Consider the following 55,653-nt stretch of genomic DNA (forward strand, 5'->3'; position numbering starts at 1 on the left):
AATAGGCGCAGGTGGTGACGACCGAGCGCGCTCGGGCGTATCCGATCTCGATCACCGATTTTTCCTGAAGCGTCGCGGTCGGGGCAGGCCTGCACGCAGCGCCGCAGGATACGCAGTCCGAGGTCATGAAATCGTCGAGCTTGGTGCCCGCGGACACGCGGCTGTCGAAGCCGCGGCCCTCGATGGTCAGCGCAAAGGTGCCCTGCACCTCGTCGCAGGCCCGCACACAGCGCGAGCAGACGATGCATTTCGAGGGATCGTAGGTGAAGTAGGGGTTGCTGTCATCCTTGGGCAGGAACTGCGGGTTGTTGATGCCCACCGGTTCGCGCAGTCGCGCCTCGGCCTGGGACCGCGCGCCGGTGCCCGAGGGATCGTAGTGGTTGTCGCCCGGCTTGTAGCGCACGTCGCGCAGGCCCACGGCCCCCGCCATGTCCTGAAGCTCGCAATCGCCGTTGGCGCCGCAGGTCAGGCAGTCGAGCGGGTGGTCGGAGATATAGAGCTCCATCACGCCCTTGCGGAGCTTCTTGATCTTGGAGGTCTGGGTGTGGACCACCATGCCCTCGGCCACCGGGGTGGTGCAGGAGGCGGGGGTGCCACGACGGCCCTCGATCTCGACCACGCAGAGGCGGCACGAGCCAAAGGCCGCCATGTTGTCGGTGGCGCAGAGCTTGGGCACCTGGATGCCCAGCTCGGCGCTGGCGCGCATGACGCTCGTGCCTCGGGCACCGTCACCTCAAAGCCGTCGATGCTCAGCGTCACTGTCCTGGCCGAGATCGACGCGGGCGTGCCCATGTCGGTGTCGTCCTTGAGACCGGTGCCGCCGGGACCGTCGAAGGGGATCAGAAAGTCCTTCATTCCGCTGCCTCCTTGGCATTGGCATGGAAATCATCGGGGAAATGCGTGAGCGCCGACATCACCGGGTAGGGGGTGAAGCCCCCCAGCGCGCAGAGCGAGCTGTCCTTCATGGTATCGCAAAGATCCGTCAGCAGCGGGATCGCGCTCGTGTCTCCGCGCGCGATGCGGTCGACCGTCTCGACGCCGCGCACCGCGCCGATCCGGCACGGCGTGCATTTGCCGCAGCTCTCGACCGCGCAAAACTCCATCGCGAAGCGCGCCATGCCGAGCATGTCGGCGGTGTCGTCGAACACCACCACGCCCGCATGGCCGATAAGGCCACCCTCGCCGTCGAACTCCTCGTAGCCGAAGGGCGTGTCGAATTTGGAGCGCGGGAAATAGGCCCCGAGCGGCCCGCCGACCTGCACCGCCTTGACCGGGCGGCCCGTCTCCGTGCCGCCGCCGATCTCGTCGACCAGCGCGCCCAAGCTCGTGCCGAAGGCGGTCTCGAACAGGCCGCCGAACTTCACGTTGCCGGCGATCTGGATCGGGATGGTGCCGCGCGAGCGTCCCAGACCGAAGTCACGGTAATGCGCGGCACCTTTCTCGAAGATCACCGGCACGGTGCCCAGAGAGATGATGTTGTTCACCACCGTCGGCTTGCCGAGGAAGCCTTCGAGCGCCGGCAGGGGGGGCTTTGCGCGCACGACGCCGCGCTTGCCTTCGAGACTGTTCAGAAGCGAGGTCTCCTCGCCGCAGACATAGGCGCCAGCGCCGACGCGGACCTCCATGTCATAGGCGAAAGCCGAGCCCAGCACCGAAGCCCCGAGCACGCCGCGCGCCCGAGCGATGCGGATCGCCTCGTTCATGGTGTGGATCGCCTCGGGATATTCCGAGCGCAGGTAGATGTAGCCACGGGTCGCGCCGACGCAGATGCCCGCGATGGCCATGCCCTCGATAAGGCTGAACGGATCGCCTTCCATCAGCATCCGGTCGGCAAAGGTGCCCGAATCGCCCTCATCGGCATTGGCGACAATGTATTTCTGGTTCGCCTCGGCCAGACGCACTGTGTCCCACTTGATGCCGGTCGGGAAGCCCGCGCCGCCACGGCCGCGCAAGCCCGATTCCTTCATCTCGTCGATCATCGCCGCGCCGGTCATCTCCAGCGCGCGGCGCAGGCCCTTGAGGCCGCCATGCGCTTCGTAGGCATCGAGCGAGAGCGGGTCGATGACGCCGACGCGGGCGAAGGTGAGGCGGGTCTGCCGCTTCATCCATTCGATCTCTTCGGTCGGGCCGAGAGCGAGGGCGTGGCTGCCCCAATCGGCGTCGAACAGCGCGCGGACGTCATGCGGCGTGACAGGGCCGAAGGCATGGCGGACACCGTCGCGCTCGATCTCGACCATCGGTTCCAGCCAGAGCATCCCGCGCGAGCCGTTGCGGACCAGCTCGACCTCGATCTCGCGGATCTTCGCCTCGGCCATCACCGCCTCCGCCACCTTCTCGGCATCGACGGCGAGGGCGGCGGCGTCGCGGGGGACATAGATCTTCAACTTGCTCATGCGTCCACCTCTTCGAGCAGCGATTTCAGCCGCGCCTCGTCGACCCGCGCCACAACGCGGCCGTCGAGCATCATCGCCGGGCCGTTGGCGCAAAGCCCGAGGCAATAGACCGGCTCGAGCGTGACGCCGCCCTTCGAGCTCGTGCCGTGCCAATCGACGCCGAGCCGCGCCTTGGCGGCCGCTTCGATGCCCTGGCCACCACGGGCCTGACAGGCTTCGGCACGGCAGATCTTGAGCATGTGGCGGCCTGCGGGCTCCTCGCGGAAATCATGATAGAAGCTGACCACGCCATGCACTTCGGCGCGGCTGATGTTCAGCCCTTCGGCAATGATCGGCAGCGCCTCTGGCGGGACATAGCCCCATTCGGCCTGCACGGCGTGCAAAATCGGCAGCAGCGGTCCTTCGAAGGTCGCGTGATCCGCAAGGATCGCACCAAGGCGGCCCTCCAGATCGGCGGGGGCTGGCGGTGTCGGCATCGGCTGGCTCCTCCTCGAGTCTTCCGCGCATACAACGGCATGCCCACATGCAATATCAATATCGCGGTTTCGTGCCGCGATAGAGAAACCCTATCAAGCCCGGTCGAAGCGCCGCGCCTCGGAGAGAAGCGCCGAGAGCAGCGGCGTGTGCGGCTCGCGCCATGGCGCGATCAGCCCGATCCCGTGCGCGGCGTCGGGATCGGTGACGGGGCGGGCGACCAGTGGCTGGCCCTGCAGGAAGATCGCCGCCGCGCGCTCCGGCAGAATCGTGACCCAGCCCGAGTTCAGCACGTGGGAGATCAGCACGATGGTCGAGTTGGTCTCGACCCGGGGTGCCACTTCGATGCCCGCCCCGGCGAGATGCCCCGCGATGATCCGGCGGTTCTGCATGTCGGGGGTGAGCAGGCACAGATCCGTCCCGCCCAGATCGGCCCAGCGCAGCCGTTCATGCGTGGCCAGCCCGCAATCGGCCCGCATGACCGCGACATAGCGTTCGGTATAGAGCGGCACGGTGACGACCCGGCCCATGGGTTCGTTGTCGAGATAGCCGATCCCGGCATCGACCTCGTGATCCTCGATCGCCGCCAGAAGCTGCGTCGTGGTGGTCGAGCGGACCGAGAACCGCAGGTTCGGATGCGCCGCGGCAAAGCGCGAGGTGAGCTGTGTCACCGCGCCTAGCGCGGTCGGGACCACCGCGAGCCGCAGCACGCCGGTCAGACCCTCGCGCGCGGCGCGCAGTTCCTCCTTCATGCCGCGCACGTCGCCCGAGATCCGCCGTGCCCAGTCGCGCACGCGCTCGCCCTCCGGCGTCAGCCCCTGAAACCGCGATCCACGCCGCACCAGCATCACGCCGAGTTGATCTTCGAGCTGCCGGATCGCCGCCGAAAGCGTCGGTTGCGTGACCCCCATCGCCTCGGCGGCGCGGCCGAAATGTTCAGCCTTGGCCAGCGCGAGAAACATCTCCAGCCGGTCGATCATCCTTTGGCCCCCGTCATCCCAAGGCCCCCGTGCCGTGATGCAGCAGCACCGGCACCACCAGTTCCTCCTCGTCGACGAGATGCCGGTCGAGAAAGCGCTCGAAACCTTCGAGCCGCGCGGCGAAGCGCGCCGCCTCGCCGCGCATTTCGGCGGGGGCGTCGGCGATGCCGATCAGCGCGTTCGCGGCTTCGACGAAATCCGCCAGATGCGCGTCGAGCGCGTGGTGATCGCCGTCGAGCAGCGCGAAGCCCGCCTCCAGCCGGGGCTCCATCGCCGACAGGCGGGGAAAGTAATGCGCGTCCTCGATGCCGTGATGGCCGTGCAACTCGCCCACGAGCCGCCCACCGATCCGCGACAGCGCGGCGGCAAAGTGCGCCGGATCGGCGCCGTCGGCGGCAGCTTGGGTTTCGCGCGTCAGGATCGCCAGCATCTCGCGGAACGAAAGATGCTTGGAGAGCCAGAATCGCACCAACCCGTCGAAATTCGGATCAGCCTGCCAGCCCGCCCGGGGAAAGTCGTCGAGCAGCACGCGCAGCGCGTCCGGCAAGCCGTCGCGGGCCCCGAGTCCCAGCGCGGGATCGTTCGGATCGGTTGTCATCGGATAGGTCCTCCCGTCCGAAAACTAGCCCGGTGGGGCGTCCGGGGCGAGAGGCGGCAAAATCCCGCGCGTCTGAATGATCACGTTTCTCGGCCCGCCGGGGCAGGACTGAAACGTGAAGTTGTCGTGCAATGGCGTCTGCGCAACATCAATCATGCGAATACATAACAGATTTTGCCATAAGGTTGCTTGGCGCGGATGACGCATGGGAAATGGGGCCGCCGCGCTGTCGCGTGGTCATGCGGCGATAAGTCTTGCAAATAACGGTCGATCGCAAAAGGATCGTGCCACAACCACGCCCGCAAAGGGCGGAGCTGCATCCGACGCGGGCCGACCCGCGTCCTCCAGACAGGGATGACCACATGACCTTGAAGACCCATCTTCTCGCCGGCACCGCGGCGCTTTTCGCGCTGAGCGGCGCGGCGCATGCCGAGAGCCACGCGATGATGGAGCACCCCGAGACCGGGGAAAAGCTCGCCACCGACCAGAGCTTCACCTACCGGGTGCTCGACGAGTTTCCCTCGATCGACCCCAACCTCATCGAGGATGTCGAGGGCTCGGCCATCGGCCGCCAGCTGTTCGAAGGCCTGATGAACCAGGACGAGAAGGGCGACGTGGTGCCCGGCGTGGCGACCGGCTACGAAGTCTCCGAGGACGGGCTGACCTACACCTTCACCCTGCGCGACGACGCCAAGTGGTCGAACGGCGAGCCGGTCACCGCGAACGACTTCGTCTATTCGTGGCAGCGCGCCGCCGATCCCGCGACGGCGTCCGAGTACCAATGGTACATGGGGCTGATGAAGATCGCCAACGTCGACGAGGTGATCGCGGGCGACATGGAGCCCTCCGAGCTCGGGGTGAAGGCCGTGGATGACCTCACTTTCGAGGTGACGCTGTCGCAGCCGCTGCCCTACTTCCCGCAGATGGTGACGCACACCACCACCTTCCCGGTGCCGCAGGCGGCCATCGAAGAGCATGGCGATGCCTGGACCCAGCCCGGCAACATGGTCTCGAACGGCGCCTATGTGCTCGAGGACCGCGTTCCGCAGGAATACATCACCCTTGCCAAAAACCCCGAATACTGGGACGCCGAGAACGTCATCATCGAAGAGGTGAAGGCGCTGATCATCAACGACGAGAACCAGGCGCTGACCCGCTATCTCGCCGGTGAGTTCGACCAGACCGATGTGCCCGCAGGCCAGTTCCCGCGTCTCGCGGAGGAGCACCCCGAACAGGCGATCTCGGTGCCGAACCTGTGCACCTACTACTACAACCTGAACGTCTCCGAGAGCGGCCCCGAAGCGCTGGCCGATCCGAAGGTGCGCGAGGCGCTCTACCTCGCCATCGATCGTGACGTGATCGTCGAGAACGTCGTCGCCGGTGGCCAGAAGCCGGCCTACACCCTGACCCATTGGGCCACCGCAGGCTTCGAGGTTCCCTCGGCCGAGGCGGCGCAGATGAGCCAGCAGGAACGCAACGAGCGCGCCAAGGAGCTGATGTCGGAGGCCGGCTATGGCACTGATGGCGAGGCGCTGACGCTCGACCTGCTCTACAACACCTCCGAGTCGCACAAGCAGGTCGCGACCGCGATCGGCCAGATGTGGAAGCAGACGCTCGGCGTCGACATCTCGATGGCCAACATGGAGTGGCAGACCTTCCTCGAGGAGCGCCACAACAGGAACTACGAGGTGGCGCGTGCCGGCTGGTGCGCCGACTACAACGAGGCGTCGTCCTTCCTCGACATCATGGACACGAACTCGTCCTACAACGACTCAGGCTTCAACAACGAGACGTACGACTCGCTGCTGACCGAGGCGAAGACCTCCGAGGATCCGTTGCCGCTCTACACCGAGGCGGAGACGATCATCACGCAGGAGTTCCCGATCCTGCCGATCTACCACTACGCCACCGTGTTCATGATGGACGAGACCATCAAGGGCTACCCGCTCGAGAACGCGCAGGACAACTGGTACGCCAAGGACCTCTACCGCGTCGCCGGTGAGTAACTTCTGATCGAAAGACCGCCGCGCCCCCTGGCTCATGCGCGGCGCGGTCCATTTCCGCAGATGCGGAAACGAGGTATCATCCCCCATGCTGAATTACGTTCTCAGGCGCGTCGCCATCGCGATCCCGACGATCCTTCTGCTCGTCGTGATCTCCTTCGTGCTGATGTATGCCGCCCCCGGCGGCCCCTTCAATTCCGAGCGGCCGCTGCCCGCGCAGGTGATGGCCAACATCGAGGCGCGCTACGGGCTCGATCAGCCCTATTGGAAGCAGATGACGACCTATATCTGGAACGTGGTCGTGCATTTCGACTTCGGCCCGTCGTTCCAGTACCGCGACCGCACTGTCAACGATGTGATCGCCCAAGGCTTTCCGGTGACGCTCACCTACGGGTTCTGGAGCTTCATCGTCGCCCTCGTGGTGGGCGTGGCGCTGGGCGCCGCCGCCGCGATCCGGCACAATTCGTGGCTCGACTACCTCGCTGTCGGTATCTCGATCGGCGCGCAGGTGCTGCCCAACTTCGTGATGGCGCCGATCCTCGTGCTCGTGTTCACGCTGTGGCTTGGCTGGTTGCCGGGTGGTGGCTGGCAGGGCGGGCAGATCGAATACATCATCCTGCCGGTGATCGCGCTCTCGACCTCCTATATGGCCTCGATCGCGCGGATCACCCGCTCCTCAATGCTCGAAGTGCTCAATGCCGGTTTCATCAGGACGGCGCGCGCGAAGGGCCTGCCGACCAGCCGGATCATCTGGAAGCACGCGATGAAACCGACAATGCTGCCGGTGCTGAGCTATCTCGGGCCCGCCTTCGTCGGCATGATCACCGGCTCGGTCATCATCGACGTCTTCTTCTCGACCGGCGGCATCGGACAGTTCTTCGTCAACTCCGCCTTCAACCGCGACTACTCGGTCATCATGGGGATCACCATCCTCGTCGGTGTGCTGACTGTCACGTTCAACCTCGTGGTCGACCTGCTCTATGCGTGGATCGATCCGAAGATCCGCTACTGAGGAGGGGTCCCATGTCGCTCAATCCTGATCCCGGCACCGCCGACCGCCTGCTCGCCGCGCAGGCCGCCGCCGACGTCAAGGGCCGCTCCTTGTGGAAGGACGCGCGCCAGCGCTTCATGCGCAACCGTGCGGCCACAGCCGGGCTGGTGGCGCTGGTGCTGATCTGCATCTTCGCCTTCTTCGGCGGGTTTCTCGCCCAGTACGAGCCCGATTACGTCGATTTCTCGCTGATCGGCTCCAACGCATCGCAAGGCGTGCCCTCGATCGAGACGGGGCATTATTTCGGCACCGACAGTTCGGGCCGCGACCTCTATGCGCGCACCGTGCAGGGCACCCGGATCTCGCTGCTCGTCGGCATCGTCGGCGCGGGCGTCGCGGTGATCGTCGGTACGCTCTATGGCGCCATCGCAGGCTACAAGGGCGGGCGCACGGACGGCGCGATGATGCGCACGGTCGATATCCTGATGTCGGTGCCCTACATGTTCGTCCTGATCCTGATGCTGGTGATCTTCGGCCGCTCGATCCTGATGCTGTTCATCGGCATCGGCCTGATCTCGTGGCTCGACATGTCGCGCATCGCGCGCGGCCAGACCCTGACCATCAAGGGCAAGGAGTTCGTCGAAGCCGCCCACGCCACCGGCGTGCGGCCGATGACGATCATCCTGCGCCACATCGTGCCGAACCTTCTGGGGCTCGTCATCGTCTACGCGACGCTCCTCGTGCCGCAGATGATCATCACCGAAAGCTTCATCAGCTTTCTGGGCCTCGGGATTCAGGAGCCGAACACCTCGCTCGGCGCGCTGATCTCGAACGGCGCCAGCAACATGCAGTACGGCGTGATCTGGCAGCTTGCCTTTCCGCTCTTCTTTTTCGTCATCACCCTTTTCGCCTTCTTCTTCGTCGGCGACGGTCTGCGTGATGCACTCGACCCCAAGGATCGCTGATGGCCCTGCTCGACATCGAAGACCTGCGCGTCACCTTCACCACCGGCGACGGCGAGGTGAACGCCGTCAACGGGGTCAGCTTCTCGGTGGAGGAGGGCGAGACCCTCGCCATCGTCGGCGAAAGCGGCTCAGGCAAGAGTCAGACCGCCTTCGCCGCGATGGGGCTTCTGGCGCGCAACGGCCGCGCCACGGGGCAGATCCGCTATGACGGGCGCAACCTGCTGGAGTTGAAACAGAAGGAGCTGAACCGGGTGCGTTCTGAAGAGATCGGCATGATCTTTCAGGACCCGATGACCTCGCTCAACCCCTACATGCGGATCTCGGACCAGATGGCCGAGGTGCTGACGCTGCACAAGGGCATGACCAAGCGCGATGCGGTGGCCGAGGCCACGAAGATGCTCGACGCGGTGAAGATCCCCGACGCCAGGAACCGCATCACCATGTTCCCGCACGAGTTCTCGGGCGGCATGCGGCAGCGGATCATGATCGCCATGGCGCTGTTGTGTCAGCCGCGCCTGCTGATCGCCGACGAGCCGACCACCGCGCTCGACGTCACCGTGCAGGCGCAGATCATGGAGCTGATGGCCGAGATCCGGGCAGAGTTCGGCACGGCGATCATCCTGATCACCCATGATCTCGGCATCGTCGCGGACACCTGCGAACGTACGCTGGTGATGTATGGCGGCCAGATCATGGAGACCGGCCCGACCGACAAGCTGTTCGAGCGGCCGACCCATCCCTACACGCTGGGCCTCTTGCGCGCCGTGCCGCGGATCGATCGCGACGACGAAACGCTCTCGACCATCGCGGGCGAGCCGCCCGACATGTCGCGCCTGCCCAAGGGCTGCCCCTTCACACCACGCTGCGCCTGGGCGCATGGGCCGTGCCCAACGGTGCGCCCCGAGCTTCTGCCCGCTGAAGGCTTCCCTGAGCTGCGCCGCGCCTGCCATGCCCCCGTCGAGGAGGTGAAGTGATGACCGATCCCAAGGACGACAAATTCGCCGAGGCCTCGGGCCGCGACGAGGCGGGCGACCCGATCCCCGCCGCGCCGCCGGCAAGCGCAACGCCTGTGGCGACGCCGCCATCGCCCGCACCGGCCGAGGTGGCGCACAAGGACGCGCCCGTTGCGAAGGAGGCCGGCAATGCTGGCCGGCCCGACCGGACCGGCAAGCGCGCCGCGCCGATCCTGCGGGTCGAGGATCTGCGCGTCGCCTTCGACATCCGCCCGCGCGGCGCCTGGCCCTGGACGCCGTCGAAGAAGCTGCACGCCGTGGGCGGCATCAGCTTCGACCTCGCGCCTGGCGAGAGCCTCGGCGTGGTGGGCGAGAGCGGCTCGGGCAAATCGACGCTGGCGCGCGCCATCGTCGGCACCATCCCCTCGACCGGCGGGCGGATCGAGTTCGAGGGCCAGGACCTCGCCTCGATGTCCGAACGCCAGCGCCGCGTCCACCGCAAGGACGTGCAGATGGTGTTCCAGGACCCTCTGGCCGCGCTCAACCCGCGCATGACGGTGGGCGACATCATCGCCGAGCCGCTGGTCACGCACGAGCCCAAGACGCCTCGCAAGGAGGTCCGCCGCCGGGTGGCCGAGCTGATGGAGCGGGTCGGGCTGCTGCCGAACCTCGTGAGCCGCTACCCGCACGAGTTCTCGGGCGGGCAGTGCCAGCGCATCGGCATCGCCCGCGCGCTGATCCTGCGCCCCAAGCTGCTGATCTGCGACGAGCCGGTCTCGGCGCTCGACGTGTCGGTGCAGGCGCAGGTGGTGAACCTTCTGAAAGAACTGCAGCGCGACATGGGGCTGGCGATGATCTTCATCGCGCATGACCTGTCGGTCGTGAAGCACGTCTCGGACCGGATCGTGGTGATGTATCTGGGCCGGGTGATGGAGGTAGCGAAATCGAAGCCCCTCGTCACCAACCCCGAGCATCCCTACACGCAAGCGCTCATCGCGTCCGTGCCGATCCCCGACCCGGTGCTGGAGCGTGCGCGCAAGCGGCCGGTGCTGGGTGGTGAGCTGCCCTCGCCGATGAGCCCGCCCTCGGGCTGCGTGTTCCGCACCCGCTGCCCCAAGGCGCATCCCGATTGCGCCGATGGGCTGCCGCCGATGCTCGATCTGGGCGACGGCCACCGCGTGGCCTGCCCTTATCACGAAGAGCCCAGCGTGCTCGACGCCGCGCGGCAGATGGCGGGCTGACGACACAAGAGGGGGCGCGCGGGGCCGCGCCGTCGGTTTGGAGCGTGCAAGTTACGGGGAAGGGGAGCGCGCGGCGTTCCCTTTTTTCCTGTCGGCGGGCCGGTGCTGTCGGGCGAAAGCCCCGAAGCGCCGTCGTGACTTACGGGCCGCTGTCGGGAGGACGTCGACCGCACCTGTGGACAAGCTACGACGCGCAGACCGTGTGTCTTCCCTGTTCCGGGGCAGTCAGACCGTCTCAGTCGCCAAGGGCCGCCCGCGCCGCCGCGAGAAGCTGCGTCGGGTCGTAGGGCTTTTGCACACAGCGATGCGCGGCGTAGCCCCCCGCCAGTCCCGCCGCCGCATAGCCAGTGGCGAAGACGAAGGGGATCTCGCGCTGGATCAGCTGCTCGGCCACCGGATAGCTCGTCTCGTTGCCGAGATTGACGTCTAGGATCGCCACGTCGAGATCGGCTTGCTGGACGGCATGCAGCGCTTCGCTGAGCCGCATCGCTACGGTAACGCGGCACCCGGCCTCTGTCAGCACGTCCTCGCCCAGCATCGCAACGAGGCTCTCATCCTCGACCAGCAACACCCGCACGCCATCAAGGCTGCCCTCACCCATGCGCATAGTCCCGTCCGGGTTCGAGCGCCACGGGGTCGGGGAGCTGCGGCAACAGCATCTCGATCCGGCAGGTCAGGCCTTCGGGCGCGAACCCGACCTTGGCGGTGCCGCCGAACTCCATCGTCACCTGGCGCTCGATCAGGCGCAGGCCAAAGCCCTTGCGGCTGGGTTCGACCACGGCGGGACCGCCGGTCTCACGCCATGCGAGGGCAAGGGCGGTGCGGTCGTCCTGCGCAGGCGTGGCGGTCCAGCTCAGTGCCACCTCGCCGCCCTCGCGGCTCAGCGCACCGTAGCTGCGCGCATTGGCGAGCAGCTCGTGCAGCGCCATCGACAGGCTCACGGCGGCCTTGGGGTGGATATCGATATCCGGCCCCGTCACCGACATCCGCCCCTCGGGCACCTGATCGACGACCGCATCGGCGATGACCCGCAGCGACGCGCGCGCCCATGCGGTTTCGGTCAGCACGTTGTGGGCGCGCGACAGGGTGGTGAGGCGGCCTGAAAACCGCTCGAAGGTCTCGGCGTCGGAGCCCTTGAAGGTCTGCCACGCGATCGACTGCACCGTCGCGAGGGTGTTCTTGACCCGATGGTTCAGCTCGTTGACGAGCAGGCGCTGCCGCTCATCGGCCCGCTTCTCCGCGGAGATGTCGCGCACCTCGATGATGGTGCCGATGGTCTGGCTTTCCTCGTCGCGGATCGGGCTGGCGGTAAAGCCCACGGGGTAGAAATGCCCGTCGCGATGAACGAAGACCTCTTCGCCTTGGGTCTGGTTGTGCTCGGGAAAGGCACGGTCGATCGCGCATTCATGCAGCGGAAACGGCGTGCCGTCAGGATAGGTGTGATGGATGATGTCGTGTAGCGGCCGATCCAGTTCCACGACCTCGTCGAGGGTCCAGCCGGTCAGGATCTCGGCGGCACGGTTCATGTAGACGCATTGCTGCCGGTCATCCATTAGGAAGATCGCGACGCTGGCATTGTTGAGAACGGCATGCAGCCGTCTCTGAGCGTCATCGAGCGGGCGCGCCTGCAGGTCAGTCATTGAACTTCGAGTCTCCGTCGCGAACGCCTGATCGAACATGTCATCCCAACATGATCCCGACCAGCGGCCATTTTCAGACCATCTAGTGCCAGACGCGAGGCGGCAACACCGTTCCCCGCGTCACATTCAATCAACTTCCCACCATCCGACCCCAGAGGTCGTATTCGCCCGCCTCGTCGACCTTGACGGTGAGCATGTCGCCGGGCTTGAGGATCTCGTGGCCCTCGTCGATGAAGAGGTTGCCGTCGATCTCGGGCGCGTCGGCCATGGTGCGGCAGGTCGCGGCCTCCTCGTCGACCTCGTCGACGATCACCTGCAGGTGCCGGCCGACCTTGGCCTGCAGCTTGGCCTCGGAAATCGCCTGCGCCTTTTGCATGAAACGCTCCCAGCGCTCCTGCTTGACATCTTCGGGCACGTGATCGGGCAGGTCGTTGGAGCGCGCCCCGGCGACATTCTCGTATTTGAAGCAGCCGACCCGGTCGAGCTGCGCTTCGTCGAGCCAGTCGAGCATGTAGTCGAACTCGGCCTCGGTCTCGCCGGGATAACCCACGATGAAGGTCGAGCGCAGGGTGATGTCGGGCGCCATCGACCGCCATGCCGCGATTTCGTCGAGGGTCCGGGCCGAAGCTGCGGGACGGGCCATGCGTTTCAGCACGTCCGGATGACCATGCTGGAACGGGATGTCGAGATAGGGCAGCAGCCCCGAGGCCGGATCGGCCATCAGCGGGATCAGGTCGCGCACATGCGGGTAGGGGTAGACGTAGTGCAGCCGCACCCATGCGCCCAAGGAGCCCAAGTCGCGCGCCAGATCGGTGATGTGGGCGCGGTGGCCGCGATCCTCGGCATGGCGGATATCGAGGCCGTAGGCCGAAGTGTCCTGGCTGATCACCAGAAGCTCGCGCACGCCCGCTTCGACGAGCTTTTCGGCCTCGCGCATCACCGCATGGGCGGGACGCGACTGCAGCCGTCCACGCATGTCGGGGATGATGCAGAACTTGCACTTGTGGTTGCAGCCCTCGGATATCTTCAGATAGCTGAAATGCCGCGGCGTGAGCGAGATGCCGCGTGCGGGCAGCAGGTCGACGAAGGGGTCGGGCGAGGGCGGCACCGCGCCATGCACCGCATCGAGGACCTGCTCGTATTGATGCGGGCCGGTGACGGCGAGCACCTTCGGATGCGCGCCGGTGATGTAGTCGGGTTCGGCCCCGAGGCAGCCGGTGACGATCACCTTGCCGTTCTCGTTCAGCGCCTCGCCGATGGCATCGAGGCTCTCGGCCTTGGCGCTGTCGAGAAAGCCGCAGGTGTTGACGATCACCGCGTCCGCGCCGGCGTAGTCGGGGCTGATCGCATAGCCCTCGGCCCGGAGCCGGGTCAGGATGCGCTCGCTGTCGACCAGCGCCTTGGGGCAGCCGAGCGAGACCATGCCGATGGTCGGCTGGCCGGGGCGGGCGACATCGGTGAAGCGCGCCTTGGGGGCGAGGTCGGGACGGAGATCGGGAGGATTCTGCATCCGCGCGATCTAATCGCTCTCACGCCATCTGGGAAGCCCCCCCGGTCTCGGCGCGGCGGATCGTGAACGACTTCCAGATGAAGGCGGCGATGAAGATCAGCGTGAGACCGAGGATGATCGTCGGCGCGGGCGCGCTGTCGATCCAGAAGCTGGCATAGACGCCGCCCCAACCCGCCACCAGCGTCACCGCCACGGCGACCATGAGCATCGTGCCGAAGCGTCGGGTGACCAGAAACGCGATGGCGCCGGGCGCGATCAAGAGACCGATGGCGAGGATGATGCCCACCGCCGAAAGCGTCGAGACGATGGTGAGCGACAAGAGCGCCAGCAGCCCGTAATGAAACAGCGCGACCGGAAGTCCCAAGGCGCGGGCATGGGCCGCATCAAAGGCGTGCAGCATGAGATCGCGCCAGCGGGCGAGCAGCGCGAGGCTGACCACTCCGCCGACGATCCCGGCGGTCCAGAGATCCTGAGCATCGATGCCCAGCATGTTGCCGAACAGGATGTGGTCGAGATGTACCTCGCTCTCGATCCAGGTGTAGAGCACGAGGCCGATGCCGAACATGCCGGAGAACACGACGCCCATCACCGTGTCCTGCTTGATCCGGCTGTGATCGGTAAGAAAGCCGGTGAGCAGCGCGCAGGACATGCCCGCGACGAAGGCGCCGATCAGCAGCGGGATGTTCAGGACGTAGGCCAGCACCACGCCGGGCAGCACCGCGTGGCTCACCGCGTCGCCCATCAGCGACCAGCCCTTGAGCACCAGAAAGCACGACAGGAGAGCGCAGGGCACCGCGATCAGCCCCGCGATCACGAAGGCGTCGCGCATGAAGTCGAGCTGGAAGGGCAGCAGTAGTTCGTTCATAGCGCCGCCCTCGCACGCGCCCGGGCCGCCAGCCAGCCATGCTTGGGCGCGAAGACGAAGGTGAGAAGGAAGATCAAGGTTTGCAGGCTGATGATCACGCCGCCCGTCGCCCCGTCGAGGAAGAATGAAACGTAGGCACCGACGAAGCTGGTGACGCTGCCGAGCGCCACGGCGATGACGATGAGGCGCGGAAAGCGGTCGGTGAGCAGGTAGGCGGTGGCGCCGGGTGTGACCACCATGGCGATGACGAGAAACGCGCCCACGGTCTGCAAGGCGGCGACGCAGGCCGCCGACAGCAGCACGAAGAAGACAAAGCGCAGCAGGTCGGGACGCAGGCCCACGGAGCGCGCATGCGTCTCGTCGAAAAAGGTGACCATGAGGTCCTTCCACTTCAAAAGCAGCACCGCCATGCAGACCGCGCCGATGATGGCGAGTTGCAGCGTATCCTCGGGCGTGATGGCGAGGACGTTGCCGAGGATGATGGTCTGCACGTCCACCGGGGTGGGCGAGACCGAGACCATGAACAGTCCCAGCCCGAAGAAGCCGGTGAAAATGAGGCCGATCACGGTGTCCTCCTTGAGGCCGGTGCGCTGGTTCAGGAACAGCATCGCGGCCGCCGCCAGCCCGCCCGAGAGGAACGCGCCGAGCGCGAAGGGCAGGCCCAGCATGTAGGCCCCCGCGACGCCCGGCACGATGGAGTGCGAGAGCGCGTCGCCAATCAGCGACCAGCCCTTGAGCATCAGATAAGCCGAGAGAAAGGCGCAGACCGCGCCAACGAGGGCCGAGACCCACATCGCGTTGAGCATGTAGCCATAGGTGAAGGGCAGGGCGAGCGTCTCGATCATTCGCTGCCCCCGCTCTCGCCGCCGGTCTGCTGGCGGTCGTCATAGAAGACCAGCGGGCGTTCGTCATCCGACAGGATGCGCAGCTTGCGCGCATCCTCGTCCTGATGCAGCTCCGCGCCGCCCAGCACGAAATGGCGCAGCACACCGCCGAAGGCGCGTTCGAGGTTGTCGCGGGTGAACACATCGCGTGTCGGCCCATGCGCAAGGACGGTGCCCTTCACCAGCACGGTGCGGTCGCAGAACTCGGGCACGCTACCGAGGTTGTGGGTCGAGACCAGCATCACCCGGCCCTCGTCGCGCAATTCGCGAAGGAGGCGGATGATCGCCTCCTCGGTCTGCACGTCGACACCTGTGAATGGCTCGTCGAGCAGGATCACGCGTCCGTCCTGCGCCAGCGCACGCGCGAGGAACACCCGTTTGCGCTGCCCGCCCGACAGCTCGCCGATCTGGCGGTGCCGGAAATCGCTCATGCCGACCCGCTCCAGCGCTGCCGTGACGGCGCCATGATCGGCCGCGCGCGGACGGCGCAGGAACCCCATGCGCCCGTAGCGGCCCATCATCACCACGTCTTCGACCAACACCGGAAAGGTCCAGTCGACCTCCTCGGCCTGCGGCACATAGGCCACCAGCCCGGATTTCAGTGCCTGCTTCACCGGCTGCCCAAGGATCGATATCGCGCCGCGCGACAGCGGCAGGAAACCCATGATCGCCTTGAACAGCGTCGATTTGCCCGCGCCGTTGACCCCGACCAGCGCCGAGATCGTGCCCACGGGCAGCGAAAAGCTCGCGTTGCGCAGCGCCGTGACGCCGTTGCGGTAGGAGACGGTCACGCCATCGGCGGCGAGCCCTGCGCCCGCGCCTTGCGCATGTTTGGGAAAGGCGCGCGCATCCATCATTCGACCCCGTTCAGGCCGCGCGCGACGGTCTCGGTGGTGACGCGCAAAAGGTCGAGATAGCTCGGCACCGGGCCGTCGGCCCCGGAGAGCGAATCGACATAAAGCTCGCCACCGTAAGCCGCGCCTGTTTCACGTGCGACCTGCTTCGCCGGGTCGGTGTTGACGGTGCTTTCGCAGAACACCGCCGGGATCTCGTGCTCGCGCACCCCGTCGATTACCTTTCGCACCTGCTGCGGCGTGCCGGTGGCGTCGGCGTTGATCGGCCACAGATAAAGCTCGTTCAGCCCGAGGTCGCGGGCGAGATAGCTGAACGCCCCCTCGCAGGACACGAGCCAGCGCTTGTCTTCGGGCACCCGTGCGATCTCGGCGCGCAGCGGCTCGATCACCGCCGCGATCTCCTCCTTGTAGCTTGCAGCGTGCGCGGCATAGGTCTCGGCGTTCTCCGGGTCGGCCTCGCTCAGCGCGTCGCGGATGTTGTCGACATAGATCGCGGCGTTGTCGGGGCTCATCCACGCATGCGGGTTGGGCTTGCCGTCGTAATCGCCCCCCGAAATCGAGATCGGCTCGATGCCTTCGGAGATCACGGCGGTGGGCCGGTCGCCCGCGTTGTCGAGGAACTGCTCGAACCACAGCTCGAGGTTCAGCCCGTTCCACAGCACCAGATCGGCGTCGCGCACGCCCAAGATGTCGCGCGGCGTGGGCTGGTAGTTGTGGATCTCCGCGCCGGGCTTGGTGATCGACACGACCTCGGCCGCGTCGCCCGCGACATTGGCCACCATGTCGGCGATCACGGTGAAGCTCGTCGCCACCTTGATCTTGTCTTCGGCGGCGGCGGGCAGGGCCAGCAGCGAGGCGCCAAGGGCGAGAAGGGGCAGGGTGCGCATGGATGTCTCCGAACTGCTAGGGGTGTCGCAGAGGATAAGATGCGAACGGTTCGCAGGAAGTCAACTGGATTGAGAATAATTCGCAACTAAACGCGTAGTGCCGACGTGGCCGGGGCAGGGCAGGGCGCGGCGTTCGGCAAACGAAAAGGGCCGCTTCCGAAGAAGCGGCCCTTTGTTCAGGCACATTGGTCCGCGGCTTCAGCGGCGGCGGTCGCGGCGCGAGGACATCGGTTGGAAGGCGACGCCGACATGGGCCTCGCAATAGGGCTTGCCCGATTGGGTCGGCAGGCCGCAGAACCAGAAATTGTCGGTCGCGGGATCGCCCACCGGCCATTTGCAGGTCTTCTCGGTCAGCTCCATCAGGGTCAATTTCTTGGCGCCCTTCTCGATCTCGGACACCTTGGCGAGCGCCTCGGGGCTGATTTCGTTGGCCGAGGGCTGCGGCGGCAGCGGCTGACCGGCCGGGATGATGGCGCGCCGCGCCGCGCTCATCGGGATCGGCGCGTCGTCCTCGTCCTCCGCCTCGGTCTTCGGTTCGGGCTTGGCCTGCGGCGCGGGCGCGGGCTCGGGCCGCGCGGCCGTGGGCTGCGCAGGCGCGGAGGGCGCCGTCTGGGGCGCGGGAGGCGCGGGCTGCGGTGCCACGCCGGTGCGGTTCGACAGGCCCAGGCGATGGACCTTGCCGATCACGGCGTTGCGCGTCACGCCACCGAGTTCCTTGGCGATCTGGCTCGCCGACTGGCCCTCGTTCCACATTTTCTTGAGCGTTTCGACGCGCTCGTCGGTCCAGGACATGCAATGCCTCCGATCGGTTGGGCGGTGGCCCGCCGTTTCAGTTGCGACGTGCCGATTTACACAGCCACGCGCGGCAGTTCAACCCGCACCGCGCGTCGCGGCGCGTGTCGATGCGGATGCGATGCCATCTCCACCAGCCTTGCCACCGCGCGCATGACGGCTACAACCCCGACCTCAGGAGGCACGCATATGAGCACCGACACCGACCAGGGGATCCGCCGTTTCGGCCGGTTCAACACATTGGGCACCGCGACGCTCGCAAGCCGCGAGATCCGCCGCTTTCTGAACGTCTGGGCGCAGACGGTGATGGCGCCGCTGATCAACGCGGCGCTGTTCCTGCTCATCTTCACCATCGCCATCGGCCCGCAGAGGGGCGACGTGATGGGCGTGGCTTTCCTGCATTTCCTCGCCCCCGGCCTGCTGATGATGACGGTGATCCAGCAGGCTTTCGCCAACACCTCGTCCTCGCTGGCTTCGGCCAAGGTGCAGGGCAACATCGTCGACACGCTGATGGCGCCGCTGTCACCGGCCGAGGTTCTGGCCGGTTACGTCGCAGGATCGGTGGCGCGCGGGCTGATCGTCGCGGTGGTCATCACCATCGGCGTCTGGCTGTTTCTGGGCGTCGGTCTGGCGCATCCCTTCTGGGCGCTGACCTTCTGGGTGCTGGGCTCGATCTTCATGGGATCGCTCGGGCTCATCGCCGGGATCTATGCGCAGAAGTTCGACCAACTCGCCGCGATCACCAATTTCCTCGTGACGCCGCTCGCCTTCCTGTCGGGCACCTTCTACTCGATCGACGCGCTGCCGGGCTTCATGCAGGTGATGAGCCACGCCAACCCGTTCTTCTACCTGATCGACGGGGCGCGCTACGGCATGATCGGCGTGTCGGACAGCTCGCCCGTTCTGGGCCTCGGCGTGGCGCTGGTGTCCTGCTTGGTGGTGGTCGGCCTGGCCTGGACCTGGCTGCGAAAGGGCTACAGGCTCAAGCCGTGAGCCTGCTGCGCGACGCCGTTCCCGCCGATTTCGAACGCCTCGCCGTCGGGCTGCCGCCGCAGGGGCTCTTGCTGCCCGAGGCGGGGCTGGTGACGGCGCCGGTGGCGATGCTGCTGGCGCGGCGCTGCGAGGATCTGCGCGCGTTGCAGGGCTGGGGCGCCTGCCTGATCGTCGAGGGCGATCTCATGGTCGGCTTTGTGCTGCTCAACGGCATGGATGCGGCGGGTCATGCCGAGTTCGGCTATGCCGTCTCGCCGGGCCAGCGCGGCCGCGGGCTTGCGGGCGCAGCGGTCGGGGCCTTCGTGACACGCGCGGGCGACGAGGGGCTCGGGGCGCTTCTGGCCGAGACCGATCCCGGCAATGCGGGCTCGATCCGGGTGCTGGAGCGCAACCTCTTCACCCCCGTTCCCCCGACGCGCGAGGGGCGGCTGCGCTGGCGGCGCTACCTGCGCCGATAGAACGGGTCATCGGCAAGATCCGGCGCGGACGGCTGTTTCCGGGGTCTGATCTGCATCCGCCGCAGCTTCGATACGGATTGCGAGATTGCGCCGTGCCATGTGCCTCCGGGCGTTCGGGATCATCCGACATCGCCTCCGGCCCGCGCGGCGGTTTTCCTCTTTTCGTCCGCGTCTTCCTCGCCTAACGTCGCGCCCATGACGCAGATCGCCGCCTTTGCCGCCCCCCGACGCCGACGCTGAAGCCCACCCGCTTCGCGACGCGGCCTCTTTTGCGTCTTCCTCCCCCCGCGACAATTGACTCGCCCCTGCCGCTGCGGCACCAACGGGGCCTCTTACAGGACCATTGCCATGATCCCCTCGATCCTGCCGACCTACAACCGCGCGCCGCTGTCCTTCGTGAAGGGCGAGGGCGTCTGGCTGCAGACCGAGGACGGGCGGCGATATCTCGATCTCGGCGCGGGCATCGCGGTCAACGCGTTGGGGCACGCCAACCCCGATCTCGTGGATGCGCTGACCACCCAAGCGAACGCGCTGTGGCATGTGTCGAATCTCTACCAGATCCCGGCGCAGCAGAAGCTGGCCGACGCGCTGGTCGAGCGCACCTTCGCCGACACCTGCTTCTTCACCAACTCGGGCACCGAAGCGATGGAGCTGGTGGTGAAGATGGCGCGGAAATACTGGCATGATCAGGGCCAGCCCGAGCGGACCCGCATCCTGACCTTCGAAGGCGCGTTCCACGGTCGGTCCTCGGCCGCGATCGCCGCCGTCGGGACCGAGAAGATGACCAAGGGGTTCGGGCCGCTTCTGTCGGGTTTCACGCAGCTGCCATGGGGCGATCACGAGGCGCTGCGCGAGGCGGCGGCGCAGGCCGATGTCGGCGCGATCCTGATCGAGCCGGTGCAGGGCGAGGGCGGCATCCGGCCCGTTCCCGACCAGTGCCTGAAGGGGCTGCGCGACCTGTGCGACGATATCGGCGCGCTGCTGATCTTCGACGAGGTGCAGTGTGGCATGGGCCGGACCGGCAAGTTGTTCGCCCATGAATGGGCGGGCGTTACGCCGGACATCATGATGGTCGCCAAGGGCATCGGCGGCGGCTTTCCCCTAGGTGCGGTGCTGGCGACCGAGGCGGCGGCGGCCTGCATGGTGGCGGGCACGCATGGCTCGACCTATGGCGGCAACCCGCTGGCCTGCGCCGTGGGGGCGAAGGTGATGGAGATCGTCGCGAGCGAAGACTTCCTCGACGGCGTCCGCGCCCGGTCGGGACGGCTGCGCCAAGGGCTCGAAGGGCTCGTCGCCAGCCACCCGGAGGTGTTCGAGGGCGTGCGCGGAACCGGGCTGATGCTCGGGCTGAAATGCAAGGGCGCGCCGGCCGATCTGGTGCAGGCGGGCTATGCCGAAGGCGTGCTCACCGTGCCTGCCGCCGACAACGTGGTGCGCCTGCTGCCGCCTCTCAACATCGCCGAGGCCGAGATCGACGAGGCGCTGTCCCGGCTCGACCGGGTGGCGGCGCGGGTCGGGTCCGATGCCGGGTAACTACCGCTTCAGGCCGCTGGTCGCCTCCGACCGGCGGCTCTTCGACCGCTGGCTGGCGGAGCCGCATATCGGCGGCTGGTGGGGCGATGCCGCCACCGAATGGGCCGAGATCACCCGCGACTGGGCCGAGGGCAACACCGGCACCGACATGCGCATCGTCGAGCATGAGGGGCATCCCTTCGCCTATGTGCAGGATTACGAAGCGCATTTCTACGACATGCCGCATTACGCGCAGCTCCCCAAGGGCGCGCGCGGCATGGATTCCTTCCTTGGTGATCCGGCCTATCTCGGGCGCGGCCACGGGGCGGCCTTTCTGCGGGCGCGGGCCCTGCAGCTGATCGCCGCGGGCGCACCGCTCGTCGCGGTCGATCCCTCGCCCGACAACACCCGCGCCATCGCCGCCTATCTGCGCGCGGGCTTCGAAGGCGACGCCGTGATGCCCTGCGAGGACGGCACGCCGATCCGGCTGATGACGCTGGCGCGGGCATGAGATCACCGTTCACCCATGACGCGGGAGGAGGTCGCGGCAGCGACGACGGGCAACGCCCGCTTTCCGACACCAGACCGAAGAGACAGCCATGACCCATTTCCTCGACATCCTGCCCACGCCCACCGCCGATCTGCGCCAGATGATCGGCCAGGCCCGCACCATGAAGGACGCGCGCCGCGACCGCCCCAAGGGGATGTGCGACGACGAGACACCACTCGACGGGCGGATGGTCGCGCTGATCTTCGAGAAGCCCTCGACCCGCACCCGTGTCAGCTTTGACGTGGGCGCGCGGCAGATGGGCGCGCAGACCATGGTGCTGTCGGGCACCGACATGCAGCTCGGCCATGGCGAGACCATCGCCGACACGGCGCGGGTGCTGTCGCGCTACGTCGATCTCATCATGATCCGCACCTTCGAGGAGCAGACCCTGCTGGAGATGGCCGAGAACGCCACCGTGCCGGTGATCAACGGTCTCACGAACCGCACCCACCCGTGCCAGATCATGGCCGACATCATGACCTTCGAGGAGCATCGCGGGCCGATCAAGGGCCGCAAGGTCGTCTGGTCCGGCGACGGCAACAACGTCTTCGCGAGCTTTGCGCAGGCCGCCGCGCAGTTCGAGTTCGACCTCGTCTTCACCGGGCCGCGCCCGCTCGACCCCGAGCCCGAGATCCTCGAGGCGGCGCGCGCGGCGGGCGGCAATATCGAGATCGTCCGCGATCCGATGGCGGCGGTCGAAGGCGCCGATCTCGTGGTCACCGACACATGGGTGTCGATGCACGACCCGGTCTCGGCGCGCGAGCGTCGGCACAACCAGCTGCGCGGCTATCAGGTCAATGCCGAGCTGATGGGTCGCGCCAAGCCGGACGCGCTCTTCATGCACTGCCTGCCCGCGCATCGCGACGACGAGGCGACGAGCGAGGTGATGGACGGGCCGCATTCGGTGATCTTCGACGAGGCCGAGAACCGGCTGCATGCGCAAAAGGCGGTCATGCGCTGGTGCCTGGGCGTGTGACGCCCCCGTTCCGGCTGGTGCCGCTCGCCGTCGAGGATGCCGAGGCGCTCGCGGCCTCGAGGTGGCGAACCGCGACTGGTTCGAGCGCGAGGTGCCGCCGCGCCCGGCGGCCTATTTCGACGCGGACGCGCTGCGCGAGATCCTGCGTGAGATGCTGGAGGGGCCGGAGGCCGAGCGTGCCCGCTTCTTTCTGGTGCGGGCCATGGACGGGACGATCATGGGCCGGGTCAACCTGACCGGCATCACCGATGGGCCGCGCGGCCGCGAGGCGGAGGTCGGCTACCGCGTCGGGCCCGCCCATGCGCGGCAGGGCCTTGCCCGCGCGGCGCTGGGCGTGGCGATCCACATGGCGCGCGAAATCGGGCTCGATCGGCTGAAGGCAAAGGTCCCCGAACACCATGTCGCCTCGATCCGGGTACTGGAGACCAATGGCTTCATGCCCACGGGGGAGGCGCCCGTGATGGCCGAACTGCACGGCGCGCCGCTGTCGCTTTCGCACTACGCCCGCGATCTGTGACGGGGAACGCGGGCCTGTGCCTTGCGTTGTTTCCGGATTCCAAGCACCGGAGACCGCCATGCCCCGCCCCGACGCCATCGCCTTCGACGCCGTGGAGACGCTGTTCTCGTTGGAAAAACTGCGCCCCCGGATGGAGCAGGCCGGCCTTGAGAGTTACCAACTCGAGAGCTGGTTCGCACAGATGCTGCGCGACGCCTTCGCGCTGGGCGCGCTCGACATCTACAGGCCGTTCCGGGAAGTGGCCGAGGCCACGCTCGACGTGATGATGACCGCCAAGGGCATCGGGAGGCGTGCGGAGAGGATCGAGGCGATCCTTTCGGGCTTTACCGAGCTTGATGCCGAACCGGATGTAAAGCCCGCGATGCAGGCGGTGGCGCGGGCCGGCGTGCCGATTGCCACGGTGACCAATGGCAGCGAAAAGGTCACTCGTGCGCTGATCGAGCGAAACGGGCTGTCGGAGCTGGTCTCGCAGGTGATCTCGGTCGACGAGGTAGGCCACTGGAAACCGGTGGCGCGGGTCTACCACCACGCCGCCGCGCGGATCGGCGTGCCGCCCGAACGGCTCGCCCTCGTCGCGGCACATGGTTGGGACGTGCAGGGCGCGCGCAGCGCCGGGCTGGTCACCGGTTATGTCGCACGCAAGAGCAAGCCGCGCAGCGCGGTCATGGCCGAGGCGGATGTCGAAGCGGCGTCGCTGCCCGAGGTCGTGGAGGGGCTTCTGAACGCCTGAGGCTCAGAGGTTTCGCAGAATCTCGCGCAGCCCGTCCTCGGTGACGAGGCGCGCGGCGGCCTTCGCCGAGACCCAGCGCCTGTCGCGGCGCTTCACCTCGGGATAGATATCGAGCACCTTCTTGGCCTTCACCTCGAACACCCGCGTGATGCAGATGTCCTCATCCCCGTGCTTGGACTGCTTGACCGCGACGAAGGTGCCGATGGGCTTGCGCTTGACCTTGCCCTCGCGGACACCGGCCTCTTCCCAAGCCTCGACCAGTGCGGCTTCGCTGTCGTGCTTGCCCTCCATGGGCCAGCCCTTGGGCAGGATCCAGCGCCCTTCGGAGGAGGTCACGAGAAGCACTTCGCGGCCCTTTTCGCCCTTGCGATGGCACAGGGCGGCGAGTTGGCGGTGGATCGGGGTGGTGTAGTTGCCGGACATGTCGTCCGGTAGGTCCTTAGGGCTCATCTGAAGCTGCCTCGATAATCGTACCGTTCTTGTTCTTGTGATCATTAACATAACATCACGAACAGGTAATGCAATCTGACCAATCCATATCCTACGGCCTGGGGCAAATTGTGGCACGATAGCCGCGACGTCGGAATCAGGTCCCGCGCGGCTTGGCGCGCAGGGTCGGCGCCGCCTCGGTCGGGTCTTCGGGCCAAGGGTGGCGGGGATAGCGGCCGCTCATATCACGGCGCACATCCGCATAGGAGCTGGCCCAGAAGCCGGGCAGGTCGTCGGTGACCTGCACCGGCCGCCCGGCGGGCGAAAGGAGTGTCATCTTGAGAGGCGTGCCGCCGACGGTCGGGTGCCGCGTGACGCCGAACACCTCCTGCAGCCTGAGCGAAACCGCGGGCTGCGCGTCGTCATAATCGATCGGAACCTGCCGCCCCAGCGGCGTGGTGAAGCCCGGCGGCGCCTCGCGGTCGAGCGTCTGGGTCTGGTTCCAGTCGAGCATCGCGCGCCACGGCCCGAGCAGGTCGAAACCCTTCCAGTCGCCCGCGCTCCTCACGTCACCGAGGAACGGCAGCAGCCAGTCCTCCAGCGTCTCCATGAGGGTGTCGTCCGACAGGTCCGGCAGATCTGCGCCGCCCGCGCGCACCAGCAGGACCCGGGTGCGAAACCGCTCGGCGGCGGGCGAGGGGCGCAGGCCGAGCTGGCGCACGCCGATCAGCATGGCGCGGGCAACCTGATCCTCGGGGGCGTCGCGCCAGATCCGGTCCGACAGGGCGATGGCGCCGAGACGCTCCTGCAATCGCGCCACGACACGGTTCTCGCGCTTGGACCAGTCGCAGAGCGTCACCTCGGCGATGCGGTCGGGAAAGATCTCGCGCAGCTCCGCCTCCTCGATCCGCGCCGCCATGCGGAGCCGCGCCTCGGGTACGTCGTCGGAGAGATCCGTTGCCACGATCAGCCGGGCGCCCGCAAGCGGATCGGTCGCTGCCATCACCGCGCCGCGCCCGCCCGACAGCAGCCAGCGCGGATCGTCGCCCGGCCGGCGCAGCCCGATCCGGTCGGGATAGGCGAGTGCGGCCATCGCGCCGGGCGACATTTCGGGACCCGTGGCGCGGCCCCGCGACAGGCGTTTCGCCTCGTCGCGGATGCGGGCGAGCGCGCCCATGTCCGGGCCACCGGGCAGGTCGCGCCGTCCGGCGATGGCGGCGAGGCGGACGGAGAGGTCGGCCCCCGCGCCGCGCATCGGGTCGCGCTCGCCCATGAGAGCGGCGAGAGGGGCCGCCTGCGCGCCCGCCAGTTCCAGCATATGGCCCAGCCGGGGATGCAGCGGCAGCCCGGCAAGGCGGCGTCCATGCGCGGTGATCGAGCCCGCACCGTCGAGCGCGCCCAGATCGCGCAGGAGCGCCTGCGCCTCGGTGAGGGCGGGGCCGGGCGGCGGGGTCAGGAAGGGCAGGGCCTCCGAGCCCCATTGCGCCAGTTCGAGCGCCAGCGGCGCGAGGTCGGCGCTGGCGATCTCGGGCAGGGGAAAGGCTGCGAGCGCGCCCTCCTCGCCACGGGTCCAAAGGCGATAGGCGACGCCGGGGGCGACCCGGCCGGCGCGGCCCGCGCGCTGATCGGCCTCGGCCCGCGTGGCCTTTTCCGTTACCAACCGCGACATGCCCGATCCGGGGTCGAAACGGGCCCGGCGGGCGCGGCCCGCATCGACGACGACGCGGATGTCGGGGATCGTCAGCGAAGTCTCGGCGATGGAGGTCGCCAGCACCACCCGTCTGCCCCTCCCCGGCTCCAGCGCCGCGGCCTGTTGGGCGGGCGGCAGCGCACCATAAAGCGGCAGCACCTCGCAACCCGAGAGGCGCGACGTCAGCAGCCCCTGAACCCGCCGGATCTCGCCCTCGCCGGGCAGGAACACCAAGATCGAACCTTCAGCCTCGGCGGCGGCCCGGACCACGAGGTCGGCGGTCTCCGTCTCAAGCCGTGCGCGCGGCCCGAGCGGGCGGTCGAGCCAGCGCGTCTCGACCGGAAAGCTGCGGCCTTCGGAGACGACGACCGGCGCGCCCATCAGATCGGCCACGGGCTGCGCGTCGAGCGTGGCCGACATCGCCACGAGCACCAGATCCTCGCGCAGCGCGGCCCGGATTTCGAGGCACAGAGCGAGGCCGAAATCGGCGTTGAGAGAGCGTTCGTGGAATTCGTCGAAGATCACCGCGCCGATGCCCGAAAGCTCGGGGTCCGATTGCACCATCCGCGTCAGGATGCCTTCGGTCACGACCTCGATCCGGGTGCCCTTGGAAACCTTGGCCTCGCCACGGATGCGAAATCCGACCGTCTCGCCGACCCGTTCGCCCAGCGTCGCGGCCATCCGCATGGCTGCCGCACGGGCGGCGAGGCGGCGCGGCTCGAGCATGATGATGCGCCCCGTGATCCTTGGCAGCATCGCCAGCGGCACCCGCGTCGTCTTGCCCGCGCCGGGCGGGGCCATCAGCACCGCCTGTCCCTTGCGCTTGATCGCGGCGAGCAGGTCGGGCAGGGCATCGTCGATCGGCAGTCGGGTCATGGCGCGCCTCGGATCGGCCGGGTCTGGGACGCTGCCCCCGCCGCCCGTCGGCGGCTCCCCCGGAGTATTTCAGGTGCAAAGTCGCATGTGAAAAGGCCCGGCGCCTCGCGAGAGGGCCGGGCCTTTCTGATCGCGATCCGAAAGGATCAGGCGTTGGCGGCAGCGGCCTTCGCGAGCTCTTTCTTGACCTTCAGAGCGGCGTCCGACAGGTCCTCGGCCTTTGCTTTGGTCAGGAAGGCGTCGAGCCCGCCACGGTGATCGACCGAGCGCAGCGCATGCGAGGAGATGCGGAACTTGAAGCTGCGGCCCAGCGTGTCCGACAGCATCGTCACATCTTGCAGGTTGGGCAGGAACCGGCGACGGGTCCTGTTCTTGGCGTGGCTGACATTGTTGCCAGTCATCGGGCCTTTTCCGGTCAGTTCGCAACGGCGCGACATGGTCTCATCCTTCGTGTCTCGGGGCCTGGCAGAAATCCGCGCCCGGGGGCAGGGATACGGCGTCGGCAACGGGGCCGGGCCATGAATTCGGTCAGGGGGCCTTACGGGGATTCCATGGCCCCGTCAAGCGCCCCGCAGCGCCCGCGCGAGTGGATCGAGCACCGTGCGTGCTGCCGCCGAGGGGGCCGCGCGCCCCGCCTCGACCTCGGCACGCATCTTCCCGAGCCGGGCCGCGAGAGCGGCGTCCGAGGCCAAGAGAGCCTCGACGCCCGCGCGCAGCTCGTCTTCGAACCACTGGCCGGCCTGCGCCGACCGCATCCGCGCCGTCACACCGCTGTCGCGCCGCCATGCAGCCAGTCGCTCCACCTCGGCCCAGGCCTCATCCAGCCCGGCGCCGGTGAGGGCCGAGATCGTCCGTGCCGCCGGAATGCCCTCGGGGTCGGTGTCGCGCCCGCGCATCAGTCGCAGCGCGCCCGCGTAATCGGCCCGCGTGCGCATCGCCTGCGCCGCGAGATCGCCATCGGCCTTGTTGACCAGCACCAGATCCGCGATCTCCATGATGCCGCGCTTCACGCCCTGAAGTTCGTCGCCACCGGCGGGGGCGAGCAGCAGGAGGAACACGTCCGTCATGCGGGAGACCAGCGTTTCGGACTGGCCCACACCGACCGTCTCGGCGATCACCACATCGAAGCCCGCCGCTTCGCAGAGCAGCATCGCCTCGCGGGTGCGCCTCGCCACGCCACCGAGCTGCGCGGCGGCGGGGGAGGGGCGGATGAAAGCGCAACTCTCGCGGCTCAGCTGCTCCATCCGGGTCTTGTCGCCCAAGATCGAGCCGCCCGAGCGCGCCGAGGACGGATCGACCGCCAGCACCGCCACGCGTTTCCCGGCGTCAACCAGCCGCAGGCCCAATGCCTCGATCACGCTCGACTTGCCGACGCCCGGCGTACCGGACAGCCCGACGCGCAACGCCGCGCGCGATGGGTCCGCCAGACGGTCGAGCAGCGCCTCGGCGGCGGCGCGGTGATCGGTGCGGGTGCTCTCCACGAGCGTGATCGCCCGCGCCAGCGCCCGTCGTTCGCCCGCGACCAGACGCGCGGCCAGATCCTCGATCTCGATGCTCATGCCCCGTTGTCGCGGGGCGGCCGCGCTCTGTCCAGCCTCAGCGGCAGATTGCCTCGGCCCGCTCGGCAAAGGCCTTGTAGCGGCGCCAGAACGCCGCGGTGCCGTCGCCTGCCGGGTATCCTGCGCCTTTTGCGGGTCCTTGAAGAACTTCGCCGCCCGCCGCTGCTCGCTCCCCGAGAGGGTCGCGTCGGCCGCGCCCTGGACGCAAGAGCACAGCGAGGCATTGGCCGCCGGCCTGCCGCTTGCCTCGCAGGCGCGGCTGATCGCCCCGGAGGGCCGCCCGCTGCCGCAGGCCGCCAGCGCCGAAAGCGCGATGATGGAAATGATGATGCGCATGCCCGTATCCCCGTCCGACCGGCCCGGGTTGACCCGGATCGCGGTGCTGCTCTGCCGGGGCACAAGATGACGCAAGCCGGAGCGCTGTGCAATTCGACCACGCGGCACTGCATCGGGGTTTGCCTCACGATGGCGTGAGCGGATGCGCGCGGCCCGCCCGCGCGGCCCCATTGACCGAAACACCGAACCCCTGCATATGCGGGCCATGACCGAGCTTTCGCACATCCGCAACTTCTCCATCGTGGCGCATATCGACCACGGTAAATCGACGCTTGCCGACCGGCTGATCCAGTCGACCGGGACGGTGCAGGACCGCGAGATGAAGGCCCAGCTGCTCGACAGCATGGACATCGAGCGCGAGCGCGGCATCACCATCAAGGCGCAGACCGTCCGCATCGACTACAAGGCGCTCAATGGCGAGACCTATGTTCTCAACCTGATCGACACGCCCGGTCACGTCGATTTCGCCTATGAAGTCTCCCGCTCGATGCGCGCGGTCGAGGGCTCGCTTCTCGTGGTCGATTCGACCCAAGGGGTCGAGGCGCAGACGCTCGCCAACGTTTACCACGCGCTCGACGCGGATCACGAGATCGTCCCGGTCCTGAACAAGATCGACCTGCCGGCCTCGGAGCCCGACCGGATCAAGGAGCAGATCGAGGACGTGATCGGCATCGACGCCTCCGAGGCGATGCTGGTCTCTGCCAAGACCGGCGAGGGCATCCGCGAGACGCTCGAAGCCATCGTCCACCGCCTGCCCGCGCCCAAGGGCGACCGCGACGCGCCGCTCAAGGCGATGCTGATCGATTCGTGGTACGACCTCTACCTGGGCGTCGTGGTTCTCGTGCGGATCATGGACGGCGTGCTCAAGAAGAACGACCGCATCACCTTCATGCAGAACGGCACCATCCATCAGGTCGACCGGATCGGCGTGTTCAAGCCGGGCATGCTCCCGGTCGAGGAGCTGGGGCCGGGCGAGATCGGCTTTCTCACCGCCTCGATCAAGCAGGTGCGTGACACCAAGGTCGGCGACACCATCACCCACGAGAAGAAGGGCGCGACGACGCCGCTGCCGGGCTTTGCGCCTTCGGTGCCGGTGGTGTTCTGCGGCCTCTTCCCGGTCGATTCGGCCGAGTTCGAGGATCTGCGCAACGCCATCGAGAAGCTGGCGCTGAACGACGCCTCCTTCTCCTACGAGATGGAGACCTCGGCAGCCCTCGGCTTCGGCTTCCGTTGCGGTTTCCTCGGGCTCTTGCACCTCGAAGTCATCCGCGACCGGATCGATCGGGAATACGACATCGACCTGATCACCACCGCGCCCTCGGTGGTCTATCACGTGCACATGCGCGACGGCACGATGCAGGAGCTGCACAACCCCGCCGACATGCCCGACCTCACCCATGTCGATCATATCGAGGAGCCGCGGATCAAGGCGACGATCATGGTCCCCGACGACTATCTGGCGACGTGCTCAAGCTGTGTCAGGACCGGCGCGGCATTCAGCAGGAGCTGACCTATGCGGCTCGCGCCCGCTGGTGGTCTATGACCTGCCGCTCAACGAGGTGGTGTTCGACTTCTACGACCGGCTGAAATCGGTGACCAAGGCTACGCCAGCTTCGACTACCAGATCACCGGCTACCGGCAGGACAACCTCGTGAAAATGTCGATCCTCGTCAATGACGAGCCGGTCGACGCGCTGTCGATGATGGTGCACCGCGACCGGGCCGAGATGCGGGGCCGGGCGATGGTGGAAAAGCTCAAGGAGCTGATCCCCCGCCACATGTTCAAGATCCCGATCCAGGCCGCGATCGGCGGCAAGGTCATCGCCCGCGAGACGCTTTCGGCGATGCGCAAGGACGTGACGGCCAAGTGCTATGGCGGCGACGCGACCCGAAAGCGCAAGCTGTTGGACAAGCAGAAGGCGGGCAAGAAGAAGATGCGCCAGTTCGGCAAGGTGGACATTCCGCAGGAGGCGTTCATCTCTGCGTTGAAGATGGATAGTTAAACTTATAGTTGACTACCTATAGTAGTATGAAGCAACCTCCAGCTGTATGGCTGGAGGTTTTTTTTTTATGACTAAGTTCGAAGTTGGAAGCCCTATCCTTGCCAGGATTCATAACGAGAGAAACTTAACAAAAGGCGAGTGCTACTTTGTGGGATTTCTTGAAGGGGTTCTTGCGAATAAGAGAATAGACAATACGGAAGTTGAGCCGTTACTCGAAACATGCCAAGCATTCTGTGAAAACTTTAATGATGACGATGCGCGTGAGATTCTAACTGAAGCTGCTCAGGACTATGTCGACACTGTTTCTGAACTACTGCAGCTCATAGGTTGCATTGTTGAGTGTCGTCTAGGAAAAATAGATACAACTTGCCCAAAAAGCAGCGCAAATAGATTATTAGGATTTTGTGCCGGGGTGGCATGTGATGGCGTGATCACCATCAATGAGGTTCGCTCTCTGCTTGACCGGTTGAGTGCTCCATCTGATTTGCAGGAAGATTTAAGGGTGACGGCACTAAAACGCATATGCGCAGAGGCACTTGAAGACGACTTAGTCGACAGCGATGAGGAAAGGGAGATCGCTGATTGGATAGCAAGGCTCGTAGGGGATAGTTACAGCGACACTGGCCTTACGACTTTTGGTTCATCTCCGGTTCTCGATGATAATGTGGAGTTCGATTTATCGAATCTTCATAGGGATGAGGTATTTGTCCTGACGGGCAACTTTGAAGCATGTTCACGAGCAGATTTTGCCGAAGCCTTGAACGCTAGGGGTCTGAATCAAGCTAGAAGCGTCAGTAAAAAAGTGTCCTATGTTATTGTGGGGAATGAAGCTGCCCGTGATTGGCGTCTAGCATCAATGGGAACGAAGATGCAGAGAGCATTTCAATTGAAAAGTCAGGGGCATCCGATCAAAATCGTCAGCGAATCCAAGTTTCGGAAACTATTCGAAGGAGCGGGGCTTGGGGCCTAACCGTATATCGATCTTTCACCCCGCCCACTCTTCTCCTGCAACGCATCGATCCGCTCGCTGGCCTCGGCCTTGGTTAGCCCGTCGTCGAACGCCTCACCGGCCTCCTCGGACAGCGTCTTGAGATAGCTCGCCTGCGCGCGGTCATCTTCTCGTCGCCGGTCACCCAATCCTCGGGGTTCTTCTCGGCGTTACCCTGCGGATGGCTCTTGGGGTTGTCGGTCATGATACGATCTCCTGTCTTGGTGTTCGTATAATGTTCCGCACTCGAAAGCGTTCCCCGCGCCGATGATCACACCGGCGCGAGGCGGGCCTCAGCCTTCCAGAAAGCCCCTCACCGCCACCTCTACCTCGCGCGGCTTTTCCGCGTGCAGCCAGTGCCCGGCGCCCTCGATCACTTCGAAGCTGGGCTCCGCGAACAGCGCCCGGATCGCGTCGTGGTGGTCTTCGGTCACGTAAGACGAGTTCGCCCCCGACAGGAACAGGGCAGGGCCAATGAACCGCCCCTCGACCTGCGGGAAACCGAGGATCGTCTCCATGTCGCGCTCCAGCACGTCGAGGTTCAGCTTCCAGCGCTTTTTCGACAGATCTAGCGATTGCAGGAAGAACGCCGCCGTCGCGGCCTCCAGATCGCCCATCATCTCGGCGGCGTCGGACCGGCTGGCGATGGCCTCCAGATCGACCTGTTTCATCTTGCGGATGTTGTCGATCTGGTCGTGGCCGTATTCGACAGGGGCGATATCGGCCACGACGAGGCGGCGGACGAGGTCGGGGCGGGTGAGGGCGAGGACCATGGACGCCTTGCCGCCCATGGAGTGACCCAGCACGTCCGAGGCCCCGTGATGCTCCAGCACCTCGGCCAGATCCTCGGCCATGCCGAAGTAATCATGGCTCTCGGTCCAGTGGCTGTCGCCGTGGTTGCGCATGTCGACCGAGATCACCTGCCGGTCGGTGCCGAGGCGGCGCGCGATGACGCCCCAGTTGCGAGCCGAGCCGAACAGGCCGTGGACGATCAGGAGGGGCGGGCGGTCGGAGGGCTCTCCGGTGAGGATGGTGTTGAGCATGAGAGAGGTTGTAGCGCATGCGCCCGATGACGCCAGCCCCCACACCGCCCATTGAGTGCCGGGGCCGGGGGCGCTAACAAAAGGGATGGACCGCACCACGATAACCGGCTGGACGCGCGAGATTTCCCGGCTTCTGTCTGACAGGGCAGGGGTCGAGGGGCGCAGCCTTGGCGACCGGCTCGACCGCGCCGCCCCGGCGCTGCCGCCGGAGATCCTGTCACGCGCGCGCTTTCTCGCCGCCGCCGAGGCCGTGGCGCGGATGCCCGGACGGGCCGAGGCGATCGACATGGAGCGGGTCGAGACGGCCTATGTCACCGTGCAGAGCTGGCTCATGGCCGAGGAGCCGGACGAGCTGCGCCACGCGCTGCGCCGGGCCTTGTGGATCAGGCGGGCGCGCTCGGCCGCCACGATCCTCATCGCCGCGCTGATCGCGGGCGTGCTGTGGCGCGAGGTCCTGTGACCCCGCGCCCGCGTCTTCAGAGGTTCGGGTAGAGCGGGAACCGCTCGCACAGCGCCTCGACCTCGCCGCGCACCTTGGCCTCGACATCCGCATTGCCCTCGGCGCCGTTCGCCGCCAGCCCGTCGACCACCTCGACGATCCAGTCGGCGATCTGCCGGAACTCGTCCTCGCCAAAGCCGCGGGTGGTGCCCGCGGGCGAGCCCAAGCGGATGCCCGAGGTCACGGCGGGTTTTTCGGGGTCGAAGGGGATGCCGTTCTTGTTGCAGGTGATGTTGGCGCGGCCCAGCGCGTCCTCGGTCGCGTTGCCCTTCACGTTCTTGGGCCGCAGATCGACGAGCATCAGGTGACTGTCGGTGCCGCCCGTCACGATGTCGAGCCCGCCCCTCATCAGCTGATCGGCGAGCGCCTGGGCGTTCTTGACCACCTGCTCCTGGTAGGTCTTGAACTCGGGACGCAGCGCCTCGCCGAAGGCCACGGCCTTGCCGGCGATGACATGCATGAGCGGGCCGCCCTGAATGCCCGGGAAGATCGCCGAGTTGACTTTCTTGGCGATGGCCTCGTCATTGGTGAGGATCATGCCGCCGCGCGGACCGCGCAGTGTCTTGTGCGTGGTGGTGGTGGCGACATGCGCATGCGGGAAGGGCGAGGGGTAGAGCCCCGCCGCCACGAGACCCGCGAAGTGGGCCATGTCGACAAGCAGCCACGCCCCGACGCTGTCGGCGATCTCGCGCATGCGGGCGAAATCGATGATCCGCGGAATGGCCGAGCCGCCGGCGATCAGCATTTTGGGCTGATGCTCGGTGGCGAGCGACTGGATTTGGTCGTAGTCGATCTGCTGGTCCTGCTGGCGCACGCCGTACTGGATCGCGTTGAACCACTTGCCCGACTGGTTCGGCTTGGCGCCGTGGGTCAGGTGCCCGCCCGCGTCGAGGCTCATCCCGAGGATGGTGTCGCCCGGCTGCAAGAGCGCCTGAAACACGCCTTGGTTCGCCTGTGAGCCGGAGTTCGGCTGCACGTTGGCAAAGCCGCAGTCGAACAGCTGCTTGGCACGGTCGATGGCGAGGTTCTCGGCCACGTCGGCAAACTCACAACCGCCATAGTAGCGACGGCCCGGATAACCTTCGGCGTACTTGTTGGTGAGCACCGAGCCCTGCGCCTCAAGCACGGCGGCCGAGACGATGTTCTCGCTCGCGATCAGCTCGATCTCGTGGCGCTGACGGCCAAGCTCATCGGTGATCGCGCGGGCGATCTCGGGGTCGCGGGTGGCGAGCGTTTCGGTGAAAAAGCCGTCGTCGCGGGTGGAAGCGGTCATCTCGGACACCTCGTGAGGGGTTGCGTCGCGGCACTCTTAACCCAGCGACAAGGGGGCCAAAAGCCCCGAAACCGTCGCAGCGGGGGCCGTTCGCGGCGCGGCGGCGCGCGGCTTGCCTTTCGGGGGCGGCTGTCGGACAACCAATCGGCAGCATCGGGGGGAGACAGGGACTTGGGCATCGACCGCATCGCCTTTCTGGCCAGCGAGACCCCCGTGGCGCAGGAGACCCGCGAACGGCTCGCCGCGCGCTACGGGGACAGCCCGCTCGACGAGGCCGACATCGTCGTGGCGCTCGGCGGCGACGGCTTCATGCTGCAGACGCTGCACGCGACCGAAGGGCTCGATCTGCCGGTCTACGGTATGAACCGCGGCACCGTCGGTTTCCTGATGAACGCGTTCTCAGAAGACGACCTTCCCGAGCGGCTCGCCGCCGCCGAGGAGGCGATCATCAACCTCTCGCCATGACCGCCGAGACCGTCTCGGGCGAAGTGCATCGGGGCCTCGGGATCAACGAGGTGAGCCTTTTGCGTGCAGGGCCGCAGGCCGCGAAGCTCAAGGTGATCGTCGACGGGCGGGTGCGGCTCGAGGAGCTGGTCTGCGACGGCGCGATGCTGGCCACGCCCGCCGGATCGACGGCCTACAACTACTCCGCCTACGGGCCGATCCTGCCGATCGGGGCCGACGTGCTGGCGCTCACCGCGATCGCGCCGTTCCGGCCCCGGCGCTGGCGCGGGGCGCTGCTGCCCACCGCCGCCACGGTCCGCTTCGAGGTGCTGGAGGCCGAGAAGCGCCCGGTGATGGCCGATGCCGACAGCCGCCTCGTGCGCGACGTGATCGCGGTCGAGATACGCTCCGAGCCACGGGTGCGGCACCGGATCCTGTTCGATCCGGGCCACGGGCTCGAAGAACGCCTGATCCGCGAGCAATTCGCCTGAACCGGTCTCAGCCCGCCGCGGCTTTCGAGGCGCCATAGCCCAGCGGCGCCATCGCGGCGCGCAACTCGTCGAGGATCGCCGGATCGTCGATCGTGGCGGGCATGGCGAAGTCCTCGCCATCGGCGATCTTGGCCATGGTGGCGCGCAGGATCTTGCCCGAGCGCGTCTTGGGCAGCCGCTCGACCACCACCGCCAGCTTGAACGCCGCCACCGGGCCGACGCGTTCGCGCACGAGGTCCACCGCCTCACGCAGGATTTCCTCGGCCGGGCGGGCGCAGTTGCGGTTGAGGCACAAAAAGCCCATTGGCAGTTGACCCTTGAGCGGATCGGCCACGCCGATCACCGCGCATTCGGCCACGTCGGGATGATCGGCCAGCACCTCCTCCATGCCTCCGGTCGAAAGACGATGCCCCGCCACGTTGATCACGTCGTCGGTCCGCGCGAGGATCGACACGTAGCCATCCTCGTCGATCAGCCCCGCATCGCCGGTGGCGTAATAGCCGGGATAGGTCGAGAGGTAGCTGCGCTGATAGCGCGCCTCGTCGCCCCAGATGCCCGACAGCGTGCCGGGCGGCAGCGGCAGCCGGATCGCCACGGCCCCCAACTCGCCGCGCGGCTTGTCCCGGCCGCCCTCGTCGAGGATATGCACGTCGTAACCCGGCATCGGCACGGTCGAGGAGCCGTCCTTGACCGGCAGAGCCTCGATCCCCACCGGATTGCCGGTGATGGTGTAGCCGGTTTCGGTCTGCCACCAGTGGTCATAGACCGGAACCCCCGCCACTTCGCGGGCCCAGGCCACCGTGTCGGGGTCGGCCCTTTCGCCCGCGAGGTAGATCGCGCGCAGGCCCGAGAGGTCGTGCGCCCTGGCCATCTGGCCTTCGGGATCCTCGCGCTTGATCGCGCGCAGCGCGGTGGGGGCGGTAAAGAAGGTGCGCACCTTGTTGCGCGCGATGACCCGCCAGAAGGCCCCCGCATCCGGCGTGCCCACGGGCTTGCCCTCATAGACGACGGTGGTGTTGCCATGCAATAGGGGCGCGTAGCAGATATAGCTGTGGCCCACGACCCAGCCGACGTCGGAGGCGGCCCAGAACACCTCGCCGGGGGCGGTGTCGTAGATGTTCTTCATGGTCCAGTGCAGCGCCACGAGGTGCCCGCCGGTGGGGCGCACCACGCCCTTGGGCTTACCGGTCGTGCCGGAGGTGTAGAGGATGTAGGCCGGGTGGTCCGCCTCGACCGGCACGCAGTCGGCAGGCTCGGCCTCCTCCTGAAAATCGTGCCATTCGATGTCTCGGCCATGCTCGATCTCGGCCATGGCCTGCGGGCGTTGCAGGATCACGCAGAACTCGGGCGCGTGTTCGGCTTCGCGCAGTGCCTGATCGAGCAGCGGCTTGTAGGGGACGACGCGGTGCGGCTCGATCCCGCAAGAGGCGGCAAGGATCGCCTTGGGGCGGCAATCGTCGATCCGTACCGCCAGCTCGCGCGCGGCGAACCCGCCGAAGACGACGCAATGGATCGCCCCGATCCGCGCGCAGGCCAGCATTGCCTCGAGCGCCTCGGGGATCATCGGCATGTAGATGACGACGCGGTCGCCCTTTCCCACACCGCTCGCCTTGAGCGCGCCCGCAAGCCGCGCGACGCGGCCCAGAAGATCGCCATAGGTTATCTCGGTACGGCTTTCCGTCACCGGGCTGTCATGGATGATGGCGATGTCATGCGCGCGCCCCTCGGCCACGTGCCGGTCCACCGCGTTGTGACAGCCATTGACCAACCCGTCGGAATACCACGCGTACAGGGGGGCGTTCTCGTCCGAAAGCGCCCGGCTCGGCGGGCGGTGCCAGTCGATGGCCTGGGCCGCCTGCAACCAGAACCCCTCCGGGTCGGCGCGCCAGCTCTCGTAGACTTCCGCGTATGTCATGTCCGTCCTCCCTCGAGGCGGAATCCTACGCCCGCCCAAGGGGTTCGGGCAAGCGTCACGAGCGTCGCGCCCGCCTGGATCGGATGCGGCGGGCCGGAGAAGTCGCGTATTCGGAGAGTGAGTTGCGGGGGAGGGCGCGCCTCCCCTCGCAGGTTCAGCCGTAATGGGCGACGGGTGTGCCCGCGATGGCCGACATGTTGAGAAGGCCGCGCGCCGTGATCGAAGGCGTCACGATATGCGCGCGGTTGCCCAAGCCCATCAGCAGCGGTCCGACCTCGAGGCCCGCGCCCTTCATCTTGAGGATGTTTCGCACGCCCGACGCCGCGTCGGTGTTGGCAAAGACAAGGCAGTTGGCTGCGCCGTCGAGCCGCGCGCCGGGAAAGATCCTCTCGCGCAGAGCCGGGTCGAGTGCCGCGTCGACATGCATCTCGCCCTCATAGGCGAAGTCGCGGCTCTCGGCGTCGAGGATCTCGAGCGCGGCGCGCATCCGGCGGCCCGAGGAGATGTCGAGATTGCCGAACTGCGAATGCGAACACAGCGCGATCTGCGGCACGATGCCGAAGCGGCGGATATGGCGCGCGCAGCCAAGAACCGTCTCGGCGATCTGCTCGGGCGTGGGCTCGGCATGAACCTGCGTGTCGGCCACGAAGAGCGGCCCATCCTCGAGGATCATCAGCGACAGCGCGCCCACGGGACGCAGGTCGGGCGTGCCCAGCACCTGCGTGACGTAGTTGAGATGCCACAGATATTGACCGAAGGTGCCGCAGATCAGGCTGTCAGCCTCGCCGCGCTGCACCATCACTGCGCCGATGGCAGTGGTGTTGGTGCGCATCACGGCGCGCGCGATGTCGGGGCTGACGCCGCGACGGGCCATGATCTCGTGATAGCTGCCCCAGTAGTCGCGATAGCGCGGGTCGTTCTCGGGGTTCACGATCTCGAAGTCGATGCCGGGGCGGATGGTGAGGCCCGCGCGCTCGCAGCGCGTCTCGATCACGTCCGGGCGGCCGATCAGGATCGGCGTGTCGGTGGTCTCCTCGATGATCGCATGCGCGGCGCGCAGCACCCGCTCGTCCTCGCCCTCGGCAAAGACGATCCGCCGCTCGGCGGAGCGGGCCGCGTCGAAGACAGGCCGCATCAGGAGCGCCGATTTGAACACCGAGCTGTCGAGCCGGGCCTTGTAGGCCGCCATGTCGTCGATCGGCCGCGCCGCGACGCCGGTTTCCATGGCCGCGCGGGCCACGGCCGAGGCGACGACGCCCATCAGCCGCGGATCGAAGGGCTTCGGGATCAGGTAGTCGGGCCCGAATGTCAGCTGCTCGCCGCTATAGGCGGCGGCGGCCTCGGCGGAGGTCGTCGCACGCGCCAGCGCCGCGATGCCCTCGATGCAGGCGATCTTCATCTCGTCGTTGATCGTCGTAGCGCCGACGTCGAGCGCGCCGCGGAAGATGAACGGGAAACACAGCACGTTGTTGACCTGGTTCGGAAAATCCGACCGGCCGGTGGCGATGATGGCGCCGGGCTTCACCTCTCGGGCGAGGTTGGGCATGATCTCGGGCGTCGGGTTGGCGAGCGCGAAGATGATCGGACGTTCGGCCATGCGCCCGACCATCTCGGGCTTGAGCACGCCGGGGCCCGACAGGCCGAGGAACAGGTCGGCGCCGTCGATCACATCTCCAAGGCCCCGCGCACCGCCGGGCTGCGCATAGGCGGCCTTCTGCGGCGTCATGTCCTCGGTCCGGCCCTCATGGACGAGGCCCGCGAGGTCGCACAGGAACACGTTCTCCCGGCGGACGCCGAGCTTGAGCAGCATGTCGAGACAGGCGATGCCGGCAGCACCCCCGCCGGTCGAGACGACCTTGATCTCGTCGAAGGACTTGCCCGCCACGCGCAGCGCGTTGGTGGCGGCGGCCCCCACGACGATCGCGGTGCCGTGCTGGTCGTCGTGAAAGACGGGGATGTTCATCCGCTCGCGGCAGATCTTCTCGACGATGAAGCAGTCGGGGGCCTTGATGTCCTCGAGATTGATCGCGCCGAAGGTCGGCTCCAGCGCGCAGACGATCTCGGCGAGCTTTTCTGGATCGCTCTGGTCTAGTTCGATGTCGAAGCAATCGATATCGGCGAATTTCTTGAAGAGCACCGCCTTGCCCTCCATCACCGGCTTGGAGGCCAGCGCGCCGATATTGCCCAGCCCCAGTACGGCGGTGCCGTTGGTGACGACGGCGACGAGATTGCCGCGAGAGGTGTAGTCGCGCGCCGTGTCGGGGTTTGATTTGATTTCCAGACAGGCTTCGGCGACGCCGGGGGAGTAGGCGCGGGACAGATCCCGTCCATTCGCCAGCGGTTTCGTGGCGCGGATCTCGAGCTTTCCGGGCTTGGGCAGCCGGTGATAATCAAGCGCGGCCTGCCGCAGGCTGTCGGAGCCCCCGCGGGCGGTGTCGTCGGTGCTGTCGGCCATCGCGTCGTCTCTCCCCTGATCGGAATGGTTCAGCATTAAACCTTTCCGAAGGGGACGCGAAAGTCCTATCGCTTGTCGATTTGTTCCTGAAGCACGCTTATCCGCTCATCGGCCTGCCGCTCGGTCAGGGAGGCATCGAACTCCTCGCCGGTTTTGTCGCACAGATCGCGCAGCAGCACCGCCTGCTTGGGGTTCATCGGCGCGTCGGGATCGTCCGGCGTGCGCGCCTCGGTTTCGGGCAGAACGGCCTTGGTGGGCTCGATCATCCTGTCTCCCTCCATATGGGCTACCAAGGGCAAACCCCTGCGCGAGGGGAGGGGTTCCGCGAGGGCGGACTTGCATCATGTGGGGCTGCGCGACACAGTTTCCGGCAAACCCCGATGGAGGCCCACCCATGTCGCTGGTCGATGACGCGCGCGCCGTGCGCGAGAACGCCTACGCCCCCTATTCCAATTTCAAGGTCGGCGCCGCGATCCGTGCGACCTCGGGCGCCGTCCATCTCGGTGTCAATGTCGAGAATGTCGCCTATCCGGAGGGGACCTGCGCCGAGGCGGGCGCCATCGCCGCGATGATCGCCGCGGGCGACAATGAGATCGCCGAGGTGGCGGTGATCGCCGACAGCCCGGTGCCGGTCTCGCCCTGCGGCGGCTGCCGTCAGAAGCTCGCCGAGTTCGGGCGCGGCGACGTGAAGGTCACGCTGGCCACCACCGACGGCACCACCAGCGAGACGACGCTGGGCGCGCTGCTGCCCGGCGCCTTCGACCAGCACCAGATGGAACGCGCCTGATGGAGGCTCGCCGCCTCATCGCCGCGTTGCGCCGGGGCGACACATTGCCGCCCGAGGCCATCGCCGGTTTCGTGCGCGGGCTCGCCGACGGCACCGTCTCCGACGCGCAGGCCGGGGCGTTCGCCATGGCCGTCTGCCTCAAGGGTCTGGGCGAGGCGGGGCGCGTCGCGCTGACCACCGGCATGCGCGACAGCGGCGACCGGCTGCGCTGGAACCTGCCGGGGCCGGTGCTCGACAAGCATTCCACCGGCGGCGTCGGCGATCCGGTATCGTTGCTGCTGGCGCCCGCGCTCGCGGCGTGCGGCGTCTATGTCCCGATGATCTCGGGGCGGGGTCTGGGCCATACCGGCGGCACGCTCGACAAGCTCGAAGCGGTGCCGGGGCTGTCGACGCAGGTGGACGAGGAGAAGTTGCGCCAGATCACCCGCGACGTAGGCTGCGCCATCGTCGGCGCGACGGACCGCATCGCACCCGCCGACAAGAGGCTCTATGCGATCCGCGACGTGACCGGCACGGTGGACAGCGTCGATCTGATCACCGCCTCGATCCTGTCCAAGAAGCTCGCCGCCGGGCTCGAGGGGCTCGTGCTCGACGTCAAGGTCGGCTCGGGCGCCTTCATGAAGTCCGAAGGCGAAGCCCGCGCGCTGGCCGAGGCGCTGGTGGCGACGGCGAACGGCGCGGGCTGCCCGACGGCGGCCTTCCTGACCGACATGGACGAGCCACTGGCCCCCGCTTTGGGCAATGCGACTGAGATGGCGGTGATCTTGCGGGTGCTCTCGGGCGACCGGCTCGCGGCACCGCGCCTGCACGATCTCACCGTGGCGCTGGGCGGGCGGCTCATGGCGCTGGCCGGCGGGGCGGAGGGGGAGGGCGAAGAGATGATTGCCCATGCCATCGCTTCGGGCCGGGCGCTGGAGACGTTCTCGGCGATGATCCACGCGTTGGGCGGGCCGGGCGACATGGCCGGAAACTGGCGCTCCCATCTGCCGAATGCCCCCTTGATCCGCGACGTGACCGCCCCCGAGGCCGGGCACCTGGCGGCAATCGACGGCGAGGCGCTGGGCCATGCCGTCGTGGGGCTTGGCGGTGGACGAAGGGTCGAGACCGACCGGATCGACCCGGCGGTGGGGCTGTCCGACATGGCCCGGCTGGGCACAAAGCTCGGCTCTGGCGACCTGCTCGCGCGCATTCACGCGGCGAGCGAAGAAGCCGCCGACCGCGCCGAGGCGGCGCTGCGCGAGGCCATCGTGATCGGCGATGCGCCTCGGATCAATGACCTCGTCCGAGGGAGGGTGGACCCATGACGCGCGTTTTTCTTCTGGTGATGGACAGCGCCGGCATCGGCGGCGCGCCGGATGCCGCCGACTTCTTCAACGGCGACACGCCGGATACCGGCTCCAACACCATCGGCCATATCGCCGAGGCCTGCGGCGCGGATCGGGCCGAAGAGGGCCGCACCGGACCGCTGAAGCTGCCGACGCTCGATGCGATGGGGCTGGGGCGCGCCATTTCGTTGGCCTCGGGCCTCGACGCGCCGGGCCTCGGGGCGGAGCCTCGGGCGCCTGGGGTGCCGCGACCGAGGTGTCGAACGGCAAGGACACGCCCTCTGGCCATTGGGAACTGGCGGGCGTGCCGGTGCCGTGGGACTGGCACTATTTCCCCAAGGAGGTCCCGGCCTTTCCGACCGAGGTGAGGCGCCTCCTGATGCAGGCGGCGGGCACCGACGGGATCCTTGGCAACCGCCATGCCAGCGGCACCGTCGTCATCGACGAGGAAGGCCCCGAGCATATGCAGACCGGCTGGCCGATCTGCTACACATCCGTTGACAGCGTGCTGCAGATCGCCGCGCATGAAGAGCGCTTCGGCCTCGATCGGCTTTTAAAGATGTGCCGCGCCGTTGCGCCGATGCTGCACGACATGAAGGTCGGCCGCGTCATCGCCCGACCTTTCGTCGGCGACGAGACGACCGGCTTCACCCGCACACCGCACCGCCGCGATTTCGCCATCGCGGCACCGGGTCTCACGCTGCTCGACTGCGCGCAGGCGGCGGGCCGCGACGTGCATGCGGTGGGCAAGATCGGCGACATCTTCTCGATGCGCGGCATCACGGATCTGCGCAAGGGGCCGGACGACAAGCTGATGGAACACCTGTCGGATCTGGTGGACGAGGCCGCCGACGGCGCGCTCGTCTTCGCCAACTTCGTGGAGTTCGACACCAATTTCGGCCACCGCCGCGACGTGTCGGGCTATGCGCGCCATCTCGAATGGTTCGATGCCGAACTTGGCCGCATCCTGCCGCGCCTGCGTGAGGGCGACCTCGTGATCGTCACCGCCGATCACGGCAACGATCCGACCTTTATCGGCACCGACCACACGCGCGAGCGGGTGCCGGTGCTGTGCCACGGCCTTGGCGCGCGCGAGCTTGGCCTGATGGGCTTTGTCGATGTGGGCAAGCTGGCCGCGCGGCATCTCGACATCCCCGCACCCGACCCGGAGGCGACCCCATGAGCTACCGTTCCCTGCCCAAGGTCGAGTTGCACCTGCATCTCGAAGGCGCGGCACCGCCCGCCTTCATCAAGGGGCTGGCCCGCGAGAAGCATATCGATATCGACCGTATCTTCGATGAACGCGGCGGCTATGTGCGCGGTGACTTCGACTGGTTCCTCAAGGCCTATGACGCGGCCTGCACCGTGCTGCAGAGCCCCGAGGATTTCCGCCGCCTGACCCTCGCGGTGCTCCAACAGAGTGCTGCGCAAGGTGTGGTCTATACCGAGTTCTTCCTGTCGCCCGATTTCTGCGGCGGCGGCGATCTCGCGGCGTGGCGCGATTACCTCGATGCCATGGTCGCGGCCTCGGACGAGGCGGAGCGCGATCTTGGCATCGCCTCGCGAGGCATCGTCACCTGCCTGCGCCATCTGGGCCCCGAGGCCGCCAAGCCGATCGCGCGTTGCGCCGCCGAAACCAAGGGCCGTTTCATCACCGGCTTTGGTCTTGCCGGGGCCGAGATGATGCACCGGCCCGGCGATTTCACATGGGCTTACGACGCCGCGCGCGAGGCGGGGCTGCAACTCACCGCTCATGCGGGCGAATGGGGCGGGCCGGACATGGTGCGCGAGACCGTCGATCTTTTGGGCTGCGAACGCATCGGCCATGGCATCAACGCCGTCTCGGACCATGCGCTGTGCGATCACCTGATCGAGCGGGGCGTCACGCTCGAGGTCTGCCCGGTGTCGAACCTCGTTCTGGGCGCGGTGAAGGATTGGAAATCACACCCGATCGAGGAGTTGCGCCATCGCGGGCTTCGCGTCACCGTCTCGACCGACGACCCGCCCTGGTTCGGCACCACGATGACCCATGAATACGAGATGCTGGAGCGGCATTTCGGCTGGGAGGAGGAGCGGCTGGGCCTCTCCAACCGCATTGCCGCCGAGGCGGCCTTCTGCGACGAGGACACCCGCGCGCAGGTCCTGAAGAAACTGGAGGCGGCATGAGCCATACCGACCAACATCTGACCGTCGTCACGCATCCGCTGGTGCAGCACAAGCTGACCCTGATGCGTCGAACCGACACCTCCACCGCGAGCTTCCGGCAGCTTCTGCGCGAGATCAGCCTGCTGCTGGCCTACGAGGTCACGCGCGACCTGCCGATGACCACGACGCGCATCGACACGCCGATGCAGCCGATGGACGCGCCCGCGATCGAGGGCAAGAAGCTGGCGCTGGTGTCGATTCTGCGCGCGGGCAACGGGCTTCTCGACGGCATTCTCGAATTGATCCCTTCGGCGCGCGTCGGCTTCGTCGGTCTCTACCGCGATCCTGAAACGCTGCAGCCGGTGGAATACTACTTCAAGGTGCCGAGCCATCTCGACGAGCGGCTGACCATCGCGGTCGATCCAATGCTGGCCACCGGCAACTCCTCGGTCGCGGCGATCGACATGCTCAAGAAGGCCGGGGCCAAGGACATCATCTTCCTGTGCCTGCTCGCGGCACCCGAAGGCGTGGCGCGGATGAAGGAGGCGCATCCCGACGTGCCCATCGTCACCGCCGCGCTCGACGAGCGGCTCAACGATCACGGCTATATCGTGCCCGGATTGGGGGATGCGGGTGACAGGATGTTCGGTACCAAGTAGCGGCAAGCTTTACACAAAAGCGGCCCTGTAGCATTCTGCCGAAAACTCCGGAGGCAGGGGCCAGCATGATCAGGACATTCCTCGCCGTCTCGGCGGCGGCACTCGCCGTCGCGGGACAGGCTGTGGCGCAGGACAGCATCCCGGCGGAGTTCCCGCCCGAAAGCTACAGCGCCAACCAGTATGTCGACAGCGAGGGCTGCGCCTTCATCCGCGCGGGCATCGGCGGCATGACCAACTGGATACCGCGCATGAACCGCAACCGCGAACCCCTGTGCGGCTTTCAGCCCAGCCGCACCGCCGCCGCGGATCTGCCCGTGATCCCCGATCCGGTGCCCGAGGGCCGTGCCGCCGCAGCCACGCCTGCGCCCGCCGCGAAACCCCCGGCCCCCCCCGCACGCGCCGCCCCGGCGCCCACCGCGCCAGCCCGCGCCGCGCCGGTCTCGGCACGAGTGCGTACACCGGAACCCGATGTCGCGCGCACGGCACCGCCGGCGCTGACCCGCGCGGCCTTCTGCAACGGGCGCAGCGGTCCGCAACCGGGCTACGTCAGCAACATGACGGGCGAGACCATCGTATGCGGTGCACCCCGCCGATCCGACCCCGCCGCGCCGTTGCGCGGGGCCTACACGCTGGCCGCCGTCTGCGCCGACATGGCCGCAACGGGGCGCCGCTACGTGCTGCAAGGCAGCGGGGAGCCGGTAAGTTGCGGCCCGCAGCGCGCCACGGCGCAGGTGCCCGGCGCGCGCCTCGCCGCGACCCGCCTGCCGGTGGCCCCCTCCGGTCCCGCCACCGGGCTGCGCCCGGTGCTCCGGTCGCCGCCGGACGGGGGCCGGTCATCGCCTCGGCCGCCGGGCGCTGCGATCTCGGGCCGGACTCGGGCCATGCGCTGATCGGCGCGGGGGACCACCCGCGCCGCTGCGGTCCGCAGGCGCAGTCGCCCTCGGGCCTAGGCAACGCCGCCCGGATCGAACCGCAGGGCGCGGTCGGAGCGATGGCCTTCCTCGCTCCGCAGAGCGAGGCGCTGCGACGCGCGGCGGCAGCCGTGCCGCTGCCCGATCCCGTCGCGCCGCCGACCGGCTATGTGAGCGCATGGGATGACGGGCGGCTCAACCGCAACCGCGGCGTTCGCATCGTCGAGCGCGCGGGCGCGGGACAGGTCCGCGCGCCGGTCCTCGCGGCCCCCGTCACGGTGCCGACAGCGCTGGTCGGGCGGGTATCGAGCAGCTCCGCCCCCGCGTCCAAGCCTGTCGCGACGACCACGGGGCGCTTCGTGCAGGTTGGAAGCTATGCCGAGGCCGCCAATGCCGACCGCGCCGCGGCGCGGCTGCGGGTGATGGGTCTGCAGGTCGCGCGCGGCCAGAGCGGTGGCCTGCAGATCGTCGCGACCGGCCCCTTTGCCGAAGGCGCGCCGCTGGCCCGGGCGCTGGGTGCGGTGCGGGCGGCAGGCTACCGCGACGCCTTCGCGCGCAATTGAGACAGGGATAGTTCCGCGCGCGGCCAAGGCCGCGAAGCCTTTCGGTGAAAATTGGTTGAGGGTTCTGAAGCCTTCGATTGGGGGGTCAGCCCCGGCAGATGCCCTGCAGGCTGACCCAGTCGCCATCCGACACGACCGGTCCCGCGCTCGCCGCGGGTTCGGCGGCGACCAGAACCGCCGACACCGCGCCGTCGGGATCGGTGGCGCGCGCCCAAGGCCCGATCGGCACGCCAGCGGCCGCGAACTCCTCGAGGAGCAGCGAATCATCGGCGCGCGGCGCGGGGGTCTCAACGAGATGGACCGCCTGCGCTTGCAGCGTTTCGGTCGGGATGTCGCCGGTGGTCAGCAGCTTGAGCACGGTGCCGAACCCCGCCTCGCGCAGCAGGTCGTCGAGCGGATCATGCTCCTCGCGGCTTGCGACCGTGGCCAGGACATGCCCCGCGATCTCCGCCGGCTCCTCGGCATCCTCGACCAGTTCCTGCGGTAGCACGATGATGCCGCCCGGTAGGTAGAGCGGACCGGCGAGCCCCTCGGGAACCACCACGATCTGTCCACCGCCCTGACCCAGAAGCCGGTCGCGCATCCGCCCCAGCGCCTCGCTGCCCAGAGGGTCGCGGCAGGTCGGGCCGGTGATCTTCTGCACCATGCCCAGAAGCGTCGCACCCAGTTCGGATCGCTTGCCCGGCGGCACCACGCTCAGGGTCTGCTGCATCAACGCGCCGGGTAGCCAGAACACGGCCAGCCCCAGCCCGAGCACGATGCTGCCGGCGATCATGCCCTGTCGAAGGCGGCCCGGCCGCGGCTCGCGCGCGGCGACGGCGCGACGCACCTTTTCCAGCGCGCCGATCATCGTGTCGTCCTCGATCTCGAGCGTCTCGCTCGCCTCGGCGTCAGGCGCATAGATCGCGGGGCGTTCGGAGGGGTTCATCCGGTGCAGCGCGGGCAGGGACCAATGCGTCACCGGCAGGCCGGTCTCGTCCGAGAGCACCAAGGTTGCCTCGCCGAAGGAAATCGTCACCGGACGCGGCTCCGCCCCCGGTTCGGAGAACCAGACGCCTTCCGTCTCCAGCCGAGCGAATTCCTTGAGTGCGGTCATCGTTCCCTTCGCGGCCCGAATGTCCCGGCCAGCCGTTTCGGTCAACATAGCCCCCGGGTCGGGCGAGGAACAGGGGCTGCGAGAGGCCGTGGCCCGCCCGACGCACCATAATGGGGGAGGCTACAGGACTGAGGTTCCCGGCCGGAAGAACAGGCGCGATCGGGCAAGGGCCCGCGACGGGAAAAGGGTGTCGCGGGCCCCATTCAGGCGTCAGGCAGCGCGCGCGGCGCGGCCGTCGCCGTAGCGGTCGTAGAAGGCCGCCCCCGACTGCGCCATCTCGCGCAGAAGGGCCGGACAGGCGAAGCGGTCGCCATGCGCGGCGGCGAGTGCGTCGCAGCGCTCTGCGGCAAAGCCCGCGCCGATCATGTCGAGCCACGAGAACGGCCCGCCCGACCACGGCGCGAAGCCCCAGCCGAGAATTGCCGCCACGTCGCCTTCGCGGATGTCGGTCAACACCCCGTCCTCGAAGGCGCGCACCGCTTCGAGCACCTGCGCGAACAACAGCCGCTGCTGCACTTCGACGAGATCGGGTTGCTCGTCCGAAACCGTGTAGCGCTCCGACAGCCCGTCCCAGAGGCCGCTGCGCTGGCCCTTTTCGTCATAGGCGTAGAAGCCCGATTTCGACTTGCGGCCCATCCGGCCCTGATCGGCCATCCAGAACAGCACCTCGTCCACCGCCTCGTCAGGATAGGCATCGCCCATCGCGGCCTTGGTGGCCTTGGCGATCTTCACGCCGAGATCGATCGAGGTCTCGTCCACGAGCTGCAGCGGACCCAGCGGCATGCCGACAAGACGCGCCGCGTTTTCGATCAGCGCGGGCTCGACCCCTTCGGCCACCATGCGGATGCCCTCGTTGATGTAGGGGATGATGCAGCGGTTGGCGTAGAAGAAGCGTGCGTCGTTGACGACGATCGGCGTCTTGCGGATCTGGCGCGTGAAGTCGAGCGCCTTGGCCACGGCAACATCACCGGTCCTTTCGCCCTTGATGATCTCGACCAGCATCATCTTGTCGACCGGCGAGAAGAAGTGGATGCCGATGAAGCGGTCGGGGGCGTCCGACGCCTTGGCCAGCTCGGTGATCGGCAGGGTCGAGGTGTTGGTGGCGAAGATGCAGTCGGGGCCGACATGGGCCAGCACGTTCCGTGTGACCTCGGCCTTGACGCCGATATCCTCGAACACGGCCTCGACGATCAGATCGCAGCCCGAGAGCGCGGCGTAATCGGTGGTGGCGGTGATGCGCGACAGCACCTCTTCCTTTTTCTCGGTCGTCACCTTGCGGCGCGAGATGCCCTTGTCGAGCAGCCCTTCACAATGGGCCTTGCCGCGATCGGCGGCGTCCTGGGCGGCGTCGATCAGCACCACATCGATGCCCGCATTGGCCGAGACATAGGCGATGCCCGCGCCCATCATGCCCGCGCCGATCACGCCGACCTTGCGCACCGTCTGGTCCGGCGCTTCGGGGCGGTTCGCACCCTTTTCCAGCGCCTCCTTGTTGAGAAAGAGCGAGCGGATCATCGCGGTGGAGGAGGGGTCCATCAGCACCTTGGTGAACCAGCGCGCCTCGATCCTGAGCGCGGCGTCGAAGGGCACGAGCGCGCCTTCGTAGACCGCCGAAAGGAGCGCCTTGGCCGCCGGATAGACGCCTTGGGTTTTGCCATGCACCATTGCGGAGGCACCGACGAAGGTCATGAAGCCCGCCGGGTGATAGGGCGCGCCGCCGGGCATCTTGTAACCCTTGGCGTCCCACGGCTTCACGAGATCCGCATCCTTGGCCTGCAGCACCCATGCCTTGGCGGCGGCGAGCGGGTCCTCGACCACCTCGTCGATCACGCCGAGCGCCTTTGCCTTCTTGGGGTCGTTCATCTTGCCTTCGAGCAGCAAGGGCGACGCGCCCATCGCGCCGAGCTTGCGCACGAGGCGCGTGGTGCCACCGGCGCCGGGAAAGATGCCGACCATGATCTCGGGCAGGCCGATCTTGGCCTTGGGATTGTCGGCGGCAAAGATCCGGTGGCAGGCCAGCGGGATCTCCAGACCGATGCCCAGCGCGGTGCCGGGCAGGGCGGCGGCGATCGGCTTGCCCCCCTTGTTGGTCTTGGGATCCATCCCAGCGCGCTCGATCTTGCGCAGCACGCCATGCATGCGCATCACGCCTTCGAACACGGCGCGGGCGGGCTCGTCGCCGCCCGATTGCTTCATCCCGGCGATCACGCCGAGATCCATGCCGCCGGCGAAATCCTTCTTTCCGGAGGTGATGACGATGCCTTTCACGGCCTCGTCGGCCAGCGCCTCGTCGATCAGCGCGTCGAGCTCCTCGAAGCCCTGCATCGACATGACATTCATGGAACGTTTCGGCACGTCCCAAGTGATGACGGCAACGCCGTCGGCGTCGCGCGCAAGCGTGAAATCGGTCATGACGACCTCCCTATCGCAGGAACTTTGGGGGAAAGACGACGCGGCTGCCGCATCAGTCGGTCGGGCTGGGCGGTGCGCCGAATTCGATCATCTCGATCAAGGGGCGCGGCGTGTCGAAACGACAGTAGTAGATCACGTCGAGATCGAGCTGCTCGCCGGCTTCGTTTTCGAACCTGCGCTCGATCCAGACCCGGAACTTGCCGGCACGCGGCAGCTCCAGCGTATGGATGCGCACATATTCCTCGCGCATGCCGCGGTTGCCAAGGTCGCCTCGCCAGTTCTGCAGCCATTCGCGGTAGGTGTCGCGGGAGGCCACCGCGAGGCCATCCGGCCCCTGCACCCCCAGCGGATAGTCGCAATCGTCGAGCATCTCCTCGATCCGTCCTTCTCGGAACAGCTGGCTGTGACGTTCGATGAATTGCGACATGATCGGGACCATGCTGGCGGTCCTCGCGGGAATAGGGTGGCGGGGTATCCAATAGACTAATTCGCTCAAGGGGCATGTCCATGTGAATACCGGATTTTCGCCTCGAAATCGCGCTGTGGTCTGGCATCTCAGACCCGCTCGATGATCGTGGCCGCGCCCATGCCGGAGGCGACGCAGAGCGTGGCGAGGCCGGTCGACTGGCCCGTGCGCTCCAGCTCGTCGAGCAGGATGCCGATGATGATCGCGCCGGTGGCACCGAGCGGATGGCCCATGGCGATGGCGCCGCCATTGGGGTTGAGCTTGGCGGGGTCGATGTCGAAGGCCTGCTGGAAGCGCAGCGCCACGGCGGAGAAGGCCTCGTTCACCTCGAACAGGTTGATGTCCGAGATCGACATGCCGCTGTCGGCGAGGATCTTTTCGGTGACCGGCACCGGGCCGGTGAGCATGATCGTCGGATCGGTGCCGATCTTGGCGGTGGCGCGGATACGCGCGCGCGGCTTGAGGCCATGCGCCCGCCCGAACTCGGCATCGCCGATCAGCAGGCCGGCCGCGCCGTCGACGATGCCCGACGAGTTGCCCGCGTGGTGCACGTGGTTGATCCGCTCCAGATGCGGGTATTTCATCAGCGCGACCTTGTCGAAGCCGGGCATCACCTCGCCCATCGCCTTGAACGACGGCTCGAGCGCGCCCAAGGCCTGCATGTCGGTCTGCGGGCGCATGTATTCGTCATGGTCGAGAAGGGTGAGGCCGTTGATGTCCCTGACCGGGACCACCGAGCGGGCAAAGCGCCCGTCGTCCCACGCCGCTTTGGCGCGGCGCTGGCTCTCGACAGCGAAGGCGTCGACCTCGTCGCGCGAAATCCCGTATTCGGTCGCGATGATGTCGGCCGAGATGCCCTGCGGTACGAAGTAGGTCTTCATCGCGATGGACGGGTCGACCGCGATCGCGGCACCGTCCGAGCCCATGGGCACGCGGCTCATCGCCTCGACGCCGCCCGCGATATAGGCCCGGCCCGCGCCCGCGCGCACTTGGTTGGCGGCGAGGTTAACGGCCTCCATGCCGGAGGCGCAGAACCGGTTGATCGACAGGCCCGGAATACGCTCGTCGAGCGACGAGGCCAGCACGGCGGAGCGGGCGAGGCAGCCGCCCTGTTCGGCGACCTGCGTGGCGTTGCCCCAGATCACGTCCTCGATGACGTGCCCTTCGATGCCGTTGCGCTCGGCAAGGGCGTCGAGCACGCCCGCCGAGAGCCTGAGGCTGGTGACTTCGTGCAGCGCGCCGTCCTTGCGGCCCTTGCCGCGCGGGGTGCGGATCGCGTCGTAGATGAAGGCGTCGGTCATGTCGTCTCCTTGTCGGCCCGGTCGGCGGGCACTTACTGGTCCACCCGGTCGGTGGGCATTTATCGGTCCGCCCGGTCGGCGGGCGAGCCAGGCATCAGGTCATAGGGGTGTTTCCAGCCGGGCAGGGCCGCGATGCGGTCGAGCCAGCGGTCGATATGAGGGTGCGCGGCGCGGTCGAAGCCGAAGGGCTCGGGGTAGTAGAGATAGCCACAGCAGGAGAAATCGGCGTTGGTCGGGCCGTCGCCCACCAGCCAGTCGCGCCCGGCGAGCGCACGGTCGAGCGTGGCATAGGTCGGCGCGAGACGGCCCTGCAGCCATTGGATCACCTGTTCGGGACGCTTCTCGGGCGGCAGGAAGTTCATGAGGAATCGCAGCGCGCCCGCCTGGCCCGAGAGCTTGTGGTTGTCCCACAGCACCCAGCGCAGCACCTCGCGCTTTTCCTCGGGGGTCGCGCCGCCATAAAGCCCGGTCCGCTCGCTGATCCAATCCTGGATCGCGCCGGACTGGCTCAGCCTCAGGCCGTCGGCCTCGAGCACCGGCACCTCGCCCATCTCATTAAGCGCGCGGAACGTGTCGGAGCGCGCGGCACCGGCAAAGAAATCCACCTTCACCGGCTCCCAGTCGAGCCCGGCGAGCGTCATCGGCAGGGCCGCCTTGTAGGCGTTGCCGCTCTCGCCAAAGCAGTGCAGTCGGATCATGTTCTCTCCCTTGATCGGCGCACCGGGCCAGCGCCGGACGCGTGGCTCGATGCGTGATGATGACGAGATCGCGTCGCGGTTAACGACTCGTAAACCTTTGCGACCGGTTCGCGAACTTGCGGTACAAGCTGGCGAGCCGATGACCACGATTGGTGAAACCGGGTCCACGCGTCGACCGAAACGACTGCCGTCTGGACCGGGCGGAACGCCGACCCGTTCATCATTCTAAAAATACGCAGCTCCACCATCTGCCTTTCCCTGCAGGTCCCTACCGCTTGCGCGCTTCCAGCTCCGCGTTGAACAGCCTCAGCCTGTGGTTGAAAGTGTCCTCGGAGATGACGCTGTCGAAATTCTCGAACAGGAAGGACAGGGCCTCGCCCTCGTCGAGCCCGGCCTCGCGCGCGAAACGCCTGAGGCGGCGATAGCCGTCCTCGCTCATTGCGACGGGAAAGCGGCGGGTCAGTTTCAGGCGCTTGGGCATGTCGTCCTCCGGTTCGGTCCGGAGCGAGCCTCGCCCCGGACCACGCCGTCGTCCATCAGAAAGCGTCGACTTCCAGCGCCATCACCGGGGCCGCGCCGCTTTCGATCCGGGCGAGATGCATCTTCGTCGCCGGAAGCTGGCGCGCCATGTAGTAGCGCCCCGTCGCGATCTTGGTCTCGTAGAAGTCGCGATCGCCGGTGCCCGACGCCAGTCCCGCCTGCGCCGCCTTGGCCATGCGTGCCCAGGTCCAGCCGAGGCAGACATGCCCCATCAGATGCATGAAATCGGTGCTGCCCGAAAGCGCGGCGTCGGGGTCCTTCATGCCGCTCTGCATGAAGAACATCGCCGCCTGCTGCATGTCCTTCGACGCGGATTTCAAAGGCTCGATGAAATCGCGCACGAAATCGGCATCCTCGGCGTTCTCCTTGCAGAAGACCTTGATCTCCTCGATCAGCGTCATCATCGGCTTGCCGCCCTGCGCCGCGAGCTTGCGGCCCACCAGGTCGAGCGCCTGCACGCCATTGGCACCTTCGTAGATCATCGCAATTCGGGCATCTCGCACGAATTGCGACATGCCCCATCCTCGATGTAGCCATGCCCGCCGAAGATTTGCTGGGCCTGCACGCACATCTCGAAGCCCTTGTCGGTCAAAAAGCCCTTGATGATCGGGGTCAGCAGCGAGATCATCGCCTCCGCCTGCGCGTCGCCCATTTTGTGGCTGCGATCGATCATCGAGGCGCCCCAATAGGTGAAGGCGCGCGCAGCCTCGTTGAAGCTCTTTTGATCCATCAGGCTGCGGCGGATGTCGGGATGCACGATCAGCGGGTCGGCCGGGCCGGCCGGGTTCTTGGTACCCGTGACGGCGCGGCCCTGCAGCCGGTCCTTGGCATAGGCCAAGGCGTTCTGATAAGCGGCCTCGGATTGCGCCCAGCCCTGCAGGCCGACGCCGAGACGGGCCTCGTTCATCATGGTGAACATGGCGCGCATGCCCTTGTGCGCCTCGCCCAGAAGATAACCCTCGGCCTCGTCGTAATTCATGACGCAGGTGGCGTTGCCGTGGATGCCCATCTTGTCTTCGAGCGCGCCGCAGGCGACGCCGTTGCGCGCGCCCAGAGAGACGTCCTCGTTCACGAGCATCTTGGGCACCACGAAGAGCGACACCCCCTTGATGCCCTCAGGGCCGCCGGGAATCTTGGCCAGCACGAGGTGGACGATGTTCTCGGCCATGTCGTGTTCGCCGGCCGAGATGAAGATCTTCTGGCCCGAGATCCGGTAGGTTCCGTCCTCCTGCGGCACCGCCTTGGTGCGCATCAGGCCGAGATCCGTGCCGCAATGCGGTTCGGTCAGGTTCATCGTGCCGGTCCATTCGCATGAGCCGAGCTTCGGCAGCCAGCACGCCTTCTGCGCGTCGGTGCCGTGGATCTTGATCGCGGTGTAAGCGCCGTGGGTCAGGCCCTGATACATGTTCAGCGCCATGTTGGCCGAGACCATCGGCTCGTTCGCGGCGGTATGCATGAGATAGGGCAGGCCCTGTCCGCCGAATTCCTCGGCGACGTCGATGGCGGTCCAGCCGCCATCGCGGATCTGGTCGAAGGCCGCCTTGAAGCCCTCGGGCGTGCGCACCACCCCGTTGTCGAGGCGGCAGCTTCATGATCGCCCGAGAGGTTCAGAGGCGCCAGCACGGCAGAGGAGAGCTTGCCCGCCTCCTCAAGGATCGCCGCCGTGAAATCGGCGTCGAGATCCGTATATCCGGGGGTGTCCTGTTCGGAGACCCGCAGAAATTCGTGCAGGACGAACTGGATGTCGCGGATCGGTGCGGTGTAGCTTGGCATTCCTGTCTCTCCTCCGGCGGGCCGCGCGGCCCGGTCTGGTCCGATGAACGCGGACCGGGCTCCTCCTCCCGGACCGCGCAATGTCATCCCGACCAGATCGTGGAGAGGGCGGTTAGGCCGCCGTCGCCCGTGCGCGCAACTGGCTCAGCCGGTCCGCGCCCCAGTTCATCTGCGTCTCGAGCTCCCGGATCGCCTCGTCGAGGGCGGCGCGCTGCTCTTGCATCTCCCGCAGATGCCGTTCGGCCACTTCGAGGGTGCGCGCGAGCTGCACCTCCTGCTGGTCGTCGGTCTCGTAGAGATCGAGAAGCTGGCGGATCTCTTCGAGGCTGAAGCCGAAGCGCTTGCCGCGCAGGATCAGCTTGAGCCGGGCCCGGTCGCGCCGGGTGAAGAGCCGCTTCGTGCCTTCACGAATGGGAAACAGAAGCTCCTTTGCCTCGTAGAAGCGCAATGTGCGGGGCGTCACGTCGAAGCTGTCGCACATCTGGCGGATGGTCATGGTCTGGTCGGTCATTTTTTTCTTAACCCTTGGTGTCCGGTCAGACGATCCACCTGCGGGTTCCGAAAAGACCTTACAAGCAAAGGTGACGCGAACGTAAACATGACGCCACGTCAGCAATGCGATGACGAAAGGTCAAGAAAAATTCACCTCTTACGGAGAAACTTTGTTCTCCCGGTAAAATTCTCGATTACCCGCTGAAGTTGATTGTTTTCCGGGACTTCACTTCAGGGACGAATAAGATTCGTCTCGCAGCTTGCGCAGTTCGGAGATCGTCTCGTCGAGCTCGCGACGCTGTGCCTCCAGCGTCTCGAGCTGCTTGTCCGCCATCCCGACCCATGTCTCCATCTGGGCGCGGGTGCCTTCGGCCTCGTAGATGATAAGGAACTGGCGAATATCCTCGAGGCTGAAGCCGAAGCGGCGGCCCCGTAGGATCAGGATCATGCGGGCGATCTCGCGGCGTCCGTAGAACCGGGCGCGGCCCTGCTTCTCGGGAGCCAGCAGCTCGATGTATTCGTAATAGCGCAAGGTCCGAGGCGTCACCTCGAATCGTTCACACATTTCTTTGAAAGTCAGGGGGGTATCGGACATCTTCGGCGCTCCTTCGAGCAGACATTAGGAGTCTCGTGCCGTGACGACAACACGGCTATGGGCTGCTTTCTTCAAAGATAACGCTTGCCGACGCCTGTGGGATCGCCAAGTTGATCGCATGACA

53 protein-coding genes and 5 pseudogenes (1 of these 58 only partly in view) are annotated in these 55,653 nt (G+C 67.1%); 25 read left to right on the forward strand and 33 right to left on the reverse strand.

The features are described 5' to 3' along the window. The 5 genes and pseudogenes from MBELCI_RS01780 to MBELCI_RS01800 all read right to left on the reverse strand — a co-directional run. Positions 1-855, reverse strand: a pseudogene (locus MBELCI_RS01780) (2Fe-2S iron-sulfur cluster-binding protein); the annotation flags it as partial. Next, positions 852-2,384, reverse strand: coding sequence for a formate dehydrogenase beta subunit (locus tag MBELCI_RS01785; protein ID WP_045319592.1), 1,533 nt, complete (start codon positions 2,382-2,384; stop codon positions 852-854). The pseudogene MBELCI_RS01780 and the gene MBELCI_RS01785, both read right to left, overlap by 4 nt. Positions 2,385-2,389: 5 nt before the next feature. Next, complete coding sequence (locus MBELCI_RS01790; protein ID WP_021692423.1) at positions 2,390-2,869, reverse strand: formate dehydrogenase subunit gamma; 480 nt, start codon at positions 2,867-2,869, stop codon at positions 2,390-2,392. Between the two features lie 93 nt (positions 2,870-2,962). Next, complete coding sequence (locus tag MBELCI_RS01795; RefSeq protein ID WP_021692424.1) at positions 2,963-3,847, reverse strand: LysR family transcriptional regulator; 885 nt, start codon at positions 3,845-3,847, stop codon at positions 2,963-2,965. Between the two features lie 13 nt (positions 3,848-3,860). Continuing rightward, positions 3,861-4,445 carry a hemerythrin domain-containing protein gene (locus tag MBELCI_RS01800; RefSeq protein WP_021692425.1) on the reverse strand — a complete coding sequence of 195 codons (585 nt, stop codon included), beginning with the start codon at positions 4,443-4,445 and terminating at the stop codon, positions 3,861-3,863. A 362-nt stretch (positions 4,446-4,807) separates the two neighbouring features. Between MBELCI_RS01800 and MBELCI_RS01805 the strand changes: the two genes are divergently transcribed. The 5 genes from MBELCI_RS01805 to MBELCI_RS01825 all read left to right on the forward strand — a co-directional run bounded on the left by MBELCI_RS01805 (position 4,808) and on the right by MBELCI_RS01825 (position 10,598). Further along, positions 4,808-6,451 carry a peptide ABC transporter substrate-binding protein gene (locus MBELCI_RS01805; protein WP_021692427.1) on the forward strand — a complete coding sequence of 548 codons (1,644 nt, stop codon included), beginning with the start codon at positions 4,808-4,810 and terminating at the stop codon, positions 6,449-6,451. Between the two features lie 85 nt (positions 6,452-6,536). Continuing rightward, a complete protein-coding gene (oppB, locus tag MBELCI_RS01810) occupies positions 6,537-7,460 on the forward strand; it encodes an oligopeptide ABC transporter permease OppB (protein ID WP_021692428.1) in 924 nt (307 codons plus the stop codon). A gap of 11 nt (positions 7,461-7,471) precedes the next feature. Further along, positions 7,472-8,404, forward strand: coding sequence for an ABC transporter permease subunit (locus tag MBELCI_RS01815; protein ID WP_021692429.1), 933 nt, complete (start codon positions 7,472-7,474; stop codon positions 8,402-8,404). Next, positions 8,404-9,378 carry an oligopeptide/dipeptide ABC transporter ATP-binding protein gene (locus MBELCI_RS01820; protein WP_021692430.1) on the forward strand — a complete coding sequence of 325 codons (975 nt, stop codon included), beginning with the start codon at positions 8,404-8,406 and terminating at the stop codon, positions 9,376-9,378. The genes MBELCI_RS01815 and MBELCI_RS01820 overlap by 1 nt, the downstream gene beginning before the upstream one ends. Further along, complete coding sequence (locus MBELCI_RS01825; RefSeq protein ID WP_235047551.1) at positions 9,378-10,598, forward strand: oligopeptide/dipeptide ABC transporter ATP-binding protein; 1,221 nt, start codon at positions 9,378-9,380, stop codon at positions 10,596-10,598. The genes MBELCI_RS01820 and MBELCI_RS01825 overlap by 1 nt, the downstream gene beginning before the upstream one ends. Before the next feature lie 235 nt (positions 10,599-10,833). On the opposite strand, the gene MBELCI_RS01830 is transcribed toward MBELCI_RS01825, so the two are convergent. From MBELCI_RS01830 to MBELCI_RS01865, 8 genes are all read right to left on the reverse strand, one after another. Further along, on the reverse strand, positions 10,834-11,199 hold the full coding sequence (locus MBELCI_RS01830; RefSeq protein ID WP_021692432.1) for a response regulator: 366 nt from the start codon (positions 11,197-11,199) through the stop codon (positions 10,834-10,836). Continuing rightward, the gene (locus MBELCI_RS01835) at positions 11,192-12,238 is read right to left on the reverse strand and encodes a sensor histidine kinase (protein ID WP_021692433.1); all 1,047 of its coding nucleotides are present in this window, start codon (positions 12,236-12,238) and stop codon (positions 11,192-11,194) included. Before MBELCI_RS01835 ends, MBELCI_RS01830 begins: the two co-directional genes overlap by 8 nt. Positions 12,239-12,368: 130 nt before the next feature. Continuing rightward, complete coding sequence (gene rimO, locus MBELCI_RS01840) at positions 12,369-13,748, reverse strand: 30S ribosomal protein S12 methylthiotransferase RimO (protein ID WP_021692435.1); 1,380 nt, start codon at positions 13,746-13,748, stop codon at positions 12,369-12,371. Positions 13,749-13,767: 19 nt separating this feature from the next. After that, the gene (locus tag MBELCI_RS01845) at positions 13,768-14,613 is read right to left on the reverse strand and encodes a metal ABC transporter permease (RefSeq protein WP_021692436.1); all 846 of its coding nucleotides are present in this window, start codon (positions 14,611-14,613) and stop codon (positions 13,768-13,770) included. Continuing rightward, a complete protein-coding gene (locus MBELCI_RS01850; protein WP_021692437.1) occupies positions 14,610-15,458 on the reverse strand; it encodes a metal ABC transporter permease in 849 nt (282 codons plus the stop codon). Before MBELCI_RS01850 ends, MBELCI_RS01845 begins: the two co-directional genes overlap by 4 nt. Beyond that, positions 15,455-16,351 (reverse strand): manganese/iron ABC transporter ATP-binding protein, encoded by an 897-nt coding sequence (locus MBELCI_RS01855; RefSeq protein ID WP_021692438.1) that lies wholly within the window; start codon positions 16,349-16,351, stop codon positions 15,455-15,457. Before MBELCI_RS01855 ends, MBELCI_RS01850 begins: the two co-directional genes overlap by 4 nt. Beyond that, positions 16,351-17,238 carry a metal ABC transporter substrate-binding protein gene (locus tag MBELCI_RS01860; protein WP_021692439.1) on the reverse strand — a complete coding sequence of 296 codons (888 nt, stop codon included), beginning with the start codon at positions 17,236-17,238 and terminating at the stop codon, positions 16,351-16,353. The genes MBELCI_RS01855 and MBELCI_RS01860 overlap by 1 nt, the downstream gene beginning before the upstream one ends. 198 nt (positions 17,239-17,436) lie before the next feature. Further along, on the reverse strand, positions 17,437-18,030 hold the full coding sequence (locus tag MBELCI_RS01865; protein ID WP_021692440.1) for a GcrA family cell cycle regulator: 594 nt from the start codon (positions 18,028-18,030) through the stop codon (positions 17,437-17,439). Between the two features lie 189 nt (positions 18,031-18,219). Here MBELCI_RS01865 and MBELCI_RS01870 point away from each other — a divergent pair, with 189 nt between their 5' ends. The 7 genes from MBELCI_RS01870 to MBELCI_RS01900 all read left to right on the forward strand — a co-directional run bounded on the left by MBELCI_RS01870 (position 18,220) and on the right by MBELCI_RS01900 (position 23,766). Beyond that, entirely contained in the window at positions 18,220-19,023 is an 804-nt protein-coding gene (locus MBELCI_RS01870; RefSeq protein ID WP_045319583.1) for an ABC transporter permease, read from the forward strand. Beyond that, positions 19,020-19,481 (forward strand): GNAT family N-acetyltransferase, encoded by a 462-nt coding sequence (locus MBELCI_RS19120; protein WP_021692442.1) that lies wholly within the window; start codon positions 19,020-19,022, stop codon positions 19,479-19,481. The genes MBELCI_RS01870 and MBELCI_RS19120 overlap by 4 nt, the downstream gene beginning before the upstream one ends. A gap of 348 nt (positions 19,482-19,829) precedes the next feature. Beyond that, positions 19,830-21,014, forward strand: a complete 1,185-nt coding sequence (locus MBELCI_RS01880; protein WP_021692443.1) for an aspartate aminotransferase family protein — start codon at positions 19,830-19,832, stop codon at positions 21,012-21,014. Further along, a complete protein-coding gene (locus tag MBELCI_RS01885; RefSeq protein WP_021692444.1) occupies positions 21,004-21,504 on the forward strand; it encodes a GNAT family N-acetyltransferase in 501 nt (166 codons plus the stop codon). Before MBELCI_RS01880 ends, MBELCI_RS01885 begins: the two co-directional genes overlap by 11 nt. An 88-nt stretch (positions 21,505-21,592) precedes the next feature. Next, positions 21,593-22,519: an ornithine carbamoyltransferase gene (argF, locus tag MBELCI_RS01890; RefSeq protein ID WP_021692445.1), complete on the forward strand. Its 927-nt coding sequence runs from the start codon at positions 21,593-21,595 to the stop codon at positions 22,517-22,519. A gap of 61 nt (positions 22,520-22,580) precedes the next feature. Next, positions 22,581-23,036: a GNAT family N-acetyltransferase gene (locus MBELCI_RS01895; RefSeq protein WP_021692446.1), complete on the forward strand. Its 456-nt coding sequence runs from the start codon at positions 22,581-22,583 to the stop codon at positions 23,034-23,036. A gap of 58 nt (positions 23,037-23,094) precedes the next feature. Next, positions 23,095-23,766, forward strand: a complete 672-nt coding sequence (locus tag MBELCI_RS01900) for a haloacid dehalogenase type II (protein ID WP_021692447.1) — start codon at positions 23,095-23,097, stop codon at positions 23,764-23,766. Between the two features lie 3 nt (positions 23,767-23,769). Here the strand turns inward: MBELCI_RS01900 and MBELCI_RS01905 are convergent, their stop codons facing one another. The 4 genes from MBELCI_RS01905 to meaB form a co-directional block, all read right to left on the reverse strand. Next, entirely contained in the window at positions 23,770-24,216 is a 447-nt protein-coding gene (locus MBELCI_RS01905; RefSeq protein WP_045319584.1) for an NUDIX hydrolase, read from the reverse strand. A gap of 136 nt (positions 24,217-24,352) precedes the next feature. Then, positions 24,353-26,761: an ATP-dependent helicase HrpB gene (gene hrpB / locus MBELCI_RS01910; protein WP_021692449.1), complete on the reverse strand. Its 2,409-nt coding sequence runs from the start codon at positions 26,759-26,761 to the stop codon at positions 24,353-24,355. Between the two features lie 146 nt (positions 26,762-26,907). After that, a complete protein-coding gene (gene rpmB, locus MBELCI_RS01915; RefSeq protein ID WP_021692450.1) occupies positions 26,908-27,198 on the reverse strand; it encodes a 50S ribosomal protein L28 in 291 nt (96 codons plus the stop codon). A gap of 123 nt (positions 27,199-27,321) precedes the next feature. Further along, a complete protein-coding gene (gene meaB / locus MBELCI_RS01920; protein ID WP_021692451.1) occupies positions 27,322-28,320 on the reverse strand; it encodes a methylmalonyl Co-A mutase-associated GTPase MeaB in 999 nt (332 codons plus the stop codon). A gap of 139 nt (positions 28,321-28,459) precedes the next feature. Here meaB and MBELCI_RS01925 point away from each other — a divergent pair, with 139 nt between their 5' ends. From MBELCI_RS01925 to MBELCI_RS20660, 3 genes and pseudogenes are all read left to right on the forward strand, one after another. After that, positions 28,460-28,726 (forward strand): hypothetical protein, encoded by a 267-nt coding sequence (locus MBELCI_RS01925; protein ID WP_045319585.1) that lies wholly within the window; start codon positions 28,460-28,462, stop codon positions 28,724-28,726. 135 nt (positions 28,727-28,861) lie between these two features. Further along, positions 28,862-30,658, forward strand: a pseudogene (gene lepA, locus MBELCI_RS01930) (translation elongation factor 4). Between the two features lie 67 nt (positions 30,659-30,725). Next, entirely contained in the window at positions 30,726-31,628 is a 903-nt protein-coding gene (locus tag MBELCI_RS20660; RefSeq protein WP_131505497.1) for a BRCT domain-containing protein, read from the forward strand. Here the strand turns inward: MBELCI_RS20660 and MBELCI_RS22445 are convergent. From MBELCI_RS22445 to MBELCI_RS01940, 3 genes are all read right to left on the reverse strand, one after another. Continuing rightward, the gene (locus tag MBELCI_RS22445; RefSeq protein WP_369385337.1) at positions 31,625-31,741 is read right to left on the reverse strand and encodes a DUF3072 domain-containing protein; all 117 of its coding nucleotides are present in this window, start codon (positions 31,739-31,741) and stop codon (positions 31,625-31,627) included. The genes MBELCI_RS20660 and MBELCI_RS22445 overlap by 4 nt on opposite strands. Continuing rightward, positions 31,702-31,851, reverse strand: a complete 150-nt coding sequence (locus MBELCI_RS01935; protein ID WP_021692457.1) for a DUF3072 domain-containing protein — start codon at positions 31,849-31,851, stop codon at positions 31,702-31,704. Before MBELCI_RS01935 ends, MBELCI_RS22445 begins: the two co-directional genes overlap by 40 nt. An 88-nt stretch (positions 31,852-31,939) precedes the next feature. Further along, positions 31,940-32,689 (reverse strand): alpha/beta fold hydrolase, encoded by a 750-nt coding sequence (locus MBELCI_RS01940; RefSeq protein ID WP_021692458.1) that lies wholly within the window; start codon positions 32,687-32,689, stop codon positions 31,940-31,942. An 85-nt stretch (positions 32,690-32,774) separates the two neighbouring features. On the opposite strand from MBELCI_RS01940, the gene MBELCI_RS01945 reads away from it, so the two are divergent. Next, positions 32,775-33,149: a hypothetical protein gene (locus tag MBELCI_RS01945; protein WP_021692459.1), complete on the forward strand. Its 375-nt coding sequence runs from the start codon at positions 32,775-32,777 to the stop codon at positions 33,147-33,149. Positions 33,150-33,165: 16 nt separating this feature from the next. Here MBELCI_RS01945 and glyA read toward each other — a convergent pair whose 3' ends face one another. Continuing rightward, positions 33,166-34,461: a serine hydroxymethyltransferase gene (gene glyA, locus MBELCI_RS01950; RefSeq protein ID WP_021692460.1), complete on the reverse strand. Its 1,296-nt coding sequence runs from the start codon at positions 34,459-34,461 to the stop codon at positions 33,166-33,168. Between the two features lie 171 nt (positions 34,462-34,632). Between glyA and MBELCI_RS01955 the strand changes: the two are divergent. Next, positions 34,633-35,396: pseudogene (locus tag MBELCI_RS01955) on the forward strand (NAD kinase). Between the two features lie 7 nt (positions 35,397-35,403). On the opposite strand, the gene MBELCI_RS01960 reads toward MBELCI_RS01955, so the two are convergent. From MBELCI_RS01960 to MBELCI_RS01970, 3 genes are all read right to left on the reverse strand, one after another. Continuing rightward, positions 35,404-37,311, reverse strand: coding sequence for an AMP-binding protein (locus MBELCI_RS01960; RefSeq protein WP_021692463.1), 1,908 nt, complete (start codon positions 37,309-37,311; stop codon positions 35,404-35,406). A 154-nt stretch (positions 37,312-37,465) separates the two neighbouring features. Next, entirely contained in the window at positions 37,466-39,766 is a 2,301-nt protein-coding gene (locus MBELCI_RS01965; RefSeq protein ID WP_045319596.1) for an NADP-dependent malic enzyme, read from the reverse strand. A 65-nt stretch (positions 39,767-39,831) separates the two neighbouring features. Beyond that, entirely contained in the window at positions 39,832-40,032 is a 201-nt protein-coding gene (locus MBELCI_RS01970) for a hypothetical protein (RefSeq protein ID WP_021692465.1), read from the reverse strand. Between the two features lie 128 nt (positions 40,033-40,160). On the opposite strand from MBELCI_RS01970, the gene MBELCI_RS01975 reads away from it, so the two are divergent. The 7 genes and pseudogenes from MBELCI_RS01975 (at position 40,161) to MBELCI_RS20925 (ending at position 46,156) form a co-directional block, all read left to right on the forward strand. Then, positions 40,161-40,553 carry a cytidine deaminase gene (locus MBELCI_RS01975; protein WP_021692466.1) on the forward strand — a complete coding sequence of 131 codons (393 nt, stop codon included), beginning with the start codon at positions 40,161-40,163 and terminating at the stop codon, positions 40,551-40,553. Beyond that, positions 40,553-41,857: a thymidine phosphorylase gene (locus MBELCI_RS01980; RefSeq protein ID WP_021692467.1), complete on the forward strand. Its 1,305-nt coding sequence runs from the start codon at positions 40,553-40,555 to the stop codon at positions 41,855-41,857. Before MBELCI_RS01975 ends, MBELCI_RS01980 begins: the two co-directional genes overlap by 1 nt. Then, positions 41,854-43,061, forward strand: a pseudogene (locus MBELCI_RS01985) (phosphopentomutase). The gene MBELCI_RS01980 and the pseudogene MBELCI_RS01985 overlap by 4 nt, the downstream one beginning before the upstream one ends. Continuing rightward, positions 43,058-44,044 (forward strand): adenosine deaminase, encoded by a 987-nt coding sequence (locus MBELCI_RS01990; RefSeq protein WP_021692469.1) that lies wholly within the window; start codon positions 43,058-43,060, stop codon positions 44,042-44,044. The pseudogene MBELCI_RS01985 and the gene MBELCI_RS01990 overlap by 4 nt, the downstream one beginning before the upstream one ends. Next, on the forward strand, positions 44,041-44,682 hold the full coding sequence (gene upp, locus MBELCI_RS01995) for a uracil phosphoribosyltransferase (protein WP_021692470.1): 642 nt from the start codon (positions 44,041-44,043) through the stop codon (positions 44,680-44,682). Before MBELCI_RS01990 ends, upp begins: the two co-directional genes overlap by 4 nt. 65 nt (positions 44,683-44,747) lie before the next feature. Continuing rightward, on the forward strand, positions 44,748-45,572 hold the full coding sequence (locus MBELCI_RS20920) for a hypothetical protein (protein WP_021692471.1): 825 nt from the start codon (positions 44,748-44,750) through the stop codon (positions 45,570-45,572). A 101-nt stretch (positions 45,573-45,673) separates the two neighbouring features. Next, on the forward strand, positions 45,674-46,156 hold the full coding sequence (locus MBELCI_RS20925; RefSeq protein ID WP_021692472.1) for an SPOR domain-containing protein: 483 nt from the start codon (positions 45,674-45,676) through the stop codon (positions 46,154-46,156). A gap of 85 nt (positions 46,157-46,241) precedes the next feature. Here the strand turns inward: MBELCI_RS20925 and MBELCI_RS02010 are convergent, their stop codons facing one another. The 9 genes and pseudogenes from MBELCI_RS02010 to MBELCI_RS02050 form a co-directional block, all read right to left on the reverse strand. After that, positions 46,242-47,252, reverse strand: coding sequence for a hypothetical protein (locus MBELCI_RS02010; RefSeq protein ID WP_021692473.1), 1,011 nt, complete (start codon positions 47,250-47,252; stop codon positions 46,242-46,244). Between the two features lie 210 nt (positions 47,253-47,462). Further along, positions 47,463-49,664, reverse strand: coding sequence for a 3-hydroxyacyl-CoA dehydrogenase NAD-binding domain-containing protein (locus MBELCI_RS02015; RefSeq protein WP_021692474.1), 2,202 nt, complete (start codon positions 49,662-49,664; stop codon positions 47,463-47,465). A 52-nt stretch (positions 49,665-49,716) separates the two neighbouring features. After that, positions 49,717-50,103 carry a hypothetical protein gene (locus MBELCI_RS02020; protein WP_021692475.1) on the reverse strand — a complete coding sequence of 129 codons (387 nt, stop codon included), beginning with the start codon at positions 50,101-50,103 and terminating at the stop codon, positions 49,717-49,719. Positions 50,104-50,219: 116 nt separating this feature from the next. Beyond that, positions 50,220-51,431 carry an acetyl-CoA C-acetyltransferase gene (locus MBELCI_RS02025; RefSeq protein ID WP_021692476.1) on the reverse strand — a complete coding sequence of 404 codons (1,212 nt, stop codon included), beginning with the start codon at positions 51,429-51,431 and terminating at the stop codon, positions 50,220-50,222. Between the two features lie 59 nt (positions 51,432-51,490). Continuing rightward, positions 51,491-52,129, reverse strand: a complete 639-nt coding sequence (locus MBELCI_RS02030) for a glutathione S-transferase family protein (RefSeq protein ID WP_021692477.1) — start codon at positions 52,127-52,129, stop codon at positions 51,491-51,493. Positions 52,130-52,397: 268 nt separating this feature from the next. After that, positions 52,398-52,610: a hypothetical protein gene (locus MBELCI_RS02035; RefSeq protein WP_021692478.1), complete on the reverse strand. Its 213-nt coding sequence runs from the start codon at positions 52,608-52,610 to the stop codon at positions 52,398-52,400. Positions 52,611-52,665: 55 nt separating this feature from the next. After that, a pseudogene (locus MBELCI_RS02040) lies at positions 52,666-54,442 on the reverse strand (acyl-CoA dehydrogenase C-terminal domain-containing protein). A 112-nt stretch (positions 54,443-54,554) separates the two neighbouring features. After that, the gene (locus MBELCI_RS02045) at positions 54,555-54,953 is read right to left on the reverse strand and encodes a MerR family transcriptional regulator (protein ID WP_021692480.1); all 399 of its coding nucleotides are present in this window, start codon (positions 54,951-54,953) and stop codon (positions 54,555-54,557) included. A 207-nt stretch (positions 54,954-55,160) separates the two neighbouring features. Beyond that, on the reverse strand, positions 55,161-55,529 hold the full coding sequence (locus MBELCI_RS02050; RefSeq protein ID WP_021692481.1) for a MerR family transcriptional regulator: 369 nt from the start codon (positions 55,527-55,529) through the stop codon (positions 55,161-55,163). Between the two features lie 118 nt (positions 55,530-55,647). Between MBELCI_RS02050 and MBELCI_RS02055 the strand changes: the two genes are divergently transcribed. Beyond that, a protein-coding gene (locus MBELCI_RS02055) for a PaaI family thioesterase (RefSeq protein WP_021692482.1) crosses the window boundary here: on the forward strand, positions 55,648-55,653 show its 5' end (the start). 438 nt of this gene lie beyond the right edge of the window; the window shows 6 of its 444 coding nt (coding positions 1-6); it begins with the start codon at positions 55,648-55,650; its stop codon lies beyond the right edge, outside the window.

The organism is Limimaricola cinnabarinus LL-001, from assembly GCF_000466965.1.
Taxonomy (GTDB): Bacteria; Pseudomonadota; Alphaproteobacteria; order Rhodobacterales; family Rhodobacteraceae; genus Limimaricola; species Limimaricola cinnabarinus.

Coding starts and splice junctions, on each gene's coding strand:
- glyA (WP_021692460.1), bottom strand. CDS start 34,461: ATGACCGCTTCCACCCGCGACGACGGCTTTTTCACCGAAACGCTCGCC.
- upp (WP_021692470.1), top strand. CDS start 44,041: ATGAGCCATACCGACCAACATCTGACCGTCGTCACGCATCCGCTGGTG.
- MBELCI_RS01790 (WP_021692423.1), bottom strand. CDS start 2,869: ATGCCGACACCGCCAGCCCCCGCCGATCTGGAGGGCCGCCTTGGTGCG.
- MBELCI_RS02050 (WP_021692481.1), bottom strand. CDS start 55,529: ATGTCCGATACCCCCCTGACTTTCAAAGAAATGTGTGAACGATTCGAG.
- MBELCI_RS01885 (WP_021692444.1), top strand. CDS start 21,004: ATGCCGGGTAACTACCGCTTCAGGCCGCTGGTCGCCTCCGACCGGCGG.
- MBELCI_RS01965 (WP_045319596.1), bottom strand. CDS start 39,766: ATGGCCGACAGCACCGACGACACCGCCCGCGGGGGCTCCGACAGCCTG.
- argF (WP_021692445.1), top strand. CDS start 21,593: ATGACCCATTTCCTCGACATCCTGCCCACGCCCACCGCCGATCTGCGC.
- rimO (WP_021692435.1), bottom strand. CDS start 13,748: ATGCAGAATCCTCCCGATCTCCGTCCCGACCTCGCCCCCAAGGCGCGC.
- MBELCI_RS02025 (WP_021692476.1), bottom strand. CDS start 51,431: ATGACCGACGCCTTCATCTACGACGCGATCCGCACCCCGCGCGGCAAG.
- MBELCI_RS02045 (WP_021692480.1), bottom strand. CDS start 54,953: ATGACCGACCAGACCATGACCATCCGCCAGATGTGCGACAGCTTCGAC.
- MBELCI_RS01820 (WP_021692430.1), top strand. CDS start 8,404: ATGGCCCTGCTCGACATCGAAGACCTGCGCGTCACCTTCACCACCGGC.
- MBELCI_RS02020 (WP_021692475.1), bottom strand. CDS start 50,103: ATGGTCCCGATCATGTCGCAATTCATCGAACGTCACAGCCAGCTGTTC.
- MBELCI_RS01975 (WP_021692466.1), top strand. CDS start 40,161: ATGTCGCTGGTCGATGACGCGCGCGCCGTGCGCGAGAACGCCTACGCC.
- MBELCI_RS01960 (WP_021692463.1), bottom strand. CDS start 37,311: ATGACATACGCGGAAGTCTACGAGAGCTGGCGCGCCGACCCGGAGGGG.
- MBELCI_RS01900 (WP_021692447.1), top strand. CDS start 23,095: ATGCCCCGCCCCGACGCCATCGCCTTCGACGCCGTGGAGACGCTGTTC.
- MBELCI_RS01815 (WP_021692429.1), top strand. CDS start 7,472: ATGTCGCTCAATCCTGATCCCGGCACCGCCGACCGCCTGCTCGCCGCG.
- MBELCI_RS01870 (WP_045319583.1), top strand. CDS start 18,220: ATGAGCACCGACACCGACCAGGGGATCCGCCGTTTCGGCCGGTTCAAC.
- MBELCI_RS01825 (WP_235047551.1), top strand. CDS start 9,378: ATGACCGATCCCAAGGACGACAAATTCGCCGAGGCCTCGGGCCGCGAC.
- MBELCI_RS01935 (WP_021692457.1), bottom strand. CDS start 31,851: ATGACCGACAACCCCAAGAGCCATCCGCAGGGTAACGCCGAGAAGAAC.
- MBELCI_RS02010 (WP_021692473.1), bottom strand. CDS start 47,252: ATGACCGCACTCAAGGAATTCGCTCGGCTGGAGACGGAAGGCGTCTGG.
- MBELCI_RS01805 (WP_021692427.1), top strand. CDS start 4,808: ATGACCTTGAAGACCCATCTTCTCGCCGGCACCGCGGCGCTTTTCGCG.
- MBELCI_RS01845 (WP_021692436.1), bottom strand. CDS start 14,613: ATGAACGAACTACTGCTGCCCTTCCAGCTCGACTTCATGCGCGACGCC.
- MBELCI_RS01990 (WP_021692469.1), top strand. CDS start 43,058: ATGAGCTACCGTTCCCTGCCCAAGGTCGAGTTGCACCTGCATCTCGAA.
- meaB (WP_021692451.1), bottom strand. CDS start 28,320: ATGAGCATCGAGATCGAGGATCTGGCCGCGCGTCTGGTCGCGGGCGAA.
- MBELCI_RS02030 (WP_021692477.1), bottom strand. CDS start 52,129: ATGATCCGACTGCACTGCTTTGGCGAGAGCGGCAACGCCTACAAGGCG.
- MBELCI_RS01880 (WP_021692443.1), top strand. CDS start 19,830: ATGATCCCCTCGATCCTGCCGACCTACAACCGCGCGCCGCTGTCCTTC.
- MBELCI_RS20920 (WP_021692471.1), top strand. CDS start 44,748: ATGATCAGGACATTCCTCGCCGTCTCGGCGGCGGCACTCGCCGTCGCG.
- MBELCI_RS20925 (WP_021692472.1), top strand. CDS start 45,674: ATGGCCTTCCTCGCTCCGCAGAGCGAGGCGCTGCGACGCGCGGCGGCA.
- oppB (WP_021692428.1), top strand. CDS start 6,537: ATGCTGAATTACGTTCTCAGGCGCGTCGCCATCGCGATCCCGACGATC.
- MBELCI_RS01980 (WP_021692467.1), top strand. CDS start 40,553: ATGGAGGCTCGCCGCCTCATCGCCGCGTTGCGCCGGGGCGACACATTG.
- MBELCI_RS01945 (WP_021692459.1), top strand. CDS start 32,775: ATGGACCGCACCACGATAACCGGCTGGACGCGCGAGATTTCCCGGCTT.
- MBELCI_RS02035 (WP_021692478.1), bottom strand. CDS start 52,610: ATGCCCAAGCGCCTGAAACTGACCCGCCGCTTTCCCGTCGCAATGAGC.
- MBELCI_RS01855 (WP_021692438.1), bottom strand. CDS start 16,351: ATGGATGCGCGCGCCTTTCCCAAACATGCGCAAGGCGCGGGCGCAGGG.
- MBELCI_RS01795 (WP_021692424.1), bottom strand. CDS start 3,847: ATGATCGACCGGCTGGAGATGTTTCTCGCGCTGGCCAAGGCTGAACAT.
- MBELCI_RS01800 (WP_021692425.1), bottom strand. CDS start 4,445: ATGACAACCGATCCGAACGATCCCGCGCTGGGACTCGGGGCCCGCGAC.
- MBELCI_RS01860 (WP_021692439.1), bottom strand. CDS start 17,238: ATGCGCACCCTGCCCCTTCTCGCCCTTGGCGCCTCGCTGCTGGCCCTG.
- hrpB (WP_021692449.1), bottom strand. CDS start 26,761: ATGACCCGACTGCCGATCGACGATGCCCTGCCCGACCTGCTCGCCGCG.
- MBELCI_RS01970 (WP_021692465.1), bottom strand. CDS start 40,032: ATGATCGAGCCCACCAAGGCCGTTCTGCCCGAAACCGAGGCGCGCACG.
- MBELCI_RS01865 (WP_021692440.1), bottom strand. CDS start 18,030: ATGTCCTGGACCGACGAGCGCGTCGAAACGCTCAAGAAAATGTGGAAC.
- MBELCI_RS20660 (WP_131505497.1), top strand. CDS start 30,726: ATGACTAAGTTCGAAGTTGGAAGCCCTATCCTTGCCAGGATTCATAAC.
- MBELCI_RS01940 (WP_021692458.1), bottom strand. CDS start 32,689: ATGCTCAACACCATCCTCACCGGAGAGCCCTCCGACCGCCCGCCCCTC.
- rpmB (WP_021692450.1), bottom strand. CDS start 27,198: ATGTCGCGCCGTTGCGAACTGACCGGAAAAGGCCCGATGACTGGCAAC.
- MBELCI_RS01830 (WP_021692432.1), bottom strand. CDS start 11,199: ATGGGTGAGGGCAGCCTTGATGGCGTGCGGGTGTTGCTGGTCGAGGAT.
- MBELCI_RS02015 (WP_021692474.1), bottom strand. CDS start 49,664: ATGACCGATTTCACGCTTGCGCGCGACGCCGACGGCGTTGCCGTCATC.
- MBELCI_RS01850 (WP_021692437.1), bottom strand. CDS start 15,458: ATGATCGAGACGCTCGCCCTGCCCTTCACCTATGGCTACATGCTCAAC.
- MBELCI_RS01905 (WP_045319584.1), bottom strand. CDS start 24,216: ATGAGCCCTAAGGACCTACCGGACGACATGTCCGGCAACTACACCACC.
- MBELCI_RS01835 (WP_021692433.1), bottom strand. CDS start 12,238: ATGACTGACCTGCAGGCGCGCCCGCTCGATGACGCTCAGAGACGGCTG.